At 75.2% G+C, this 40,372-nt stretch carries 12 protein-coding genes; 3 read left to right on the forward strand and 9 right to left on the reverse strand.

Annotation, left to right across the window (positions count from 1 at the left end; translation table 11 throughout):
* The 9 genes from ACFWIC_RS18295 to eccD all read right to left on the reverse strand — a co-directional run.
* Window positions 1-24,028, reverse strand: a 24,028-nt coding sequence (locus tag ACFWIC_RS18295; protein ID WP_380519395.1) for an EndoU domain-containing protein, incomplete at its 3' end; no start/stop codon positions are given.
* A 63-nt stretch (window positions 24,029-24,091) separates the two neighbouring features.
* Window positions 24,092-24,406 carry a hypothetical protein gene (locus ACFWIC_RS18300; RefSeq protein ID WP_329884416.1) on the reverse strand — a complete coding sequence of 105 codons (315 nt, stop codon included), beginning with the start codon at window positions 24,404-24,406 and terminating at the stop codon, window positions 24,092-24,094.
* A complete protein-coding gene (locus ACFWIC_RS18305) occupies window positions 24,399-24,839 on the reverse strand; it encodes a YbaB/EbfC family nucleoid-associated protein (RefSeq protein ID WP_329884414.1) in 441 nt (146 codons plus the stop codon). Before ACFWIC_RS18305 ends, ACFWIC_RS18300 begins: the two co-directional genes overlap by 8 nt.
* Window positions 24,840-24,925: 86 nt before the next feature.
* Entirely contained in the window at window positions 24,926-27,109 is a 2,184-nt protein-coding gene (locus ACFWIC_RS18310; RefSeq protein WP_380519396.1) for a hypothetical protein, read from the reverse strand.
* A 112-nt stretch (window positions 27,110-27,221) separates the two neighbouring features.
* Complete coding sequence (locus ACFWIC_RS18315; protein WP_329952659.1) at window positions 27,222-27,644, reverse strand: hypothetical protein; 423 nt, start codon at window positions 27,642-27,644, stop codon at window positions 27,222-27,224.
* A gap of 26 nt (window positions 27,645-27,670) precedes the next feature.
* On the reverse strand, window positions 27,671-27,952 hold the full coding sequence (locus ACFWIC_RS18320) for a hypothetical protein (protein ID WP_329884408.1): 282 nt from the start codon (window positions 27,950-27,952) through the stop codon (window positions 27,671-27,673).
* Window positions 27,953-28,031: 79 nt separating this feature from the next.
* On the reverse strand, window positions 28,032-28,391 hold the full coding sequence (locus ACFWIC_RS18325) for a WXG100 family type VII secretion target (protein WP_329884406.1): 360 nt from the start codon (window positions 28,389-28,391) through the stop codon (window positions 28,032-28,034).
* A gap of 121 nt (window positions 28,392-28,512) precedes the next feature.
* Window positions 28,513-29,961, reverse strand: a complete 1,449-nt coding sequence (gene eccB / locus ACFWIC_RS18330) for a type VII secretion protein EccB (RefSeq protein ID WP_355406725.1) — start codon at window positions 29,959-29,961, stop codon at window positions 28,513-28,515.
* Between the two features lie 105 nt (window positions 29,962-30,066).
* Window positions 30,067-31,440 carry a type VII secretion integral membrane protein EccD gene (gene eccD, locus ACFWIC_RS18335; RefSeq protein ID WP_329884401.1) on the reverse strand — a complete coding sequence of 458 codons (1,374 nt, stop codon included), beginning with the start codon at window positions 31,438-31,440 and terminating at the stop codon, window positions 30,067-30,069.
* A gap of 295 nt (window positions 31,441-31,735) precedes the next feature.
* Here eccD and eccCa point away from each other — a divergent pair, with 295 nt between their 5' ends.
* The 3 genes from eccCa to ACFWIC_RS18350 all read left to right on the forward strand — a co-directional run bounded on the left by eccCa (window position 31,736) and on the right by ACFWIC_RS18350 (window position 40,328).
* Window positions 31,736-35,713 carry a type VII secretion protein EccCa gene (eccCa, locus tag ACFWIC_RS18340; protein WP_380519401.1) on the forward strand — a complete coding sequence of 1,326 codons (3,978 nt, stop codon included), beginning with the start codon at window positions 31,736-31,738 and terminating at the stop codon, window positions 35,711-35,713.
* 79 nt (window positions 35,714-35,792) lie between these two features.
* A complete protein-coding gene (locus ACFWIC_RS18345) occupies window positions 35,793-39,155 on the forward strand; it encodes a hypothetical protein (protein WP_380519398.1) in 3,363 nt (1,120 codons plus the stop codon).
* 186 nt (window positions 39,156-39,341) lie between these two features.
* Window positions 39,342-40,328: a chitosanase gene (locus ACFWIC_RS18350; protein WP_380519399.1), complete on the forward strand. Its 987-nt coding sequence runs from the start codon at window positions 39,342-39,344 to the stop codon at window positions 40,326-40,328.
* The last annotated feature ends 44 nt before the right edge of the window (window positions 40,329-40,372 follow it).

A 40,372-nucleotide genomic window follows, 5' to 3' on the forward strand; every position in this document is an offset into this window, starting at 1 on the left:
GCTCGTCCCGAACCTCCCGGGTCTCCTCCGTCTCGCGGGGCTCCTCGCTCTGGCGGGGCTCCTCGCTCTCGTCGGCCCTGCGCTTCCCCGCGACCGCCTCGCGTCGTCCCTGTTCCGCGTCCTCGTCGGCCTCGCGTCGTCCCTGTTCCGCGTCCTCGTCGGCCTCGCGTCGTCCCTGTTCCGCGTCCTCGTCGGCCTCGCGCCGTGCCTCGGTCTCCCGCCGGAGGCGCTCCTGCTCCTGCCGGCGCTCGGCGGCGACGACGGTCGAGTAACCCTCGCGCTCGTCGTGGTCGAGCCTGACGCGGCGACCGTTCTCCGGGCCGAACTCGGACACCGTCTCGTGGCCGTTCCGGACGTCCACGAGACCGACCCGCAGATCCAGTGCGGAGGCCGTGAGCACCGCGAAGGCGTCCCGTACGGAGAGCGGGTCGCTCACCGCGTCCCAGCCCTGTTCCCGCCAGGTGGCGATCTCCCGGTGCATGTCCTCCACGAAGACCGGCCAGTCCGCCACGTCGTTCCCCATGCGGCCGGCCCAGGCGGAGTAGAGCTCGTACGCCTCCCGCGCCAGCTCGGGGTTCTCCCGGAACCGCTCCTCGACCAGCCCGCGCAGCGCCCGCTCCGCGGCGGCCGGGTCGGCGGCCAACCGCCCGCCCTCGTCCTCTCCGAACAGCTGCCTCAGCAACTGCGGGTCGTCCTCGACGAGCGCGCGCAGCATCGGCGCGCCGGCCGGCTCGTCCTCCGGCCGTACGGCGTTCCGCGAGACGGGCGCGCCGTTGTCGGCCGGGGTGGAGTGCTGCCGGGAGCTCTCCTGGCCCGGCTCGCCCCGGACCTCGGCGATCAGGCCGCCCTCACGCCGGACGTGCACGGTGACGCCGCCCGCCGTGCCGTGCACGACGCCGTCGGCCGGCAGCGGCTGCCCGGCCCGCTGGGCGCGGTCGAGCACGACACCGGCCGCGTAGCGGATGTCGTCGGTCTGCCACTCGCGCGGCAGACCGGGACCGCGCGGTTCCCTCCAGGCGTCCTCGGTGAAGCTCGGCCGGAGCGTGCGGACGTCGAACTGCGGGACGGTGGGCGGGAGCTGCTCGCCCGGCCGGAGCGGGCCGGGCTCGCGCAGCGCGTGGGGACCGCCGGTGGGCAGTACCCGGTCGGAGTAGGTGGTCACCGGCCCCGCCATGTCGAACAGCTGCCGCAGCGGGCTGCCGGGCTGGTTCCAGCCGAATCCGGGCAGCAGTTGGCCCACCAGCGTCGAGACGTTGGTCCCGGCGGCCTCGCGCGCCGTGAGGCTCCGGAAGGCGCCGGCGGGCTCGCCCACCGGCACGACGGTGACGTTGACCAGCAGCGGCTGCCGACCGCGGTTGCCCTGGGCCCAGACCTGCTGGACCTCCCGGTTCACCTGGTCGGTGAAGGCACGGATCTGCTGTTCCGTCACTCCGTCCTGCCGGCTCACGTGGAGCGGGACGACGACGTCGATGCCGTGCTGTCCCGAGTTGAAGAGCACCCGCTGGACCTGGAGCTGGCCGGTACCGACGGCGATCCGCCGGCCGGCACCGGTGGCGATCACCTGCTGCTGGTCCCAGCCCTCCGTGGCGGTGCCGGGCTGCAGGTCGGCGGGCCGGTAGGCGAGGTGCCGGCCGTCGCGGGTGAGGCCCTCGATGCGGACGCCGTTCGCCTCGCCGATCCAGCGGTAGGTCCGCTCGTCGATCCGGACGCGGTGGGACGCCGTGCCGTGCGCGGACTCGACGGCCTGGAGGACGCCCATGCGGCCCCACTCGCGCGGGAACATCGTCCGGACGGAGTTGTCCCGCGGCTCGAACCAGTGGTTGCGGAACTCCGAGAGCGGCGCGTCGGGGGCGACGGTCGCGTCGAGGAAGCGCACCCGGGCACGGTACGTGCCGTTGACGTGGGCGGCGCCGCGCTCGATCACCTCGACGCCGCGCAGGCGGTGCCAGGTCGCGGTGTCCACGTTCGAGCCCGGGGTGAACTCCTGGTGCAGTCCGGTGAAGAACTGCCGGTCGCCGTAGCGGGACACGTCCTGGGCCCGCTGCCCGTAGCGCAGGAGGCTCGCGGGCCGCGAGGGCGCGTAGTCGAGGTCCGGGTCGCGGGGCGGCAGCGGGCCCGGGTCGGACAGGCCGTTCCAGGGCGTGGCCGTCCGCCGGGGGCGGGTCGGCGGGGTCGGCGGGGCCGGTGACTCGTGCGGCTCCGGCTGGGTGTCGGCCGGCCTGAAGGACGAGAACCGGTCGCCGTGGATCTCGCCCTCGATCCGCACCCCGGCGTACTCGCCGGTCCAGCGGTAGCGGCTGCCGCCCGCCGGGACCACCGTGCCGTGGCGCAGCGCGTCGAGGTAGGACTGCTCGGCGGCGTAGACCGCCTCGTCCTCGGTCCAGTTCCGGGGGAACAGCCGCCGCCGTTCGGCGGTGTCGGTGGTGAGCAGGTCGCCGGCGGCGCTGTCGGTGCGGACGCCGACGGCGCGGCGCGAGCCGGCCGGTGCGGCCTCGTACTCGACGTGCAGCACGCCGTTCGCGTGCTGTTCGACGATCGCCGAGGGGCGTCGGCGGTCGGAGCCGGGCGTCGGCAGCAGGTGGCCGCCCTCGGTGCGGCGGTCGCCGTACAGCGAGGACTGCCGGGCGTCCAGGCCGAAGGAGGCGCGGGGCGGGAGCGGGTGGCCGTCGGGGGCGCGGTGGGTGGAGGTGAGCCGGGACGGCTGGGTGCCGAACGCCTCGTCGACGGCGGCGCCCAGCTCGCGCAGGTTGCGCGCGGCCAGGGTCACCGTGCCGTCGACCCGGCGCGGGCCGATGCCGGCGGGCTGGTCGGCGGAGATCCGGCCGTGCTCGACGTGGTCGGAGCCCATCATGCCGGCGTCAGTGTAGATGGTGTGCCGGTTCTGGGGGCGGCGGTACTCGTCGTCGAGGCCGAGCAGGTGGCCGATCTCGTGGGCCAGCGTGTCCGGGGTCGATTCGAGGGACCAGGTCTCGTTGTTCTCGTGGAGCTTCCGGGTGAACAGGTCGACGATGTGGATGTGGTGGTTGACGTCGGCCGAGTGGTCGACGAACTCGGGCCGGACCCGCAGCACGTCGCCGTTGGGCAGCCGGTGGCCGGTGTTGTACGCGTCGTTGACGCCGTCCCACACCCGGTCGATCACCTGTCCGATCTGGTCGTCGGTGAACTGCTCGACGGGGGCGTCGTAGCCGTAGCCCTCCTCGATGCCCGCCTCGGCCGGCTCGCGGCGGATGTGGATGCGCACCACGATCTCGGTGGCGGGGTCGCCGTTCTCCAGGAAGCCGCGCCGCACCTCGTAGCCGCGGAGGTAGGAGGCCGAGACGGACCGCCCGAAGGCGTCTAGGGGCGCCCGGACCTCGCGCGCCGCGAGGACCTGGGCCAGCGCGGTCTCGGCGGGGTCCACCAGCATGGTGAGGTCGTCGCCGTGGTCGGTCTGGGCCGGGGAGGACTCCCGCTCGGACTCAAGCTCGGACTCAGGCTCGGACTCCCGCTCGGACAGCATCTCGGTGTCGTGGTCCTGCGGGGCGTCCTCGCCGATCCTGACCACCGTCTCGCTGTCCTCCGGGCCGTACCGGGTGACGTTCCCGTGCCCGTCGGTCACCTCCAGCCGGACGTGCAGGGTGTGGGCGAGCAGCGGCGCGAGCGCGCCGCCGAGCCCGGCGTCGTGGGTGCCGTCCGAGGCCGCCAGGGCGTGCCGCAGGCCGTGGAGTTCCCGGGCGGTCTCCATGCTCGGGGGAAGGATGGGGCGGAAGGCGGTCAGCGCCTCGACCGGGAGGTTCTCGGGCCGGGTCCGCTGGAGGTACTCGGCCACCTCGGTGGTCATCAGCCGGAGCACGTCCGGCCGTTCGGTGGTCGGCGGGAGGCCGTGGTGCCCCAGCAGGGCCTCGGTGAGCTCGGGCGACGCGTCCGCGACGGCGTCCAGCAGGGGGTGGCCGGCCGGCGGCGCGAGGTGCGGTACGGGGGCGGGGCCGGAGGTGTGGGACGGTCCGGAGTCCGCCGTGCGCGGCGGGACGTGCAGTTGCGGGAGGTCCCGCTGGTCGCCGATGCCCCGGTAGCGGTTGATCTGGCCGTCGACGACCTCGACCTCCAGGAGGACGCCGTGGAACTCGTCGTAGACGACGCCGGTCTCGGTCCGGCCGACCTGGTGCCGGTCGACGAGCTGGGTCACGGCCCAGCGCGCGTCGGAGGCGGTCCACTCGCGGGGCAGGCTCTGGTTCTCGGGCAGGCCGTGCGGGTCCAGCTCGATCCCCGTCCGGGTGAACCGGAAGTCCACGGCTCCCACGGCCCGCCGGCTCTGCCGGTCCGTGCCGGCGGTCACCGCGGGCCGGTGCTCGCCCGGCCGCAGCGGGCCGGGTTCGCGCAGGTCGGTGGGGACGTGCGGGGCGCCCTCCGCGGTGTGCAGGTCCGCCAGCACGTCCACGCGGGTGGGGGCGAGCTCCTCCAGACGGGAGACCGTCTCGTGGAACACGTCCCCGTGGTCCTGGTGGACCAGCGGGCCCAGGAGGAGCCGGAGGCTCTCCGCGGTGTCGACCACCGACAGGTCTGCGGGGTCCGGCAGGGAGTCGTGGTCGATGATCACCCGGGCGTAGGGGTCCTGGTGGTCGTCCCCGAAGTCGAGGCGGACGCTGACCAGCGTCTCCGGCGTGCCGTCCGCGTCCGCGGTCGCCCGCACCTGTTCCCGGACGTAGGCGTCCACCCTGCGCTGGAGTTCGCCCCTGGCGGCCTCCTGCTGCGGGCGCGTCAGACCGCCCTCGACGGACACGTCGACGGGGAGGGTGATCTCCACGCCCAGCTGCCCGGAGTCGAACAGGACACGGGAGACGGTCAGGGTGCGGCCGTCCAGGTCGACCTCGGTTCCCCGGAGGGTGTGCCGCGCACGGAGGTCGTCCCAGGCCCGCAGGGGGCTGGTGGGCTGGTCCTCGGTCGGGCGGTGGACCAGGTGGGCCCCGTCGCGCGAGAGTCCCTCGGTGCGGACCCCGTCGGCCTCCCCCACCCAGTAGTACGTCCGGCCGTCCTCCAGGTACACCCGGCGCTCGGCCGGGACGCCGTCGTGCGCGTCGTCGACGTGGTTCAGCAGGTCCGCGGACGACCAGGTCCGCGGGTACATGGTCCGCAGGCCGTCATCGTCGTCCCGGACCCGCCAGCGGGTCGGGAAGTCGGCGAGCGGGGAGTTCGGCGCGACGGTCGGGTCGAGGAAGGCCACCCGGGCCCGGTAGGTGCCGTTGTGGACCGGGGGCCGGGTCTCGACGACCTGGGCGCCGTGCGCCCGGAGCGCGTTCTCCCGACCGGGCAGCTGAAGGTCCAGTTCGTGGTGCAGGCCGGTGAGGTTCTGCCGGTCGCCGTAGCGGACGACGTCCTCGGCGCGCTGGCCGAACGCCCCGAAGGCCCGGGCCGGGTCGTCGGGAGCGGGACGGTGCGGGGCGTTCAGTGGCGGATCCACGTCCGGCTGCACGTCCGCCGGACGGAACGACAGGAACTGCTCGCCCCGGACCTCGCCCTCGATCCGCACCCCGGCGTACTCACCGGTCCAGCGGTGCCGGCTCCCGCCGAGCGGGACGACGGCGTTGGTCCCCAGCGCGTGCAGGTACGCCTGCTCGGCCGCGTACACCGCGTCCTCGCTCGTCCAGTTGCGCGGGAACATCCGCCGGTGGGCGGGCCCGGTGGTCAGCAGGTCACCGGCCGCGGGCAGCGAGTCCACCCGGCGGGCACGGGACGGACCGGCCGGGGGCTCCGCCGAGAAGTCGGCGACCACGACCCCGTTGCGCTCCACCCGGACCACCCGCTCGGGCGCCGTCCGGTCCGAGCCGACCGGCGGCAACAGGTGGCCGCCCGGACTGCGGGTGTCGCCGAACAGCGACGACTGCCGGGCGTCCAGGCCGAAGGCCGCCCGGCGCGGGAGCCCGTGGGCGGTCGGCCCGGCCGGCGCGGCGCCGAGCGCCTGCTCGATCACGGCGCCCAGCTCGCGCAGGTTCCGCGGGGCGAGCGCGAACCGGATGTCGGTGTCGTCCGTGATGATCCCGGCGTCCTGGTCGAAGCGGACCCGGTCGTTGCCCGCGTGGGTGCCGCCCATCAGCCCGGCGTCGGGGTACGAGGGCCGGGGGCGGATCTCGTGCTCGACGACCGTGCGGTCGCCGTTCCCGTCGACGGTCTCCTCGTGGAGGCGTCGCTCCCGGTACTCGTCGGGCAGGCCGAGCAGGTGGCCGATCTCGTGGGCCAGGACGGTCCGGGTCGTGCCCAGGCCCCATGCCTCCTGGGTCTCACGGACCTCTCCCTCGAAGACCTCGACCCGGTGGTGCGCCCGGTCGGGGTCCGTGACGAACTCGGTCCGCACCACCAGGACGTCGCCGTCCGGCAGCCGGTGCCCGGTGTTGTAGTACTCGTCCACGCTCTGCCGGGCGCGGTTCCGCAGGTTCCGCAGGGCCGTGGTGTGGTCCTGACCGGCCGGCAGCCCCGAGGTGTCGAGGTGGATCCGCACCACGACCTCGACCGCCGGGGTGCCGTCCACGAGGACGGCACGGCCGGCCTGGAACCGCCGGTGACCGGTGGCGTCGCTGCTGTGCCGCGCCGGGTCGGCGGGCGCCTCGACCTCGACCGTCCTGAGGACCCGGGCGATCGTCAGGTCCGTCGCGGGTGCCTCGTACGCCGGGCGCACCGGGTGCGCCGCCCCGTCCCCGTCCGTGTCCGTGTCCGTGTCCGAGTCCATGTCCACGGAGCGGACGTCGGAGTCGGAGTCGGAGCCGTGGACCGACTCCATGTCGTCGTCGGAGGACAGGAAGTCGAGCGTGGAGTCGGTGGCGTAGTCCATCTCCTCGTCGGAGTCCCGGTACAGGTCCATGGCCTCGTCCTCGTCCCCGTCGGAGAGGAGACGGCCGTCCTGCGGACCGGGCCCGTGGTCGGAGCCCTCGTCCGAACGCGGGGGGTCCGGCGCGAACAGCTGCTCGACCGCGCCCGGGGCGGCCCGCCGGCCGGTGCCGCGCTCGGGCACCGGGATGGTGAGCTGGGGCGGCGGGGTGTGGCCGTCCGCGACCGCGAAGTCGACGATCCGGTACTCCGCGTCCCGCAGCACCGTGATCTCGACCTCGGCGAACCGCACCCGGACCTGGAACCCGTCCTCGACCAGCGTCTCCTCCTCGATCCGCCGGCCGTTGGCGGCCGCGAAGAGCCGCTCCTCCGGCGTCCACTCCCGCGGCAGGCCGCGGCCCGCCGCGGCGCTGAGGTCCGGGCTGACGTGGCCGGCGGGCACCGGGTTCAGGGACATCGCGACGACGGTGTCCGGGCGCCTGCCGGTACCGGAGGACCCCGGCTCGGCGAGCGGGGCGGAACGGGGCGCGTCCGCCGGCAGGCGCACACCGGGCTGCTCGTCCGCCGGACGGTGGATCAGGTGCCGACCGTCCCGGGTGATGCCCTCGATCCGGACACCGTCGTCGGTGACGCCGGTCCAGTGGACGGCGCCGTTCACGACGCGGTCGTCGGCCCGGTCCCGGCCGTGGTGGGCCTCCTCGACGGCGTCCAGGACGTGGTCGGCGTGCCAGTCCCGCGGGTAGAACATGTGGGACTGGTTGTCCGCGCGGGTGTGCCAGCGGGAGGGGAAGGCCTCCATCGGCGCCCTCGGGGCGACGACCGGGTCGAGGAACCAGACCTGGGCGCGGTAGGTCCCGTTGGGGTGGGCGGCGAAGGCCGTCCCGATCCGCACGCCCTTCCGCTGGCCGGCCTGGTCGACCCGGGGGCGGTCGCCGTCCCCGTACCCGATCCGCTCCGGCGGCTGGTGGTGGACGCCGGCGAGCGTCTGCCGGTCGCCGTAGCGCACGAGGTCCCCGACCCGCTGGTCGAAACCGGCCGGGAACGGGCGCCACGGCAGGTGCGAAGCCGCGCCCAGCCCGCTCTGGTCGTCGGACGGACGGAAGGAGACGATCTCCGGTACCTCGAACGGGCCGCCCGTCCGGCGCTCGATCCGGAGGACGACCCGGCCCTCGATCCGCACCCCGCCGTACTCACCGGTCCACGCCCAGGAGACCGGGCTGAGCTCGGTGAACGCCTCGTCGCCCCGGCGGAGCGCGTGCTGGTACGCCTGCTCCGCCGCGTAGACCGCGTCGTCGGACGTCCAGTGCTCCGGGAACATGGTGCGGCCGCGGTCCTGGACGGCCGGACCGGCCGCGAGGTCGCCGGCCAGCCGGTGGTGGCCGGTCGCCGCGCCGTCGGCCGGGCCGCCGAAGACCCGGAAGGTGCCGTTGCGGTTCTCCGAGCCCGGGATCCGGGTCGGCTCCGGCCGGTCGGAGCCGGGCTGCGGGAACAGGTGGCCGCCGCCGTCGCGCCCGCCGCTCGACACCCGCCGGCCGGTCCCGTTCAGGTCGCCGTACAGCGCGGTGCGCCGGGCGTCCTCGTTCACCCGGGGACGCGGCGGGTGGGTGCCGTCCGGCCCGGGCCCGCGGTCGGCGCCGAAGGCGAGGTCGATCACGGCGCCCAGCTGCCGCAGGTTGCGCGCGCGCAGCACGGGCCGCGCGTCGGGGACGCCCGGGGCGGCGGGCCGGTTGTTGGTGTCGGCCATGGGCCGGCCGAAGCGGTCACGGGTGTAGGAGCCCATCAGACCGCCGTCGAGGTGGACCGGCCGGCGGCGGTCCACGCGGGAGTGGCCCTCGCGGTACTCGTCCGGCAGCCCGAGCAGGTGGCCGACCTCGTGGACGAGGGTCGAGGCCGGGGTCTGGAGGTCCCAGTTCTCGTGGCTCGCCCGGATCGGGCCCGGGTGGACGGCCACGGTGCGGTGCGCGAGGGCGGGATCCTGGACGAACTCGACCCGCACCCGCAGCCGGTCGCCGCTGGGCAGCCGCTGGTCGCCGTTGTAGGTCTCCGCCAGCCCGGCGCGGGCCCGGCCGGCCAGGTCGTTGAGCAGGCGCACGGCGTGCGGGTCCGCCAGGTTCAGCCGGCTGACGTCCAGGTGCAGCCTGACGCTCACCAGCGACTCGGTGTCACCGTCGGCGAGCCTGATCCGGCTCACCGAGAACGCCTGGAGCTCGCGGGCCTCCAGGCTGCGGTCGAAGGGGTCCGTCGGTGGACGGACCTCGTGGGTGCCGAGCACCTGGTGCTGCTCGGGCCCGGGCCGGGTCAGCTGGTGCGGCACGCGCTGGTCCGGCTGGCCCCAGAAGTCGGTGATGCGGTCGTTCTCGATCCGCACCGTCAGCCGCACCCCGGCGAAGGTGCCGTGGACCTGCTCGGGCGCGGTCGTGCCCCCGCGCGGCACGGGGCCGGCCGGGACGCGGTGCGTCGAGCCCGCGACCACGCTCGCGGCGTACCGGGCCTCGTCGGCCGTCCACTCGCGCGGCAGGTTGCGGCCCTCGGTCGGGCGGTCCCACGCGGACGCCGCGAAGTACCGTCGCCGGCCGTCGAGCATCGACTCGCCGGACACGCTGCGCGGTGCCGGCGGCGCCTGCGGCTGGTCCTCCGAGGCCAGGACCTCGGCCAGCCGGTTCGCGCCCGCCGCCTCGTGCAGCCGCGGCAGGGCCTGCTCGATGGTGGGGTCCTGCCCGGGTTCGAGCCGGACCTCGGTGGCGTCGGCGTCCCCGGTGAACTCCAGCCGGAGGTCCATCGGGGTGTCGCTGCCGTCCCGGTGCCCGTCGACGTACGTCTCGGCGGCCTGCAGCAACGTCCCCTCGGCCTGCCGGAGGTCGGCCCCGGTGGTGTGCTCGCCGCCCACCAGCCTGACCCGGGCGGTGATCCGGACGACCTCCGAGCCGTCGAACATGAGGTCGCGGCGGACCCGGACCGGTCCGAGGCCGGTCAGCTGCACCTCGGTGCCCTGGCGGGCCGTCGTCGAGGCGGGGCCGCGGTAGTCGGGGTTGTCGAGCGTCTGGTGCGGGGACGGACGGTGGAAGTAGAGGGTGCCGTCCGGACCGAACCGGCCCTCGATCCACACGCCGTCCGCCCGGCCGACCACGAGACGGGAGCCGTCGTCCTCCTGGCGGGTGAGGAGCGGGTGGTCGAGCGCGGCGGTGACGTGCGCGGTGAGCTGGGGCCCGCTCCAGTGCTCCGGGTAGTACACCGTCCCGGGATCGAGCGCCGACCGGTGCCAGCGCGAGGGGAACTGCGTGGCCGGGGCGCCCTGGCCGACCGCCGGGTCCAGGTGCACCGCGACGACCCGGGTCGTGCCGTTGGGCAGGGTCACCCTCGTCTGGTCGCCCACCAGGGCGGGCGCGCGGCGCGGGGTCCCCGTCACTGTGCCGTCCAGGTCGACGGGCTGCCAGGCGGAGGCCGCGGACCGCTGCGTCGCGGAGACGAGGGTGGGAGCGGGCTGCGCCTCGGCGTCCGGCGGAATCGGCGAGCCGTGCAGTTGCGGAAGGTCCCGCTGGTCACCGACGCCGTTGACGCCGACGATCTGCCCGTCCTCCACGTGGACCTGGATCCGGACGTCGCCGATCCGGCCCTCGACGACCTCGGTCACGGTCGAGCCGTGCACGCTCTCCTGCTGGTTGAGGAGCTGGACCGCCGCCCAGCGCGTGTCGCGGGCGGTCCACTCGCGGGGCAGGCTCCGGTCGACGGGAAGGTCGCGCGGGTCGGCGACCGCGGCCGCGTGGCTGAACCGCGCGTCCAGGTCACGCAGCTGCCGCACGGTCTGCTGGTCCCACCCGGCCAGCACGGCGGGCGCGTGCTCGCCCGGCCGCAGCGGGCCGGGTTCGCGCAGGTCGGCGGGGACGCGGGGGGCGCCCTGCTGGGCGACCAGGTCCGCGAACGGGGTCGTGAAGTCGCTCAGTGCGGCGGTGATCCCGTTGAACACGTGGTCCTGGCCCTGGACGGCCAGCGGGCCGAGGACGCTCGACACGCCCGACATCCCGTCGGGGCGCACGACCATCTCGGAGAAGACGTCCGGACGTCCGGGGGCGAAGTCGAGGACGACGGCGACCAGCCTCGGCGGCACCCCGTTCGTGCCCGCGGTCTCCAGCGCCCGCTCCTGGACGTAGTCGTTCACCCTGCGCTGGATCTCGTTCTCGGCGAACGCGCGCAGCTCCGGCGTCACGGGGCCCTCGACGACCGTGCGCACGGGGACGGTGATCCGCAGGCCCTCCTGCCCGGAGTCGAACAGGACCCGGGCCGTGGAGAACGGTCGGTCGCCCATCCAGGTCCCGGTGGCGGGCGAGGTGCGGAGCACCCGCCGCTGGTCCCACGCCGTCATGGGCTGCGTGTCGGTCGGACGGTGGGCCAGGTGGGCCCCGTCGCGCGAGAGTCCCTCGATGCGGACCCCGTCGGCCTCCCCCACCCAGTAGTACGTCCGGCCGTCCTCCAGGTACACCCGCTGATCGTCCGGGACGCCGTCGTGCGCGTCGTCGACGACGGCCAGCAGGTCCTCGGCCACCCAGTCCCGCGGGTACATGGTGCGCCCGCTCCCGCCGTCGGCGTTGCCGCGGAACCGCCAGCGGGTCGCGAAACGGGCGAGCGGGGAGGTCGGCGCGACGGTCGGGTCGAGGAAGGCCGCCCGGGTCCGGTACGTGCCGTTGTGGATCGGGGGGGTGGTCTCGACGATCCTGACGCCGTGCGCCCGGAGCGTGTTCGCCGGGTTCGCCACGTGCGCCGGGTTCAGCTCGTGGTGCAGGCCGGTGAGGTTCTGCCGGTCGCCGTAGCGGACGACGTCCTCGGCGCGCTGGCCGAACGCCCCGAAGGCCCGGGCCGGGTCGTCGGGAGTGGGACGGTGCGGGGCGTTCAGCGGCGGATCCACGTCCGGCTGCACGTCCGCCGGACGGAACGACAGGAACTGCTCCCCCCGGACCTCGCCCTCGATCCGCACCCCGGCGTACTCACCGGTCCAGCGGTGCCGGCTCCCGCCGAGCGGGACGACGGCGTTGGTCCCCAGCGCGTGCAGGTACGCCTGCTCGGCCGCGTACACCGCGTCCTCGCTCGTCCAGTTGCGCGGGAACATCCGCCGGTGGGCGGGCCCGGTGGTCAGCAGGTCACCGGCCGCGGACAGCGTGTCCACCCGGCGGGCACGGGACGGACCGGCCGGGGGCTCCGCCGAGAAGTCGGCGACCACGACCCCGTTGCGCTCCACCCGGACCACCCGCTCGGGCGCCGTCCGGTCCGAGCCGACCGGCGGCAACAGGTGGCCGCCCGGACTGCGGGTGTCGCCGAACAGCGACGACTGCCGGGCGTCCAGGCCGAAGGCCGCCCGGCGCGGGAGCCCGTGGCCGGTGGTGGGCAGGGTGTGCGTGGCGCCGAGGGCGTGCTCGATCGCCTGGCCCAGCTCGCGCAGGTTCCGCGGGGCGAGCGTGAACCGCATCGGGGTGTCGTCCGCGTTGACCGCGGCGTCCATGTCGACCCGGGGGCGGCCATGGCCGGCGAGGGTGCCGGCCATCAGGCCCGCGTCGGTGTGGACGGTCCGGGGGTGGACCTCCAGCGAGACGACCGCGGGGTTGCCGTTCTGGTCGGTCCCCTCCTCGTAGAGGCGCCGCTCCCGGTACTCGTCGGGCAGGCCGAACAGGTGGCCGATCTCGTGGCCCAGGATGGCCCGGCCCGTGTGCAGACCCCAGATGTCGGAGTGCTCGCGCACCTCCCCGTCCAGGACCCGCACCCGGTGGTGCGCCTGGCCCGCGTCCTCGACGAACTCGGTCCGCACCACCAGGACGTCGCCGTCCGGCAGCCGGTGCCCGGTGTTGTAGTACTCGTCGACGCTCTGCTGAGCGCGCTCCCGCAGGTTCCGCAGGGCCGTGGTGTGGTCCTGACCGGCCGGCAGCCCCGAAGTGTCGAGGTGGATCCGCACCACGGCCTCGACCGCCGGACTGCCGTCCAGCAGGAGGCCGCGGGCGGCCTGGAACCGCCGGAGACGGGTGGAGACGCTGCCGTGCAGCGCCGTGTTCGCGGGTGCGGTGACCTCGACCGGATCGAGGACCATGGCGAACCTCAGGTCCGGCGCGGGCGCCTCGTGCGCCGGCCGGACCCGGTTCGGCTGCTGCAGCGGTGCCTCGTCCAGGTCCATGTGCAGGTCCGAGTGCAGGTCCGACTCCGAGTCCCGGTCCTCGGAGCTGCGGTCGGAACCGGCGTCGGAACCGCCCTCCCACTCCATGCCCTCGTCGTCGGAGGACAGCATGAGGTCCAGCGAGTCCGCCTCGGACCTGTCGTCGACGTCCGAGTACTGGTCCATGGCCTCGTCCTGAGAGGAGTCCCAGGACGACTCGCTGCCCGCGTCCGAGTGGAGGTCGGTGTCCCCGTCCGCGTCCGGGCGCGGACTCGAAGAGGACGCCTCCGCCCTGCTGGTGGAATGCGGAAGGAGCGGCTCTGCTTCGGGGCCCGTCTGCCCGGGGTTCCGCTCGGGGACGATCTTGCGGCCCTGGGGGGCGAAAGCCTGGTCCGGGGAGCCGTAGATGTCGATGATGCGGTACGAGTCCCAGTCCCGGACGACCGTGATCCGGATCCCTTGGTGCTCGACCTCACCGGTCTCGGTCCGCAGGCCCGTGGCGGGGTCCACGCCCGTGCGGTCCGAGCCGATCCGCGAGCCCTGCACCGCCGCGTACCTGGCCTCCGCCAGGGTCCACTCGGGCGGCAGGTTCCGGCCCGGCCGGGGAGTGCCGGCGCCCCCGCCGGGAGGGTCGCCCGACCCGTCCCAGGCCGCGAGCCCGGCGGAGAAGGCGTCTCCGGAACCCATCCCCTCGTCCACCGCCCGGCTGACGGTCGCGGGACGCTCGCCGGTGCCCGGGGTCCCGGGCACGACCAGCGGCCCGTGCGGCGAGGCACCGGCCGGCGCGCCCGGCTGATCGGCCGTCGGTCGGTGGATCAGGTGCCGTCCGTCCCGGGTGACGCCCTCGATCCGGACGCCGTCCGCCTCCCCGGTCCAGTGGACGGTGCCGTCGTCGCGGGTGTCTCCTCCGGTTCGGTTCGTGTAGGCACGGTCCACCGCGGAGAGCACCTGCCCGGGCGTCCAGCCCGCCGGGTAGAAGGTCTGCGTCGGGCTGTCCTCGCGGCGGTGCCAGCGGGAGGGGAACTCCGACAGCGGCGTGCCCGGAGTGACACCGGGCTCCAGGAACCAGACGGCCGCGCGGTAGGTCCCGTTGGGGTTGGCCTCCGCCGCCGGTCCGACGGCGATCCCGCGCCGACGGCCGGCCTCCTCGGTCGGCCGGTGGTGCCCGCCCGACAGGGTGAGCCGGTCGCCGTAGCGGACGAGGTCCTCGACCCGGTGGTCGAGGGACCCGTCGGTACGGCGCCACGGCAGGTACGCCGGTGCGTCCAGGCCGCCCTGGTCGTCGGAGGGCCGGAAGTAGGTGATCTGCCCCGCCTCGGTCCGGCCCTCGACCCGGACGCCGCCGTACTCGCCGGTCCACCGGTACGAGGTCGGCCCGGTCTCCGTGGTCGCGCCGGTGCGCCGGGCGTGCTGGTACGCCTGCTCCGCGGCGTACACCGCGTCGTCCGCCGTCCAGTGCTCGGGGAACATCGTCCGGCTGCGCCTCGGCGCAGCCAGGTCGCCCGCCGGGGTGCCGGTCCGCGTCGCCGTCGCGTCGGCCGCTCCTTCGGACACCACCCTGAAGGTGCCGTTGCGGTTCTCGGAGCCGGCCGGCCTCGGCGGCCTCGGCCGCTCCGATCCCGCCGGCGGGTAGAGGTGGCCGCTCCCGTCCCGGCCGCCGTACAGCGCGATGCGGCGCGTGTCCTCCGTCACCAGGGGCCTCGCCGGGGCGCCGCCCGGCTCCGGGCCGCGGTCCCTGCCGAAGGCGATGTCGACCACCGCGCCCAGCTGGCGCAGGTTCCGCGTCGCGAGTGCCCGCGAGGGGTCGATGACGTTCGGCCCGATGGCCATGTGGTCCTGGTCCACCGGGTAGCGGCCGAAGCTGTCGACGTGGCGGCCGCCCATCAGGCCGCCGTCCACGTACACCGGCCGTGCGCCCCTGGACGCCTCCCGGTACTCGTCGGGCAGGCCCAGGAGGTGACCCACCTCGTGCGCGACCACCCCGCCGGTGGTGTCCAGACTCCACGTCCGGTGGTTCTCCCGGTCCGTCTCCGGGAGGACATTGACGGTGTGGTGGCTCTCCGCCTCGGTCTCGACGAACCGGAGCTCGACGCGCAGCCGGTCGCCGCTGGGCAGCCGCTGGCCGACGTCGTAGATCTCCCTGACACCCTCCCTGGCCGAGTCCCGCAGCGCGTCCAGTGCCCGGACGGTGGCGGGGTCGGCCAGGTCCAGCGTCGAGGTCTCCAGTCGCACCCGCACCGTCAGCACGGTCTCGGTGTCGCCGTCCGCCAGCCTGATGCGGGTGGCCTCGAAGCGCTGGACCACGCGGACGTCCAGGCTCCGGTCGAACGCGTTGCCCGGCGGGACGACCTCGTGGGTGCCGATCACCCGGTGCGGCTCGGGCTGCGGCGCGGTCAGCTGCGGGCCGAACCGCTGGTGCGGCTCGCCCCAGACGTCGGTGATGACCCCGTGCTCCACCCGCACGTTCACCCGCACACCGGCGAAGGTGCCCCGGTGGACCACCGGCGCGGGCGTGCCCGGGCCGGCGACGGCGGCCGGCCTGGTCCGCATGATCTCGCGCGCGGCGTACCTGGCCTCGTCCGCGGTCCACTCCCGGGGGAGGCCGCGACCCGGCCGGTCCCAGGCCTCGGCCGTGAAGTGCGGCCGGAGCCCGGTCGCCCAGTGGTGGCCGCCGTGCGCCTCCACCGGGTCCGGGATTCCGTCGAGGTGCCGCTCCAGGACGAACAGCAGGTCGTGCGCACCCGCCCCCTCGTACAGGCGGGGCAGGGCGGCCCGGAGGGTCGGCGCGTCGCCGAGACCGACCACGGTCGCCGGGACGTCCGGGTCGTCGGTGAACTCCAGCCGCAGGTCCAGCCGCCGCGAACCGTCCCGGTGACTCTCCAGGTACGGCTCGACCTGCGCCCGCAGGGCGTCCTGCGCGCGGTGCAGCTCGGTCTCACCGGCCAGGGCGCCCGGGGTCAGCCGGATCCTGGCGGTGACCTGGACGCCGGAGTCGGCGCCGTCCGCACCGTCGTCGTCGAAGCGCACCTTCCGGATCTCCACCGGCCCGAGGTCCGGGAGCGGGTGCGGCTCCCCGACAGCCGCCACCCCCGCCACGGGCCAGGGGTGGTCCCCGTGCTGGGGAGCCGGCTGCCAGTCGTACGGGCGGTGGAAGAGGAAGTCGCCGTTCGGACCGAACAGCCCGACGATCGAGACGCCGCCGGAGTCGCCGACGACCAGCGAGTGGCCGCCGTCCGCCGGGCCGCCGTACCAGGCGTTCGCCATCGCCTCCTGGACGTGGTGCGCGGTGACCGCCGCCGTCCAGCCCTCCGGGTAGTGCGCCTGCCCGGGCGCGCCCACCGGGCGCCTCCAGCGGGACGGGAACGCGGCGATCGGGGCGTCCGCGGCGATGCCGTCCGCGAGGTGCCAGGTGTCGTACGTCCGGACCACGCCGTTCGGCTCGGTCACCGGCTGCGGTCCGGACGCCGTCCGCTCCGCCCGCGGCGGGGGCGTGACCGCCCCGTCGGACGTGAACGTCTGCCAGCCGGGGTTCCGCAGGGCGGCCGGCAGCGCGTCCTGCGGGCCGACGGGCGCGGTCCCGGCAGGCGCGGTCTCGGGCGCGGTCTGCTGCCCCTCCGATCCCCCGGCCGGTGCGGGCCCGGATCCGGGCTCGTCGGAGGCCCGGACGGTGTGCGGTATCTCGCCGAGGGTGCGCTCCGGCCGGGAGAGCTGGGACGGGAAGGTCTGGCCCGGGGCCCCGAAGAAGTCGACGATCAGGTCGTTCTCGGTCCGGACCCTGATCCGGATCCCGCCGACCGTCACCTCGTCGGCCGGAGCCGCCGGGGCGGGCCGCTCGTCCATCGCCTTCTGCACGGCGTGCATGGCGTCCAGGCGGGTCCATGCGGACGGCAGGCCGACGTTGACGCCGTCCTTGACCCCCGGGGCGAACCTCGGCCAGCCGTTCGGCGTGTCCGCTCCCAGCTGGGGCAGGGTCGCCGGACGCTCGCCCGTTCCGGGCGTGCCGGGCGCACGCAGCGGCGGCACCTCGGGGCGCGGGTCGCCGTGGGGCGTCCAGTCCGAATCCCCGGCGTGCCAGCCGGCCAGGCCGAGGAGCTCGGAGAGCGGCATCCGGTCCGGGTCGGCGAGGTCCGGCAGGTAGGTGCGCAGGTCGAGGTCCCGGGTGCCGGCGTCTGCGGCGAGGGGGACGCTCAGCCCGTCCCTGGCCGCGACCTTCGTGAACTCGATCTCGAACCGGGCCGGCGGATCGCCCTCGCCCGAGTGCAGGCGGACGTACGCCTCCGCGGCGTTGCGCACCGCCATCTGGTGGCGCACGACCGTGATCTGCGGCGTCCCGGGCGGGAAGTCCAGGTGCACCTTGGCGGTGAGGAGCAGGCCGGTCTGGCCGGCGGCGAAGCGGACGTGCTGGACGACCGCCCGGCGGCTCCCGAAACTCATCGAACCGGGGGAGGACTTCGCGGTCACCTCCTTCCAGTCCCACCGGGTGATCGGCTGCTCGGCCGTCGGGCGGTGGACGAGGTGGAGCCCGTCCCGGGTGATCCCCTCGATCCGGACGCCGCGCGCCTCGCCCACCCAGTGCTCGTCACCGTCGCCCCGGGGCCGGGGGTCGCGCCGGGCCGCGTACGCCGCCTCCACGGCGGAGAGGACCTCGTGCGGCGTCCAGCCCTTGGGGTACATCGTGTGCGGCGCCTCGTCCGCGCTGCGGTGCCAGCGGGTGTCGAAGGTCGACAGCGGCGATCCGGGGGCGACCTTCGGGTCGAGGAACCACGCGGTCGCCCGATACGTGCCGTTCTCGTTCTCGCGCTGCGGAGGGCCGATCATGAGGCCCTTGGCCATGGCGGCCGCCACGGGCGGCGCGTGGTGCGCACCGGTGAGGGTCTGCCGGTCGCCGTAGCGGGCGTGGTCCTCCGCGCCCAGCGCGAAGGTGCGCTCCACCGGGCGCATCGGCTGGAAACTCGGGGGCGCCAGGGCGCCCTGGTCCTCGGACGGCCGGAAGGAGGTGAACTCCCCGCCCGTCACCCGGCCCTCGATCCGCACCCCGCCGTACTCGCCCACCCAGCGGTACGAGCCGGGCCCCTGCTCGGTGACCAGCCCGGTGCGACGGGCACTGTGGTAGGCCTGCTCGGCCGCGTACACGGCGTCGTCGGACGTCCAGTGCGCGGGGAACATGGTCCGCGTCCGACGGGGCGGCTCCTCGCCGTCCGGCTCCGGGCGGCGCGCGGGCACCGCGAGGTCGCCGGCCAGTCCGTGGCTGCGCACCCGCTCGGGGCCGGGATCGCGGTCGGCGACCTTGAACGTGCCGTTGCGGTGCTCCGAGTCCTGGATCCGTTCCGGCCGGGGGCGGTCGGAACCGGGCGCGGGGTACAGGTGTCCCCCGCTGCCGTCCGACGGGCCGTACAGGGCCGCACGGCGGACGTCCTCGCCGAAGGCCACCCTGGACGGCGGGCCGCCGCGGTCGGCCGGGCCGCCGGGGAGGTCGAACAGCGGGCCCACGACGGCACCGAGTTCCCGCAGGTAGCGGACCGGGAGCCCCGGGGCGGCCAGCTCGGCCGCGGCGGCCCCCCGGTGGTCCTGGTCCACGAGGGGCAGGCCGGACCGGTCCAGGTACGGGGTGCCCATGAGCGCGTTGTCCTGGTAGACGGGCCGCGGGCCGCCGGTCGCCTCGCGGTACTCGTCGGGGAGGCCGAGGGCGTGCCCGAGCTCGTGGGCGAGCACCCGCTCGGTGGTGCCGACGCTCCACTCCGTCAGGCTCTCCCGGGCGAGGACCGGGTGGACCGTGACGGTGTGGTGGGCGTCCTCCCGTCGGTCGGTGAACTCCACCTCGACCCGCAGCAGGTCCCCGCCGGGAAGCCGCTGCCCCCGGTTGAACTGCTCGTCGACACCGCGCCGGGCCCGGTCGCGCAGGCCGTCCAGCCGGGGGTCGTCCTGACCCGACGCGCCGAGCGGCGAGGTGTCGAGGTGCACCCGCAGCTTCAGCACCGTCTGGGTGTCGCCGTCGGCCAGCCGGATCCGGCCGGCCTCGAACGACTGCAGGGAGCGCTCCCCGACCCTCGCCAGGAACGCGTCGGAGGGCGGCCGAACCTCCGCCGTGGCGAGGACCTGGTGCGGCCGGTTCTCCCGGCCCGACGGCCGGAGCCCGTGGTCACCGGGGACGCCCTCGATACTGCTGATCAACCCGTCCGTGATCCGGACCGCGATGCCGGCGCCGGCGAACTTGCCCTTCAGGCGCACCGCCCCCTTCGGGGGGAGGCCGCCGTCCGTCCTCGCCTCCGCCTGCCTGCGGACCTGGTCGGCCGCGAACAGCACGTCGTCGGCGGTCCAGTGCGACGGCAACCCGCGGTGCGGCCGGGTCCAGGCCTCGTCGGTGAAGTGCCCGCGCAGCGATTCCCGTTCCTGCCCCATCCGGTCCACGGTCCGGGGCGGCTGCTCGTCGGGGCGGGGCGGACCGGGCTCGCGCAGGCTGCCGGGCACGGGCTTCGGCAGGCTCTCCGCGCGGACCGGGTCCAGCACGGAGGCCGGCGCGTGCCGCTCCAGCAGGCCGCGCAGGCCGTCCGGCCCCGCCGCGTCCAGCAGCGGGCCCAGGTGCCGCGCCAGGTCGTGGTCCGTGTCGTCGTCGATCCTCGCGCTGCTGAACGCGTCGTCCGGGTCGTCGGTGAACCGGAGCCGCAGGTCCAGGACCGTCCCGTCGCCGGCCTGCCGGGAGACGTACTGCTGGGCGAGGACCCGGAGGCGCTCGTGCGCGTAGTCCAGCTGCACGAACGACAGCGGCTCCGTCGGCTCCAGGTGGAGCCTGGCGGTGACCTGAAGGCCCTCCTGGCCGTTGTCGAACAGCACCCGCCGGACGGTGACCGGGCGGGTCCCGCCGTCCAGCGGGAGGGCGACCGGCTCGGAGCGCGTGGTGACGGCCGCGTCGTCCCAGCGGCGGTACCCGGTGTGCGGCTGAAGGTCGGCCGGCCGGTGGGTCAGGATCGCGCCGTCCCGGCTGAGCCCCTCGATCCGGACGCCGTGCGCCTCGCCGATCCAGTGCTCCGTCCCGTCCTCGCCCACCGGCGTGCTACGGCGGACCGGGCTGTCGTAAGCCGTCCGCGCCGCCCGGTCCGCCCGGTCGGGCGACCACTTCCTGGGGTAGAGCACCGTCTCCGGCGCGTCCGCCGACGTGCGCCAGCGGCTCGGCAGGGCCGCCTCCGAGGAGCCCGGCAGCAGGTTCGGGTCCAGGAACCAGACCTTCGCCCGGCTGGTGCCGTTCGGGTGGTCGGAGCCCTTGACCGGCACGACCTGGATGCCGGAGGCCCTCTGCTCGGCCGTACCGAGCCGGTGGTGGACCCCGGTCAGCGCCCGTCGGTCGCCGGGCGCCACGGGCTTGCCGAGCGCGGCCGCGTGGTCGGGCACGGGCCGGTTCGGGGCGTAGGGCGGCGGGTTCAGCCCGCTCTGGTCGTCGGAGGGGCGGAACGAGGTGATCGCGCCGCCGGTCGCGTCCCCCTCGATCCGCACGCCGGCGTACTCGCCCGTCCAGTGGACGGGGCCCGGGCCCCCGAGCCCGGCTGTCAGATACGCCTGCTCGGCCGCGTACACGGCCTCGTCCGCGTTCCAGTGCGGAGGGAAGAGGGTGCGGGCGGCGGTACCGCCGCCCGACGGCGGCACCATGCGCAGTGATCCGTTGGGGTTCTCCTGGTACTTCGCGCCCGGGTGGGCCCGGTCGAAGCCCGGCGTCAGCAGGTGGCCGTCGTCGCCGCCCGGCCGGCCGTACAACGCGGCGTCGCGGACCTGCGGTTCGACCCCGGGACGCGGCGCAAGGCCCGTGGCGGCCCGGCTCTCGGGCCGGTGCTCGCCGGGCTGCCCGTCCCGGTCGCGGTCCGGGGTGAACGCGCCCTCGACGGCGGTGCCCACGGCGCGCAGGCCGTCCGGGAGCGGCCCCCGCGCGGCCCGGTCCGTGCCGGTCCCCTGGTAGACCTCCCGGTTGCCGTCGCGCAGACCGAGCACCCGTCCGATGTCGTGGCTGACCACCTCCCGGCTGACCCGCGTCCCCCAGTTGCCCTCGTCCTGACGGACGGTGCCGTCGTGCAGCCGCACCGTGTGGTGGGCGGTGGCGGGGGAGTCGACGAACTCGACCCGCACCCGCAGCACGCTGCCGTCGGGCAGCCGGTGGCCGTTGTTGTAGGCGTCGGCGACGCCGTCCAGGGCGCGGCGCTGCAGGGCGGCGACCCGCTCCGTCGGCTGCCGCAGGCTCGTGCTGTCAAGGTGCAGCCGCAGGACGAGTTCGGTGGCCCGCTCCCCGGTGGGCAGCGTGCCGCGCCGGGCCTCGTAGGGCCGCAGCGGGGAAGCCGCCTCGGTGGTGGGCCGGGGGCCGGCGGGCGGGTTGACCTGCGTCGCGGCGTAGCCCGGCCGGAGGTCCGAGCCGGCGACGGGCGGCGGCACGGGCGCCGTCACCTGCTGACCGGAGTCGGTCACCGGCTCGGCCTGGGGCTGGGCCTGGGGCTGGGGCTCGGGCTGGGACTGGGTGTGGGTCTGGGTCTGGGTCTGGGCCGTCTGGGTCTGGGTCTGGGCCGTCTGGGTCTGGGCCGTCTGGTCCTGCTGGGCGGTGTGCTCCTGCGGGAGTGACGCGAGCGACGCGTTCCGCTCCTGCGGATTGGGCTGGACGGACGCCCCGTCGAGACCGACGGAGGAGGTCGACGAGGTGACGACGCGGTCCCCGGTGAGGCCGGCGGTCTGCTGCTCGACCGACGGCCCGCCCGGTGACAGGGACGGCCCCTGGTGCGCGGCGGCGGACGCCGTGGCCGGGGCGGACGTCTCGGCCGGGGCGGTCGCCGCGATCGGGGCGGACCTCTCGGGCGCGGTGGACGTCGTGGACGCGGCGGACGGGGCCGCCGTCTCGGACGTCGTGCGGACCGGCGCGGCCGGGGCGACCTCGCCGGCCCCCGGGTTCTGCGCCCCCGGCCCCTGGCTGACGGTCGGGCGGTTCGGGGACTGGCCCTGACCCGGGGTCTGGTTCGCGGCCTGGTTCGGAGTCTGGGTCTGGGTCTGGTTCTGCGAGGGGTTCGGGGACTGGTTCTGGCCCTGGGTCTGGGTCTGCCCCTGGGTCTGGGTCTGTCCCTGCGCCTGGCCCTGCTGCGGCCGGGCGGTCTCCCCGGTCCTCCCGGGCGCGTTCGGTGCGTCGCCCTGGTGCGACACGGTGGCGACCGGCGCGGGCGCCGGCATCCAGTCGTCGAAGACCTCCTCCAGCCGGGCGTGCCCGAACGCCTCCCGGAACAGTGCCGCGTACTCCTCCTGGGCGGACGTGTCGCTGTACGTGTCCTCGATCTGGCCCCGGCCGAAGGCCTCCCGGATCAGCGCCCGGTTGGCGTCGGCGTCGTTCCCGAAGACGTCCTCCAACTCGGCGTCGCCGTAGGCACGCCGGAAGGCCGAGGCGACGTCGCCGTCCGCCTCGCCGTGGGCGCCGCGCGAGAAGCCGAGCAGGTGCTCGCCCGCCCCTGACGACCCCTCTCCGCCCGAGCCGAGCTGCGGTCCGAGCCGGGGCACCAGGAGCGGGGCCGGGTTGCCGGAAAGGTTGCTCAGCACCGCCAGGATGGTCAGCGGGTGGTAGGGCGGGAAGTACTTGGACTGGCCTTCGCCGATCGCCTTGAACTGGGTGTCCTGCACCCAGGTCATGTACCGCTGCATCATCGGCGCCGCGGCGTGGTGCAGACCACGGGCCATCAGGCCCATCGCCATGCCCGAGCCGAAGGTGGCGAGCGTGGTGGTGAACTCGTGCTTGTCGGTGAAGAGCAGGTTGTAGAAGCCCTCGGTGAGGTTGCCCTGGACGCCCTCCTTGAGCTGCTCGCCGACCGCGTAGCCGAGGTGGAACATCCGGTTGCCCTGCGTCATGTGCTCGCCGACGTCCACCAGTCGGTCCGCGAGCGCGCCGACGCCACGTTCGGCGAGGTTGTGGCCGCTCTTCTCCATGACCTCGCGCAGGCCCGCGCTCAGCGCGGCGTGGTCGACGCCGTTCTTGCCCCAGCCCTTGACGAAGGTCTCGCCGAACTCCTTGCCCAGGTTCCGGGCGGCGGTCTCGCCGATCTTCTCCTTGAGGTGCTTCTCGAAGGACTGGGTCATCCGCTCGACGAACTTGTCGGCCGCGGCCTTGCCGAAGCCGTGGCGCAGGAGGTTGTCCGAGGACTCCAGCAGCGTGCCGAGGTCGCGGGCGAAGGCCCGGGACGCCGACTTCTCCAGCCAGCTGCCGGTGCCCTCGGCCGCCGCCTTCTTCGCCGTGACGCCGGCGAGGTTCTCCAGCGTGCCGGTCCCGCTCTTGGCCGCTCCCTTGAGGCCGGCCTTCAGCGCCTCGTTCAGCGCGGCCCGGTCGCCGTGGATCATGAAGTCGGACAGCTTGTCGGCCGCCACCCGGCCGCCGGTCTTGCCGAGCAGCCGGCCGAGCAGCTTGCCGAGGCCCATCCCGATCAGGTTGAGCGGACCGGAGATCACACCGCCGATGACGCCGAACAGGACGGCCTGCTTGAGGGCGTCCTTGTCGATCTCCTTGCGGTTCCCCTGGCCGATCTGGATGCCCTGGATGATCAGGTCCATGGTCAGGCCGCTCATGATCCCCGCGAAGGTGTGCAGCAGGATCGTCTTGAACAGGAACTTCATCAACGTCGTCAGCACCGCGCGGGTGAAGATCGTCTTCAGGGTGATCCCGGCGAGGCTGGCGCCGAAGGTGAACGGCGCCCAGAGGATGGCCAGCGCGATCTCCAGCAGCAGCTGGACGAGCTGGGCGATGGCCATCCACTTGGTGTACTCGGCGGCCGTGGCCACGTCGTCGGCGCACTTCGCGAGCGCCGTGGCGGTCTTGGTCGCCGTGGCGATGTAGTCCGACGCGCCCTTCTCGCCGATGAACTGGCTCATCTGCTCGGAGAACTCCCGGGCGGCCTGGCCCTCGAACTGCTGCCGCGCCTTGACCGCGACCTCGGCGATCAGCCGCCGCAGCTCCGGCAGGTCCCTCGCGAGCTTCTGGTAGGCGTCCCGGACCTCGCGCAGATCGCCTTCCCGGATCTCCGGCCAGGGCATGCCGGTGACCTTGGAGAAGAAGTCCGCCGTCGTCTTGTCGACGACGATCGACGAGTAGGGCACGTGGATCAGCCTGCCGTTTCCGGTCGTTCCAGGGGTGGTGCGAAGCCTGCCGGTACCTGACGGCTAGCCGTGGTTGGCGATCTCGGTGGCGAGGTCGTCGGCGCGGTCGAGCTTGTCGGCGAGCTTCTCGCCGTTCTCGCCGACCGTGCCGACCACCTCACGGACCTTCTTGATCAGCTCGGTCAGGTTGGTGGTCGGGTCGTCGATCTGCTCGTGGTACTGCTTGCCGATCTCGTCGCTGCCGCCGACCGTCTTGTTGACCCGGTTGATGATCTCGACCTCGGCCTCGATCTCCTTCAGGAGGTTCTTGAGCTCGGTGAACTCGGCGAAGGCCTTCTTCATGTACTCGGTCTTCGCGAGCACGTTGGCGTCAGCCACCGAATTCCTCCTGCTTGCGGGTCTTCTTCTTCTCGACGTCGTCCGCGTAGCCGGGGCGCATCGCCCACAGCGGCTCCAGCAGGTCGTCCAGGTCGCTGCCGCCGGTCATCGACAGGCGCAGGGTGTCGCCGATGCCCTCGAACTCCCGGATCCGGGCGGCGACCTGCTCCCCCACCTTGGCGCGGGCCTCGTTGAGGAGGTCGGTGAGCAGCGCGCCGAGTTCGGCCGGGGCCTTGTCCCGGTAGCCGGTGGTGTGGAAGGTCAGCGCGAGGACCTGGCCCTGGGGACCGACCTTCACCGTCACCAGGCGGTCCTTGGAGGTGACGGAGGCGGTGAGCTTCTCCAGCTCCGCCTGCGTCTCCTCGGCCTTGGCGAGCTGGTCGCGCATCGCCTCCATGGTCTGGGCGATCTGGTCCGCGAAGGGATTGCTCATGTGTCGTGCTTCCTCGTCGTTTCGTTCCGGTCGGGGTGGTGCGCCGGCCCTGTCGGTCCGGCGCACCGGCGTCGGTGGCCCCGGTCTCAGCGGCCGATGACGCCCTCGACGGCTCCGCTCTCGGTGCCCCAGACCTCTTCGTCCTCGGCCAGCCAGGTGGTGCGCTGGCGGTCCTTCTCGTTGCCGCCCGCACCGGCGCCGCCGCCCATGCCGGGCGGCATCATCGGCGGCATGGCGCCGCCGGAGCTGGTGGCCACCTGGCGGCCGGTCAGCGCCGCCTGTTCGGCCGCCGCGGCGCGGGCCGCGCGCTCGGCCGCCATGCGCTCGGTGGCCGCCTCGGCCGCGGCCTTCAGTCCGCTCGGGTCGCCGCCGGCGGCGAGGCCCCGCGCGCTCGTCCCGCCGACGGCGCCGGTGATCGGGGAGATCCCGCCCGGTCCCGTGAGGAGGGACCCGCCCGATCCGCCGCCGGCGGAGCCGAGCAGGCCGACACCGCCGAGGCCCGACGCGCCGAGGCCGAAGTCGTTGGGCGCGAGCAGGTCGTCCTCGGCGCTGAGGTAGCTGTGGCCGAGGTCGTCGATGATCTGCCGGCTCTCGGAGACGGGGTTGCCGCGGCCGTCCAGGAGGGTGCCGTCCGGGGCGATGGTGTAGTCCCGGCCGACCACCATCGGGTTGCCGCGGTTGTCCAGGACGGGCCGGCCCTCGCCGTCCACCACCCGGCCGTCCTCGGTGACCCGGGAGCCGGTCGGCACCACGACGTTCCGGCCGCCGGAGCCGCCGGTTCCGCCGCCGACGCCACCGGTCCAGCTGCCGCTCCCGGGGCCGCCGCTCCCGATGCCGCCGAGCAGGTCGGGGACGTGCACGCCCGGGCCGGGGCTGCCCGTCCCGCCGCCCGGCAGGGTCGTTCCGCCACCCGGGAGGATCGGGCCGCTGCCGCCGCCGGTGACGATCTCGGGCGGCTTCACGCCGCCGGGAAGGCTGGTGGGCGGCTTGGTGCCCCCACCGCCACCGCCGCCGGTGTTCCCGCCGATGCCGCCGATCCCGCCGATGCCCCCGGTGCCACTGCCACCGGATCCGCTGCCGCCGGTGCCACCGCCCCCGGCGCCGCCGTCGAGCTTGAACTCCTTGTTGTCGGGGCCGCCGCCGAGGTCGTTCTTCAGGTTGAGGTCGTCCTTGCCGCCGGTGCCGCCCCCGCCGGCGCCGCTCCCGCCGGGCGGGGCGTCCACCTTCGGCGGGACGGGCGGCGGCATCCGCAGGGCGACCCGGGGGTGGTTGCTGTTCATCTGGTTCAGGAGTCTGGTGTAGGCCGATTCGAGGAAGATCAGCGCTCTACCCGCCTCGTTGTCCAGCGGCCGATCGAGGTTGGCCAGCCAGATCTCCTTGCCCCGGACGACGACCTTCTCCCAGAACTCCTTCGTCTGCGGGTCACCGAACGGGGACGCGGTCACCTTGAAGGTCAGGTCCCCGTGCCCGTCCGCGGACGCGATGTCGCTCGACTTGAGGTTCGCGTCGTAGGTGGCCTTGGCCACCGTGTCCTTCCGCCAGCGGACCTCGACCGTGGCGTCCTTGAAGGCGTCGGCCACGGCGTCCTGGAGGGCGTTGGCGGGGTGGGCCAGTCGCATCTGGCGCCACTGGTGGAAAGCCATCTCCAGGGTGGACAGGACGTCCAGCAGAGGATTGACCATCCCGCCCAGCGCATTCTTGACGCCGTTGTCCGCCAGTTGGCGCTGGAAGCTGGCGATCTCGCCGTGGAAGGCACCGAGCACCGTGTGGAACGCTCCTGCGGCACTGCCCTGCCAGTCCCCGTCCGGGGCGTCGACCTCCTCGACCCAGGTCTTGCTCCTGGTGACCCAGTCCTCGAGGAACTTGGAGGCGCGCTCGTGGGCCTCGGCCACGCGCCCGAAGGCGGCCACGTCGAACCGGTCGTTGGCGAACGGCGGATTCCGCAACGGGCTGATGATCTTGAGGAACTCGTGCTGCCACCGGTCGAACGGCGAGCCCGCGTTGAGGGTCGAGTAGTCGAAGTTGATCCCGTAGACGTAACTGCCGCGGTAGTCCTCCTTCTCGTACGTGAAGTGGTAGTTCCACCCCCACCAGGCGTCGTGCGGCATACCCTTGCTGTCGGACGTCTTCCACTCGTGGTAGACGGTCGCGTCCCCCATCCCGTCGCCGGGCGTCCACTTGACGTCCTTACCGGCGACCGCGCCGCGGTCGACGAGACTGGTCTGGGTCGACGACGCGAAGATCGCGACGGCGTCCTCGTACTTGCCCACGGTGAACCCCTTCGACTGGACCGGCGCGGTCGGATCGGATCGGCCCCGGAGGGTCGGTGGTGCGGGCCGGCCTGCGCCTGGACCGGCCCGCGTGAGGGCACTGCGGCCGGGGTCAGCGGCCCCCGGCGCCGGGAACGACGTTGTTGAGCAGGTACATCAGCTCGGCCACGCTGATGGCGTCCTCCTCGCCGTTCTGCAGGATGAGGTCGGCATCCTTGAGGTCCAGCTTCATGTCCGTGGCCTGCTTGTTGATGGTTCCGAAGCCGGCGTTGACCGCGCCGAAGTAGTTCTTGAACGCGGTGGCGAGGAGCCCGACGGACGGAGCGCTCGCGCTGGGGTTCCCCGCCAGCAGGTGCGACGGGCGTCCCGTGCTCGTCGTGCCGCCGTCGGTCGCGTAGAGACCGATGTCGAGGACGTACGAGTTCTGCGTGAACCCGTCGATGAGTGCCTGGAGCTTCTGGTTCGCGAAGTCCGCGACATAGCCTTCGGTGATCTTGGTGACGCCGTTTCCGTCACCGGACTCGTTGCCTGCCATGGCGTGTCAGTCCCGTCCGTCGGTCGTCAGCCGATGCCCCGGCCGGCCTCGAAGTCCGCGCTCCAGAGGATGTGGTGGATCTTCGCGAGGTCCTGGGTGGCGGAGTTGATGTCACCGATCATCACCCCGTCCTTCGTACGGAGGGCCTCGGAGAGGTTCTCCGCGGCGGTGGAGAAGACACCGAGGAGGGGACCGCCGTAGAAGCTGTCCAGCTTCTGCTTGGTGATGCGCATCGCGTCCTCCATCCGCTCGGCCGTGTCGCTGAGGTACTGGATGGCGGCCTCGACGCCCGCGTGCTCGACGAACACTTCGCTGACTCCCGTTTCGTTGGAGAGGGGGAACGGCCGGGCAGCGCGCCCGGACCGGTGGGACTTCGGTTTCGGTCGCCTACTTGGGCGGGTTCAGGGCGTCCTTGATCGGGTCGTACCCGTCGGGGCTCTTGTTGGCGACCGACAGGGCGTTCTCCTCGGCGGCGTTGAAGGTGTTCTCACCGGCCGCCAGCTTGCCCAGGAAGTCGTTGTAGAGGCCGATCACCTCCTGGTACTTCCGCTGCCAGTCCCCGATCTTCTGCACGAAGACGACACTCGACTTGGCCTGGAACTTGGTCTCCAGCTCCTGGATGCTCATGTCGATGTCCCGCTTGACGCCCTCCATGACCCCCATCTGCGACTCGATGGTGCTCTTCACGGCCTGGATGGAGGCCGGATCCGCCTTCGTGACGGCATTCGGGTTCGTGCTGTTGGCCATCGCGGTCCCTCTCGCGTCGGACGTCTCTCTGGTGGGCCCGCCGCACGGGCGGGCCCACCAGGCTGAACGGCCCCGGGGGTCCGGCCGGTTCAGCGCCCCCCGCGGACGGCGGCGGACCGCCTCAGCGCGCGCACTTGCCGTCCGTCGCGGGCGGCTGGACGAGCCCCGTCCCGGTGAGCGCCGCCGGGTCCAGGCTCGGTCCGGCCGGCAGCAGCGCCAGCAGCCGGCTCGGGACGGCCACCGGGGCGGCCCCGGCGTAGCCGAGGCGTTCGACGGCGTCCGGGGTCATCGGGAACCGCACCCCGTTGTCGGTGACCAGGTACAGCGTCGAGCCCTGACCGCCCCCGGACAGGGACCGCACCAGCGCGCCGCCGCCGGGCCGGACGACGATCCGGTCAGCGGGGGTGCAGCTGGGGACGACGCCCGGCTCGGCCACCGGCGGCAGGCCGAGGACGGCGGTGGCGTCCGGCATCCGCAGGTCGACCTCGCCCGCACCGGCGGCGGGCAGCCCGGCGCAGAGTGCCTGCCCGGGGCCGGGGGTGGCCAGCACCGGGGGCCGTTCGGGCAGGCCGGCCGGTGCGAGTTCGGCGGTGACGGCGGTGGGCGCGGAGTGGGCGGCGAGGTCGGCGGCGCCGACCGGGGCGGTGGCCACCGCGCCGCCGCCGTAGGCCTCCTTCTGGGTGCGCGGGTCGCCCTGGAGGAGGGCGAGCAGGGTGGCGCCGACCGGCACCAGCCCCTGGCCGGTGAGGACGAAGCGGTCCTCACCGCTGCCCGCGAACAGCTGGCCGACCCTGGTGGGCCGTCCGGAGAGGTCGGGCCCGGCCGTGCCCCGGCCCGGCAGGTCCGGGGAGCGCAGGTCGGGCCCGGCGGCGAAGGTCTGGAGGAAGGCCGCGGTCACGGGGACGGGCACGGCCGCCGTGTAGCCGAGCGCGCGCACGGCGCCGCCCTGGACGTCCAGCGCGTGGCGGCGGCCGTACCGGAGCAGCTGCGGGGCGCCGTCGGGGGCGGCCACCAGCACGGCCCGGTCACCGATGGAGCCGTTCCCCGGCCGGGAGCCGACGGCGAGCGAGAGCAGCGGCGCGGGCCTCCCCCCGGACGCGCCGACGGCCTGGACCGTGCAGGCGAGCCAGTCGGAGCGGTCCAGCGAGGCGGGCGCGGGCAGGCCGTCGGGGGCTCCGACGATCCCGACCGGGCCGCCCCGGTCGGTGCCCTCCAGGGAGCGGCGGGAGACCTCGTCGACCTTCAGCTGGTCGCCCGCCAGCAGCCGGGCACTGGCCTGGTTCAGGACGGGGTGCAGCAGCCCGCCGGCGTAGAGGTAACGGGTGCCGGTCTCCTTGACCACCACCACGGTGCCGGGTTTGCGCCAGCCGGTCGCGCCGCCGGGCTTGACCAGTCCGTAGACGCCCGCGCCGACGCCGACCAGCAGGGCGATCGCCAGACCGATGGCGATGCCCCGGTTGGTCCGGCCGACCGGGCTGTCGGGGGCGTCCGGCTCGGCCCGCAGCATGCCGGCGGAGACCCGGCCCGTCACGAAGAGGTGGGCCTGTACCTGGTCACGGCGGGACTGCATGCGGTGGTCCTCCTGCGGGGCGTGGCGGCCGGTACGGACGGCGGGCCCGGCCGTCGTCGGCCCGTGCGGTGGGCCCCGGCCGGGCGGGCCCCTGTCGGGGGCGGCTCAGCCGCCGAGCCCCCGCATGGTCCGGTAGAAGCCGAGGACCTGGAGGGCGAGGGGCAGCAGCGCGATGGCGGCCAGCGAGTGCGTCAGGTCGCCGGCCCGGCCCCAGTACGGCAGCAGGCGCCGCCCCGGGACGGTCCAGGCGACGACGGCCAGCCCGAGGGCGGCCAGCAGCAGTACGGCGAACAGCACGAGCCGCCCCGTGCGGTCGCTGTCCAGGCCGATCCGCGCGGCCAGCAGGGTCAGGCCCAGCACGCCGGGGAGCAGCACGGCGAGCCGCTGGCGGATGCTGCCGATGTCCCGGGCGTGCAGCAGGAGCAGCGCCGACAGGTCGGCGGCCATCACCGGTGTGCCCCAGCCGGTGTCCCCGACCCCGGCCAGGACGACGAGCGCCGCCGCGCAGACGGCGCCGACGGCCGTCAGGAAGGCGGACAGGTAGCCGTCGGCGACCGTGCTCCGGGCGAGCACGTCCTCGGCGGGGAAGGGCTCGATCTCCTCCTGGAGCTCGTCGGCGTTGCGGGGCAGCGCGGGCAGCCGCAGGCCGGAGAGCTTGAAGGCGAGGCCCGGCACGAAGGCGCCCAGCAGCACCGCGGCGGCGGCGACCAGCGCGGCGATGCCGGTGACGGCCATGCCGCAGGCGGCCAGCGCCCCCGCGCCGAGGACGAGCACGGCGGCCACCAGCAGGCCGGGGAAGAACGCGCCGCCGCCGACCGCGACCAGCGCCACCACCGCGCCGCCCACCGCCGCCGATCCGCCGGCGAGCAGCCGGGTCGGGCCGTCGAGTCCGGGCACCAGCGCGGCCGCGGCGGCCGCGTACGCGACGGCGGCGGTGCCCAGCGCGGTGCCGGCCGGCGCGTCGCCGACCGCGCGGGAGGCCGCGGCGGCGCCACCGAACAGCAGCAGGGCGGCGACGGCCGCGCAGACGCAGCGCACGCCCTCGGGTCCGGGCAGGGCCAGCAGCAGCAGGCCGCCGACGAGCGCGAGCAGGGTGAGGGCGAGGGCCAGGTGGTGGGTGACGGCGGGGCGCCAGGAGTCGCCGCGGGCGATCACGCCGGTGCGGACGCCGTCCACCAGGTCGTCGAAGTGCACCTCCGGCAGGGCGTCCCGGCGCGGGCGCAGGAACAGCTCCTCGCCGTCGCGGACGGCGAGGGCCTCCAGGGTGAGCTCCTCGTCGAAGGGTTCGCCGCCGAGGCGCTGGAGCACCCAACCGTCGTGCTCGACGCCGCTCTCCTCGACGGCCGTGCCCGCGTAGCCGACCACGGTCGGCATCAGGTCGGCGAGGACGACGTCCCCGGGCACGGCCAGTTCGAACGCGGCCTCGGGTGCGCGGAATCTCAGCCTGCACAGTCCGGTCGCCGCCACTGCACCGCTCACCTGTCGTGCCCCTCCTCCGCCGGGCCGGGCCTGGCCGGTCTCCCACAGGCCACTACGGGCGGCGGGGGCCCGGCGGTTCACCGGGCCGGACCCGGCCGTCCGCCGGGCCCGGATGAACCGCGCGCGGAGTGCGGGCCGTAGGCCAGGGTGCGGTCCCCGTGCCGCCGCCACCCGGTCCGGGCGGGTCCCGGCCGGGCCGCCCGGCGGTCCGCCCGCCCCGGGGAGGCGCAGTGAGAGGAGAGCCCCGTTGAGTGTGGTCGTGGTCGACCGTCCGCCCCGGCGTCCCGGACCGGAGATGCCGGACGGGGAGATCCAGCTGCAGGAGCCGCCCGGCCTGCCGGAGCCGCAGAGCGGGATCTCCCAGATGCTCACGATGGCCCCGATGGCGCTCAGCTCGCTCTCGATGGTGATGATCTTCCTCAACCCGAACGGCGGGGGCGGGCCGCTCCAGTACGTCGCGATGGGCATGATGGGCCTCTCCGCGGTCGGCATGCTGGTGACCCAGCTCATCCGCAGCTCCGGGGACCGCAAGCGGCAGCTGCGCGGGGAGCGCCGCGACTACCTGCGCTACCTCGCCCAGATGCGCCGCCAGGTCCGCCGGCACGTCGTCAACCAGCGGCTGGCACTGGCCTGGCGCCACCCCGGGCCCGGCACGCTCGCCTCGCTGGTGCGCACCTCCCGGCTCTGGGAGCGGCGCTCCTCCCACCCGGACTTCGGCGACGTACGGATCGCGACCGGGCCGCAGCGGCTGGCGGTGCGGCTGGCCCCGCTGGCCACCAAGCCGATCGAGGACCTGGAGCCGCTCTGCGCGCACGCGCTGCGCCGCTTCATCCACGCGTACGGGTCGATCGCCGGGCAGCCGATCGCGGTGCACGTGCGCGGCTACGCCCAGGTGCTGGTGCGGTGCGCCACCCCGGAGGACCAGGACGACGGCGGAGCCGACGAGCCCGATCGGGAGCCGGCCCGCGCGCTGGCCCGGGCGATGCTCGCCCAGCTCGCCTTCTTCCACGCCCCGGACGAGCTGCGGATCGCCGCCGCCGTCGCGCCCGAGCGACGCGCGGACTGGTCCTGGCTCAAGTGGCTGCCGCACGCCCTGCACCCGACCGAGACCGACGGTGCCGGGCCGGTCCGCCTGGTGGCCGGCTCGATGGTGGAGCTGGAGCAGCTGCTGGGGCCGGAGTTCGCCGAGCGCCCGCCCTACGAGCCGGAGGCGCAGCCCGCGCGCGACGAGCCGTTCACGGTGATCGTGCTCGACGGCGTCCGGCTGTCCTCCGGGAGCCGGGCCGCGCTGGCCGGCTACCGCAACGCCGTCCTGCTGGACGTCGGCGAGGCGCTGGAGTGGAAGCACAACCGGTTCCGGCTGCGGCTGCGGATCACCGACGGCGAGCTGGAGCTGGTCGGCGCCGACCGCAACCGCAACGACGAGGTCACCCCGCTCGGGCGCCCGGACGCGCTGGAGGTGCCCGCCGTCCGCCGGTTCGCCACCACGCTGGCGCCCTTCCGGCTGGGCGACTCGGTGGACACCGCCGAGCCGCTGAACACCGACTTCGACCTGACCGCCCTGCTCGGCATCCGCGACCTCCACCAGCACGACGTCCGCCGGGCCTGGGCGGACCGCGGACGGACGAGCCGGCTGCGCGTCCCGCTCGGGCTCGGCGCCGACGGCTCCCCCGTCGACCTCGACCTCAAGGAGTCCGCGCAGGGGGGCATGGGCCCGCACGGCATGCTGATCGGCGCCACCGGCTCCGGCAAGTCCGAACTGCTGCGCACCCTCGTCCTCGCGCTCGCGCTGACCCACTCCTCGGAGACGCTCAACTTCGTCCTGGTCGACTTCAAGGGCGGCGCGACCTTCCTCGGCCTGGACCGGCTGCCGCACACCTCGGCGGTGATCACCAACCTCGCCGACGAGGCCGCCCTGGTCGACCGGATGCGCGACGCCCTGCACGGCGAGATGAACCGCCGCCAGGAGCTGCTGCGCGCCTCCGGCAACTACAGCTCGCTGCTGGACTACGAGGCCGCCCGGGCCGCCGGGACCCAGCTCGACCCGCTGCCGACGCTGTTCGTCGTCGTCGACGAGTTCAGCGAACTGCTCTCCGCGCACCGCGACTTCATGGACCTGTTCATCATGATCGGCCGCCTCGGCCGGTCCCTGGGCGTCCACCTGCTGCTCGCCTCGCAGCGCCTGGACGAGGGCCGGATGCACGCGCTGGAGTCCCACCTCTCCTACCGGATCGCGCTGCGGACCTTCTCCGCCATGGAGAGCCGCGGCGTGCTCGGCGTGCCGGACGCCTACCAGCTCCCCTCGCAGCCCGGCAACGGCATCCTGCGCAGCGACATCGCCACGCTCACCCGCTTCAAGGCGTCCTACGTGTCCGGCCCCTACCGCAGCCGGCGCGGCGCCGCCCAGCAGGCCGCGGCCGCCGGGCAGGTCGTCCCGTACGACACCGCGTACGTGACGCCCAACCGGCCCGCGCCGGAGCCGATCGAGCCGGAGGCGCGCGAGGAGGAGGCCACCGTCACCCTGCTGGAGCTGGCCGCCGAGCGGCTGCTCGACGCCGGACCGCCCGCCCACCAGGTCTGGCTGCCGCCGCTGGAGGTCCCGCCGACCCTGGACGAGCTGCTCCCGCCGCTCGCCCCGAGCGAGGCCCACGGCCTGACCCCGGACGGGTGGCCCGACCGGGGCCGGCTCACCGTCCCGGTCGGTGTGGTCGACCGCCCGTTCCAGCAGCTGCGCGAGATCTACACGGCCGACCTGTCCGGCGCCGGCGGCCACGTCGGCATCGCGGGCGGCCCGCAGAGCGGCAAGAGCACCCTGCTGCGGACGCTGGTCACCGCGCTGGCCCTGACCCACACGCCGCAGGAGGTGCAGTTCTACTGCCTCGACTTCGGCGGCGGCACGCTGGCCGCCCTGCGCGGCCTGCCGCACCTCGGCGGCGTCACCGGGCGGCACGACCCCGAGCGGATCGGCCGCACGCTCGCCGAGGTGGCCGGGGTGATCAGCCGCCGCGAGCAGAGCTTCGCCCGGCTGGGCATCGACTCGATGACGACGTTCCGCCGGCGGCGGGCCGCCGGGGACCCGGAGCTGGCCGACGAGCGGTACGGGGACGTGTTCCTGGTCGTCGACGGCTGGAACACCGTGCGCCAGGACTTCCCCGACTACGTCTCCGTCTTCAACCTGATCGCCGGACGCGGTCTGAACTACGGCGTCCACCTCGTCATCGCGGCGGCCCGCTGGGGCGAGATCCTCGGCGGCCTGCGCGACCAGCTCGGCACCCGCTTCGAGCTGCGGCTCGGTGACTCGATCGACTCGATGATCAACATGCGGGCCGCGGCGACCGTCCCCCGGATCCCCGGCCGGGGTCTCACCGAGGACCGTCTGCACTTCCTGACCGCGCTGCCCCGGATCGACGGCGTCGGGACGACCGAGGACCTCGCCGAGGGCGTCGCCGACCTGGTGGACGCCGTCAACGAGCACTGGACCGGCCCCCGCGCCCCCGAGGTCCGGATGCTGCCGCTGCTGCTCGACGCCGCCGACCTGCCCGCCCCCGAGGGGCGGCTGCGGGTCCCGCTCGGGCTGGAGGACACCGCCATCGCGCCGCTCTGGCACGACTTCGAGGAGAGCCCGCACCTGCTGGTGGTCGGCGACAGCGAGAGCGGCAAGACCAACCTGCTGCGGCTGATGATCAAGGCCATCACCACCGCGTACACCCCCGCCGAGGCCCGCATCATGCTGATCGACTTCCGGCGCGACCTCTACGACAGCCTGCCGGAGGAGTACCGGCTCGGTTACGCCGTCTCGGTGGACGTGGTCAAGCAGATCGTCTCCGGGGCCGCCCGGGCGATGGAGGCCCGCGTTCCGGGCGAGGACATCAGCCCGGCCCGGCTGCGGCTGCGCGACTGGTGGACGGGGCCCGAACTGTTCGTGATCGTCGACGACCTCGACCTCGTCCCGGCCTCCGGGCCGAACCCGTTCGAACCGCTGCTCGGACACCTCGCCCAGGGCTCCGAGCTGGGCCTGCACCTGGTGATCGCCCGCGCCGCCAACGGGATCGGGCGGGCCTACTCCGATCCGGTGCTGCGCCGGCTCCAGGACATCAACACCCCGGTGACGCTGCTCTCCTGCCCGCCCAGCGAGGGCACGATCTTCGGCAACGTCAAGCCGCGCCAGCTGCCGCCCGGCCGGGCCCTGCACATCACCCGGCGGCGGACGGTCCAGCTCCAGACCGCCCTGGTCGCGGAGCCGGACGCCGGGGCCGACGGGGCGGCCGGGTGACCGCCGCCGGGCGGCGGGCGGACCGCCCGCCCCGCGCGGCGGTGAACCGGCCGCCCGGCGGCGCCCGTAGTCCAAGGCGATGAGCCTCTCCCGCACCGGCACGCCCTCCGGCGACCCCGCGCCGCCGGCCGAACCCCGCCGCCGGTTCGCCCTCCGGCGCGGGCCGCGCCGTGCGCTGCCCGCGGTCGAGGCCGGCGCGCCCGCCCCGGCCGCCGGGACCGCCCCGCCGCCCTCCACGTCGGCACCGTCCACCGCGCTGTCGCCCTCGCCCTCGCCGTCGGCGGCCCCGGTGCCGGCGCCCTCCGTGCTCCGCCCGGTCGGCCCGCACTTCGTCATCGCCCCGGCCACCGCCCGCGACGACGAGCTGTCGGCCGCCATCGGCGCGCTCCGGCCCGTCCCGGACGCGGTCGTCGTGGTCGCCGCCGCCCCCGACTCGGCCAAGGTCCTGCGCGACCGGATGGCGGACCTCGGCGTGGTCGCCCGGGCCCGCGGCGCCGGCAGCCTGGTCCTCGCCGCCTCCGGGCTGGCCGCGCTCGCCCCCAACGGCCGCCGTCCGGCGGAGATCGTCGCCGAGCGGGCGGGCCTGCCGGTCGTCGCGCCGGACGGCCTGGTGGAGATCACCCCCGCCGGGAACCTCAAGGTCACCAGCCCCGAGGGCGCGACCGAAGCCGCCTCCTGGTGGCGGTGCGAGGCCGGGGCGCCGCCCCGCCGGGTCCGCGAGACCATCGGCGCCGCGACGGCGGTCGGGAGCCCGACGACCGCCTCCGGCGCCGCACCCGCCGTCCTGCACGGTCCGGCCGGACGCGCCGACGGTCTCACCGCCGGGTCCCGGGGCGACGCCGTCCGGATCCTCCGGCTCCCCACCGGCTTCTGGCTCACCGACCCGGCGTCCCGGACCGGCGGGCCGCTCCCCGACCTCGGGCTGGCCGCCGCGCCGCCCGGCCACACCGTCCTCCTGATCGGCACCCCGGACCGGCCCGTCCTGCTGCCGGACGACTTCGCGGACGCCGTGCTCTCGCTGCCGCTGGGCACCGACCGGCCGCTGGTCAGCGCCCCGTGGGCGGCCCCCGACCAGCTGGCCGCGCTCACCGGCGCGCTGGCGGCCAGGACGGCGCGGCCGGTGCAGGCCGCGATCGGCCTGCCCGTCCTCGGCCCGGGCGGCCCCACCTCCCGGATCCTGGACCGGCACGGCCGGGCCGGCTGGGAACCCTTCCTGCTGCGCCTCGCCACCGCCCCCGGCCGGCCCACCACCCCCGCCGCGTGGCGCAACGGCGGCGCCGACTGGAAGACCGCCGGTCCGGCGGTCTTCGAGGCGTTCCCCTTCTGGGTCCTGGAGGCCGTCCCGGCCGGTCTCTGGCTGCGCCCCGAACCGCCGCACGTCCTCACCCCCCGGTTCCGGCGGCCCGAGCCGGCCCGCCCGCTGCTGATCGTCGGGGAGCGCGACCGCCCGATCCCGCCCGACGTGTTCGAGGAGCTCGGCGCCCTGCTCGACCGGCTCCCGGCGGTCGGCGCCGAGGGGTTCGGGCTGCTGGCGCACGGTCTGCTGGAGCCGTCCGCCGAGCGGGTCGCCCGGTTCGTCGCCCGGATGCACGAGCTGGACTGGCTCGGGGCGGAGCAGCCCCTCACCGGGCCGCCCGCCGTGGCACCCGTGGCCTACGGGATCGGCGGCACGGGCCGCCCGCAGCGACCGGCCACGGCCGCCCGCGCGGAGTGGCTCGCCGCCGGACCGGCCGGCACCCCGGCCGTTCCCGGCCCCACGGCGACCGCCGCCCTCGGGCCCGCCCCGGCGGCGGCGCAGGCCGGCCCCGAGCCGCTCACCGGCTCCGAGGCACCGGTGCGGCCGGAGGCGGCGGGACCGGCACCCGCCGAGTCCGAGCCGGTGGCGCCCGCACCCGTCCCCCTGCCCACACCCGTCCGGGCCACCTCCGCTCCCGCCACCGGCACCTCCGCCGCGGTGGCCCCCTCCCGCCGGACCTCGTCCTCGACCGGCGACCCGGCCCGGGACCCGGCCGCCGGTCCGGTCGGCGACCCCGCCGGGTCAGCGGCCGGCGGGAGCGGCACCGCCGCTGCCGTGGCGGGATCGAACGCCGATCCGTGGCCCCGGCCGGCCGAACCGCTCACCCGCACCGCGACCAGCGGTGGCACCCCGGGTCTCTTCCGGGTGCCGGAGGTCCCTCCGGTCGAGCCGCCCACCGGGCCTGACGAGGACGGGCCGGACGAGGACGGAGCGGACGAGGAGGGGCCGGACACCACCGCCGTACCGGAGCCGGACGAGCCCCTGGGCCGGACCGAGGACCCGCCGGCCACCGCGGAACCGGGCGAGGGGGCGTCCGCCGCCGAGTGGTCCGCCGGCGAGGCGGCCTCCCCGGTGGTGCCCGTCGGCGGACCGGAGGGCACCGAACCGCCCCGCGCCGGCCTGCCGGAGTCCGCCGCCGAGGCCGGACCCGAAGCCGCGCCCGAGGCCGGACCACCCGCCGTCCCGTCCCCCGGCAGCACGCCCGAAGGCACGCCGCCCGGCGGCACGACGCCCGAGGCGCCCGTCGGCCCTCCGCCGGCCCGGCTCTTCCGCACCGACGAGTACCCGCCCCCGGTCACCGCCAGCTCCCCCGCCGACCGGGACGCCGTCCGCACGCTGCTCGGCGAGCACTACCACCGCTGCACCGGCCGCCTGGAGCAGCTCGCCACCCGGCTGCCCGGCCTGCGGTCCACCTCGAAGGACGACCTCAAGCCCGACCTGGCCGCCGTCCTGCTCCACCACGACGGCGCGGGCATCCCCGCGACACGCGCGGACCTGGTGACCGCCGCGCGCTCCGGCGACCCGGCGCTGAGGCCGTTCCTCCGATGCCTCGGCTCCGGCCTGCGGCGGCTCCCGAGCCACCACGGCGCGGTGCTGCTCGGCGCGGACCCCGCGCTGGACCCGAAGTCCGTCCTCGCCCTCTATCCGGCCGGCCTGGAGTTCCGGGAGCCCGCGCCGCTGGCCGGACTGGCCGCGGCCGGGGCGGAGCTGCCGGGTTGCTCCGTCGAGTTCCTCGTGTGGTCGGCCACCGGGCGGCGCACCTCCGTCTTCGACTCCGGCGACGGGCTGCCGCAGGCGGTGTTCGCGCCCGGTACGGCGTTCACCGTCGTCGGCACGGTGGCGGCCGAGGCCGACCGGCCGGCCGGCGTCCTCCTGCGCGAAACCGGCGGCGACCCGGCCGAGCGCGATCGCAGCGCCCTCACCAGGCTGCGGTCGTGGCTGGAGCGCCGTGCGGCGATGCCCCCGGCCGAGCGGCCCCGGGCGGAGTCCCCCGAGCGTTTCCTCCTCACCCCGGGGGTCGAGCCGGAGGCCGGTGCCCGCCGGCCGTCCGGGCACCCCGGCCCCGAGTACCCGGACGGCGAACTCCCCGACCCCGCCGAGCCCGTGGGCGCCGCCGGACCTCCGGAGGCCACCGCACCGCGGTGAACCCGGTGGCGCCCGGCACCCGTTCCCCAGGCGGACGCCACCCGCGCCCGCCCGACCCGCAGACGCCCGACCCGCAGACGCCCGACCCGCCGAGACCCGACCCGCGCCCGCCCGACCAGCCGAGACCCGACCAGCCGACACGACGCCCGACCAGCCGACGCCCGCCCCGCCGACCCCGGAGCCCCGATGCCGACCCGGCCCACCCGAGCCGCAGTGCCGCCCGCCCTGACCGCTCTCCTCCTGGCCGCGGTGCTCCCCGCGCTCCCGGCCGCCGCCGCACCCGCACCGACGACCCCACCCAGCGCGTCCCCCTCCGCCGCGTCCCCGTCCGCCGCGACCGTCCCGCCGGCCGACGGCAGGGGCCGGCCCCACCGCACCACCCAACCCGCCGCCAAGCCCGGCGGCGACCCCACCGGCAGCCCCACCACCAAGCCGACCGGCCGCCCCTCCGGTCCCGCCACCGGCGACCTCACCGACCCGTCCCTCAAGGACCTCGCCCAGCAGATCGTCTCCAGCGCGGAGAACTCGTCGCTCGACTGGAAGGCCCAGTTCGGCTACATCGAGGACATCAAGGACGGCCGGGGCTACACCGCCGGCATCGTCGGCTTCTGCTCCGGAACCGGCGACATGCTCGAACTCGTCCGCCACTACCGCACGCTGAAGCCCGACAACGTGCTCGCCAAGTACCTCCCCGCCCTGGAGAAGCTCGACGGGTCCGGCTCCCACGCCGGGCTCGACCCGGACTTCACCGCCGACTGGAAGCGGGCCGTCCAGGACCCGACCTTCCGCAAGGCTCAGGAGGACGAACGCGACCGCGTCTACTTCGACCCGGCCGTCGCCCAGGCCAAGTCCGACGGCCTGCACGCCCTCGGCCAACTCGCCTACTACGACGCCATCGTCATGCACGGGCCGGGCAACAGCTCCGACAGCTTCGGCGGGATCCGGGCCGCCGCGCTGCGCAAGGCCAAGCCCCCGGCCCAGGGCGGTGACGAGAAGACCTACCTCGCCGCCTTCCTCGACGCCCGCGCCGCCGCCATGCGCACCGAGGCCGCCCACTCCGACACCAGCCGCGTCGACACCGCCCAGCGCGTCTTCCTGGAGGCGGGCAACCTCGACCTCCGCACCCCGCTGCGCTGGAAGGTGTACGGGCAGTCCTTCCACATCGACGGGTAGCGCCCGCCGGCCGGCGGTGCCTCCGGAGTCACGCCGCTCCGGAC

Origin of the sequence: Kitasatospora sp. NPDC127035 (assembly GCF_042726075.1) — a bacterium.
Lineage (GTDB): Bacteria > Actinomycetota > Actinomycetes > Streptomycetales > Streptomycetaceae > Kitasatospora.

Bases quoted from the DNA above. Each gene is read 5' to 3' on its own strand.
- ACFWIC_RS18305 (WP_329884414.1), bottom strand. From the start codon at position 24,839: ATGAGCAATCCCTTCGCGGACCAGATCGCCCAGACCATGGAGGCGATG.
- ACFWIC_RS18315 (WP_329952659.1), bottom strand. From the start codon at position 27,644: ATGGCAGGCAACGAGTCCGGTGACGGAAACGGCGTCACCAAGATCACC.
- ACFWIC_RS18325 (WP_329884406.1), bottom strand. From the start codon at position 28,391: ATGGCCAACAGCACGAACCCGAATGCCGTCACGAAGGCGGATCCGGCC.
- eccB (WP_355406725.1), bottom strand. From the start codon at position 29,961: ATGCAGTCCCGCCGTGACCAGGTACAGGCCCACCTCTTCGTGACGGGC.
- eccCa (WP_380519401.1), top strand. From the start codon at position 31,736: ATGCCGGACGGGGAGATCCAGCTGCAGGAGCCGCCCGGCCTGCCGGAG.
- ACFWIC_RS18345 (WP_380519398.1), top strand. From the start codon at position 35,793: ATGAGCCTCTCCCGCACCGGCACGCCCTCCGGCGACCCCGCGCCGCCG.
- ACFWIC_RS18350 (WP_380519399.1), top strand. From the start codon at position 39,342: ATGCCGACCCGGCCCACCCGAGCCGCAGTGCCGCCCGCCCTGACCGCT.